Below are 55,756 nucleotides of genomic sequence, written 5' to 3' on the forward strand. Positions count from 1 at the left end.
CGCCCGAACTAGCCGCCGAATCGCTGATGCTGGCCGACTGGGTCAAGATCAACGAGGACGAGCTTGATCGCCTGCTGTCCTGGTTCGAACCGACGCTGCCCGCGCTGATGGCCCGCTTTGCGCTGCAGCGCGTGGTGTTGACACGCGGCGCAGCCGGCTACGCGCTGTATGGCGACGATGGCCGGCTGCTGGCGAGCGGGGAGGGCGTTGCCCAGCCCGCCTTCGTGGACAGCGTGGGCGCAGGAGACAGTTTCACGGCGGTGCTGCTGGCGGGCCTGTCGCGAGGCGCCGACGTCGCGGCGACGCTGGCGCTGGCCAATCGCTATGCAGCCATGATCTGCGGCGTCCGCGGCCCGCTGCCGGCCGACCCGGTGGTGCTGGCGCCGTGGCGCGAGGCGCTGCACGCACTGCCGATGGAAAGCTGAGCATGCATAAGCCCCACCTGTCGCCGATCCTGTCCTTTGGGCAGATCGTGAACATGAACGTCGGCTTCCTGGGCATCCAGTTCAGCTTCGGCCTGCAGCAGGCCAACATGAGCCCGATCTACCAGATGCTGGGCGCCGACGGCAAGGACCTGCCCTATCTATGGCTGGCCGGGCCCATCACCGGCCTGCTGGTGCAACCCATCATCGGTGCGATGAGCGACCGCACGACCCACCGCTGGGGCCGGCGCACGCCGTACTTCCTGATCGGCGCGCTGCTGTGCTCGCTGGGCCTGCTGGCCATGCCGTTCAGCCCCGCGCTGTGGTTCGCGGCAGGCCTGCTGTGGATCCTGGATGCCGCCAACAACGTGACGATGGAGCCCTACCGCGCCTACGTCAGCGACCGCCTCCGCGAGGAGCAGCATGCCAGCGGCTTCCTGACGCAGGCCTCGTTCACAGGCCTGGCGCAGACGCTGGCCTATCTGACGCCCAGCCTGCTGGTGTTCTTCGGCATGAACAAGGATGCGCTTGGGGCCAACGGCATCCCGGTCGTCACGACGCTGGCCTTCATCGTCGGCGCGCTGCTGTCGTTCACGACGGTGTGGTGGTCGGTGCGCAAGGTGCCTGAACTGCCGCTGCCCGCCGAGGAGCTGGCCCGGCTGCGCGCGCTGCCGCGCGGCTTCGGGCCGGCGCTGGCCGAGATCTGGAGCGCCGTGCGCGAAATGCCGCCGACGATGCGCCGCCTGTGGTGGATGGCGCTGTTCCAGTGGTACGGAATGATGTGCTACTGGATCTACATCGTGCCGACGCTGGCCGCGACCGTCTTCGGCACGGACGACCCGCACAGTGCGGGCTTCCGAGACGCGGCCCTGCTCAACGGCCAGGTGGGCGGCTTCTACAACGCGGTCGCCTTCGTCGCCGCCTTCGCGATGGTGCCGTTCACGAAGCGGCTCGGCGCGAAATGGGTGCACGCGTTCGCCTTGTTCGCCGCCGCCGCCGGCATGTGGGCGCTGCCGGGCATCCGCAGCGACGGCTGGCTGCTGTTCCTGCCCATGGTGGGCATCGGCCTGGCGTGGGGCTCCATCATGGGCAACCCGTACGTGCTGCTGGCCGGCAGCATCCCGCCCGAGCGGGCCGGGGTCTACATGGGCATCTTCAACATGTTCATCGTGATTCCGATGCTGATCCAGGCCGTCACGCTGCCGCTGATCTACGACAGCCTGCTGGGCGGCCGCCCCGAGAACGTCATCCGCCTGGCCGGCGTGCTGCTGGCGCTGGCCGCACTGTGTGTGCTGCGCGTGAAAACCTCCGCTTCCAACGCCAAATGAAGAACCAAGTTCAACTGATCACCTACGTTGACCGCCTCGGCGGCCAGCGCGACGGCGCCGACCTCGTGCGCCTGAAGCGCCTGCTGTGCGAGCCCGGCGCGCCGCTGGCCGGCGTGTTCGGCGGCGTGCATCTGCTGCCGTTCTTTCACGCCATCGACGGCGCCGACGCCGGCTTCGACCCCATCGACCATACGCAGGTGGACCCGCGCTTGGGGCGTTGGGAAGACATCAAGGCGCTGACCGAGGGCCTGGACGTGATGGCCGACGTCATCGTGAACCACATGTCCGCCGAGTCGCCGCAGTTCCTGGACTACTCCGAGAAGGGCGAGGCCTCGGCCTATGCCGGCCTGTTCCTGACGCTGGATGCCGTGTTTCCCGACGGCGCCAGCGAGCAGGGCCTGCTGAGCGTCTACCGGCCGCGACCCGGCCTGCCCCTGACCTATGCCACGCTGAAGAACGGGGAGCGGCGCATCCTGTGGACCACCTTCACCGCGGCACAGATCGACATCGCCGTGCACCATCCGCAGGGGCGCGCCTATCTCAGCAGCATCCTGCGCACCTTTGCCGACAACGGCATCCGCATGGTGCGGCTGGACGCCGTCGGCTACGCCATCAAGAAGGCCGGCGACAGCTGCTTCATGATGCCCGAGACCTTCGACTTCATCGGCGAGTTCGCCGCCGAGGCGCGGGCGCTGGGCATCGAGGTGCTGGTCGAGATCCACAGCTACTTCCAGCGCCAGATCGAGATCGCGTCCAAGGTGGACTGGGTCTACGACTTCGCGCTGCCGCCGCTGGTGCTGCACGCGTTCAGCTTCGGCACCGCGGCGGCGCTCAAGCGCTGGATAGACATCCGCCCCGCCAACGCGCTGACCGTGCTGGACACGCATGACGGCATCGGCATCATCGACATCGGCGCCGATGCCAGCGACCGCGCCGCGCACCCGGGCCTGGTGCCGCCCGAGGAGCTGGACGCACTGGTGGACCGCATCCACGACGCCAGCCAGGGCCAAAGCCGCAAGGCCACGGGTGCGGCGGCCAGCAACCTGGACCTCTACCAGGTCAACTGCACCTTCTTCGACGCGATGGGCCGCGACGAGACGGCCTACCTGCTGGCCCGCGCGCTGCAGTTCTTCCTGCCCGGCGTGCCGCAGGTCTACTACGTCGGCCTGCTGGCCGGCCACAACGACATGGACCTGCTGGCCCGCACGCAGGTGGGCCGCGACATCAACCGCCACTTCTACGGCGACGACGAGATCGCCCGCGACTGCGAGCGGCCCGTGGTGCGCCGCCTCATCGAGCTGATCCGGCTGCGCAACCGCCACCCGGCGTTCGGCGGCAGCTTCCAGGTGGAGCCCAGCGGCGACGAAGCGCTGCAGCTGCGCTGGCAGCAGGATGCCGACTGGGCCCTGCTCCGCATCGACTTCGCGACACGCGCCCATGAGCTGAGCTTCAGCGGCGTCGGCGGCGCGCGGGAGACCTTCGCCTTCAGTTGAGCGTCAGCCTGGGCCGCCAGAATGCGCCGCATTCAAACCTGGAGACCCAAGCATGTGGAAGTTGATCGTTGGCTTCATCGCCTTTGCCGCACTGGCGCTGTTCATCCTGACCAAGAGCGGCGGCAACATCGACCTGAGCGGCGAGAAGCACGACGTGGCGGCGCACGAGCCGGCTGCCTCTGAAGCGGCGTCGGCTGCCGTCACCGCCGCGGTTGACGCTGCGTCCGCGCCGGCATCCGCCGCCTCTCAATAATCCCGGAGGTCCACTCAGCCCCACGAGCCGTCCGGCGATCTGTGCGCGGCTGGAAGCCGCGGCATCGCCGCGCTTCGGGGAGCGTCCAGTCCCGCCGCGTTCAGCGCGCGGGTTTGGACGAGGGGTCGTCGCGAACCGGCGCACTCAGCGGCAGCCGCATCAGCATCTGCGTGCCCTGGCCGGGCGAGGACTTCACCTCGATCTGCCCGCCCAGCACGTTCGTCACGATGCTGTGCACGATGTGCATGCCCAGACCCGAGCCGCCCGTGCCCAGCTTGGTCGTGAAGAACGGGTCGAAGATGCGCCGCCGCACGGACTCGTCCATACCGCGCCCGTCGTCGGTGACGGTCAGTTCGGCCTCGTCGTCGCCCAGCCGCGCGCAGTGGACCGTCACGCGGCCGCGCTCCGCGCCCTCGAAGCCGTGCAGCAGCGCGTTCATCAGCAGGTTGGTCAGCACCTGGCCCAGCGCGCCCGGGTAGCTGTTCATCATCAGCCCGTGGCACAGCTGGGTGTCGATGACGAACGGCGTCTTCTTGAAGCTGGGCTCCACCATGACCAGCACGTCCTCCACCACCTTGCCGAGGTCGAAGTCGCGCCGCAGGTCGGCGGTCTGGTCGATGGCCACCTGCTTGAAGTCGCGCACCAGATCGGCGGCCTTCTGCACGTTGCGCTGCAGGATGTCCTGCGCGCGCCGCGTGTCGCGCGCCAGCTCCTCCAGCGTGCTGCGGCGCAGCTGTACGGCGCCGGCGAGCATGGCTTCCAGCTGCTTGTAGCGGTCGTCCAGCGTCGACACCACCGTCAGCGCATTGCCCAGCGGCGTGTTCAGCTCGTGCGCCACGCCGGCCACCAGCCGGCCCAGCGACGCCAGCTTCTCCGACTCCACCAGCTCCCGCTGCGCGGCCTGCAGCGTCTCCAGTGCCTCGGACAGTTCCGCATTGCTGGCAGTCAGCTCGGCCGTGCGCACGGCCACCGTCTCTTCCAGATTCAGGTTGTGCTGGCGCAGTGCCTCGAAGGCCGACAGCAGCGCCTGGCGCATGCGCTCCATCGCCACGCCCACGCGGGCGATCTCGTCGGCACCGCTGACCTGCAGCGGCTGCTCCAGCCGGCCTGCGGCCAGTGCCTCGGCGGCGCCGGTCAGCGCCGTCATGGGCCTCAGCACGTAGCGTTGCAGCACCCACAGCATCAGCACGAGCGACAGCGTCAGCGTCAGCCCGCTGCGCCAGACGGTGCGCCACACCTCGGCCCGCTTGGCCTGGAGCAGCGGCGCGGCCGTCATCGTGACGGTGAGCCTGGCGATCTCGCGGCCGTCGCGCAGGATCGCGCGCGTCTGGCTCAGCATCAGCGCGGCGTCGTCGGCGTCATGGCGGCGCTCGAACGACAGGAAGGGCCCCGGCGTGGCCGGCTCCACCACCTTCACCGCCACAAAGCGCGGGTCGTCCACCTGCGCCTTGACCATGGGCTCGGCCAGATCGGGCGACACCTGCCACACCGGCTCGGCCAGCGACAGCGACATGATCTCGCTGGTGCGCGCGAGGTCGCGCTTCAGGTCCTCCATGGCCGTCTCGCGCGTGGCCTGCACGTCGTACAGCAGCACGGCCGTGGTGGGCAGCAGCAGGCCCAGCAGCAGCGCCAGCACGACGGCAAACGTCAGCGAATTGCGCTGCCAGCCAAACGCGCGCGCAGCCGGCGCGGGCAAGGCAAGCGGTGGTGGCGTTACGGGACGTTCCTGCATGGAGGGGCGCACAGGGCGGGCACGAGTGTAGGCTGCCCAAAAGCGGTCCAAATGCGCGGCAGCGGCCCCGGAGGCTCGGGTTTTTCCTGGGGTGCCGGGGCTGCTGCGCGACCGGGGCCAGGCCCCAAAATCCGCCGCCAGCGCGCCGCACGGGCGCAGCTACGGAGAACAACAGTGAAGCGTTGGGTTGGTCTGGCGGCCGCAGTAGCCGCCTGCATGGCTTTGGCTCCTGCACACGCGCAGGGCGTGTTGCGCATCGGCATGGTGGCCGGGTTCACCGGCCCGGTGGCGGGCCTCGTGCAGGAAAGCGCCGAGGGTGCGCGTCTGTACTTTGAATCCGTGAACGCGTCGGGCGGCATCAAGGGCCAGAACATCGAGCTGGTCACGATGGACGACAAGTACGACGACAAGACGGCCGTCGCGCAGGCCAAGGCGCTTGCCAGCCAGGGGGTGCTGGGGCTGATGCTCAGCCGCGGCACGGGCCCCACCGAAGCCATGCTGCCGGTGCTCAAGGAGAACAAGCTGCCACTGTTCGCGCCCGCCACCGGCGCCATCAGCCTGCACGAGCCGGCCCAGCCCTACGTCTACCACCTGCGCGCCAGCTACCAGAAGGAGGCCGAGCGCGCCGTCAAGCACCTCGCCGGCATCGGCGTGAAGCGCTTCACCATCGTGCAGGTCAACGATGCGTTCGGCAACGACGCCGGCAAGGGTGCCATCAAGGGCCTGGACGACCTCAAGATGCGCGCGCTGTCGCACCTGCGCTTCGACCGCAACAAGCCCGACCTCGCGCCGACGATGCAGGCCATCGCCAAGGCCGGCATGGAGGCCGTCGTGCTGATCGGGCCGGGCTATGCCGTCGTCGAGGGCATCAATGCGCTGCGTGCGGCGGGCTCCACGGCCCATGTCGCGACGCTGTCCAACAACGCCTCGGCCGAGTTCGTCAAGGCGCTGGGCGAGAACGCGCATGGCGTCGTCGTCACGCAGCTGTTCCCCTACGAGCGCTCCACCGCCAACCTGATGGTGCGCGAGGCGTTGAGCCTGGCCAAGTCGGCCGGCCGCAGCGAGCTGACGCCGGCACAGGTGGAAGGCTTTGCCGCCGCCAAGCTGGTGGTCGAGGCGCTCAAGCGCGTGAACGGCAAGGACATCACGCGCGACGGCCTGAACAAGGCGCTGGACGGCGCCCGCCTGGACCTGGGCGGCCTGCAGGTGCACTACACCGACAAGGACCACACGGGCCTGGAGTACACCGACGTGTCCATCGTCGGCGCGGACGGGAAGTTCAAGCGCTGATCCGTCCCGGCCGATCGCGCGATGATGTTGCGGCTTGCTGATGCAAGCCGCATTTGTTTTTGGGGAGCGTGTGATGGATCTGGGATTGAAGGGCCGCTGGGCGCTGGTCTGCGCGGCGAGCAAGGGCTTGGGTCGCGGCTGTGCCGAGGCGCTGGTGGGCGAGGGCGTCAACGTCGTCATCACGGCGCGTGGCGAGGCCGACCTGCTGGCCACCGCGGCGGCACTGAAGGCGCTCAACCCTGACGTGGAGGTCAAGGCCGTCAACGGCGACATCGCCACGCCGCAGGGCCGCGCCGACGCACTGGCCGCCTGCCCGCAGGTGGACATCCTCATCAACAACGCCGGCGGCCCGCCGCCCGGGGACTTCCGCGACTGGGGCCGCGAGCAGTGGCTGGCCGCGCTGGAGGCCAACATGCTCACGCCCATCGAGCTCATCAAGGCGACCGTGGACGGCATGGCAGCGCGCGGCTTCGGCCGCGTCGTCAACATCACGTCGGGCGCCGTGAAGGCGCCCATCGACATGCTGGGCCTGTCCAACGGCGCGCGCTCGGGGCTGACCGGCTTTGTCGCCGGCGTGGCCCGCCAGCCGCGGCTGGCCGGTGCCAACGTGACCATCAACAACCTGCTGCCCGGTGCGTTCGATACGGACCGGCTCCAGAGCGGCTTCAAGGCCGGCGCCGCCAAGGCCGGCATCGGTGCGGATGAGCTGGCCGCCCGCCGCCGTGCGGCGATTCCCGCGCAGCGCTTTGGCACGGCGGCCGAGTTCGGCGCCATCTGCGCGATGCTGTGCAGCACGCACGCCGGCTACCTGACCGGCCAGAACATCCTGCTGGACGGCGGCAGCTACCCGGGGACGTTCTGATGGCCTGGCTCAAGCGCATTGCGCTCGGCCTGCTGGCCCTCGTGATGCTGCTGGCGCTGGCGTTGTGGCTGGCGCTGCGCGGCAGCCTGGCGCAACTGGACGGCGAGCGCGCGTTGCCCGCGCTGGCAGCGCCGGCCGAGATCCAGCGCGACGCGCGCGGCTACGTCACCGTGACGGCCGAGAACCGCGCCGACGTGGCGCGCGCGCTGGGCTTCGCGCATGCGCAGGAGCGCTTTTTCCAGATGGACCTGATGCGGCGCAACGCCGCGGGCGAGCTGTCGGCGCTGGTCGGCGCCAAGGCCTTGCCGCTGGACAAGGCACGCCGGCTGCACCGCTTCCGCCACCGTGCCGACGCGGCACTGGCCGCACTGCCGGCCGACGAGCGCGCGCTGCTGGACGCTTATGTGAGCGGCGTGAACGCGGGCCTGGCCGCGCTGGGCGCCCGCCCGCCCGAGTACCTGCTGCTGCGCCAGCAGCCCGCGCCCTGGGCCGCGGCCGACACGCTGCTGGTGGCCTACGGCATGTACCTGGACCTGCAGGGCGCGCAGGGCCGCGATGACATCGCGATGGGCGTGCTGCACGACAGCGTGCCGGCCGACTGGTACGCCTTCCTGAGCCAGCACAGCGCCGACTGGCAGGCCGCGATGGACGACAGCCGCGTCAGCGCCGTGCCGCTGCCCGCCGGCCCGTTGCCGGACGCGCTGCGCGTCGTGAAGACCGCCTGCCGCGACTGCGGCCTGCAGGACTCGCGCGACATCGGCAGCAACAACTTCGCCGTCGCCGCAGCGCATGGCCGCGATGGCCGCGCGCTGCTCGCCGACGACATGCACCTGGGCCTGCGCTCGCCCGGCACCTGGTTCAAGGCACGCCTGCAGTGGAAGGACGCCGCCGGCAGCCACGACATCGCCGGCGCCACGCTGGCCGGCACGCCGCTGCTGGTCGTGGGCAGCAACGGCCGCGTCGCGTGGGGCTTCACGAACACGACGTCCGACTGGGCCGACGTCGTCACGCTGCAGCTCAATGCGGCCGGCACGCACTACCTGTCGGGCGGTGTCGAGAAGCCGCTCAAGCGCAGCGTCGAGCGCATCGAGATCGCCGGCCAGCCGGCGGTGGACCACGAGGTGCTGGAGAGCGAATGGGGCCCGGTGATGCCGCAGCAGGCCCCCAAGGGCCAGGCCTACGCGTTGCGCTGGGTGGCCCACGACCCCGAGGGCATGAACCTGCACCTGCTGAAGCTGGAGACCGCCGGCGGCGTCGACGACGCGGTGCGCGCGGCGGCGGGCGCCGGCATCCCGCACCAGAACCTGCTGCTGGCCGACAGCACCGGCCGCATCGCGTGGACCGTCATCGGGGCCATCCCGCGCCGCGTGGGCGTGGACGACATGGACCGCCCGCAGGACTGGCGCGATGGCCGCTCGCGCTGGCAGGGTTACCTGCCTGCCGCCGAGCAGCCCCGCATCGTCGACCCCGCCGATGGCCGGCTGTGGACGGCCAACTCGCGCATGGTGGGCGGCGACGCGATGAAGACGGTTGGCAACGGCGGCTGGGACCTGGGCGCCCGCGCGCAGCAGATTCGCGACGGGCTGCGCGCGCAGGACCGCCTTGACGAGGCCGGCCTGCACGCGATCCAGCTGGACCACCGCGCGCTGTTCCTGCAGCGCTGGCGCCAACTGCTGCTGGACCGGGTGCTGACGCCCGAGTTCGTCGCCGCGAACGGGCTGGCGGACTACCGCGCCGAGGTCGCCCGCAGCGCCGATGCCGCCCGGCCCGACGCCGTCGGCTATCTGCTGGTGAGGGCGTTTCGCGAGCAGGCGTTGACGCAGATCTTCGCGCCGCTCGCCGGCCTGATGGAGACGCGCGGCCTGAAGCTGCGCGACCTGAAGATGGTGCCCGAGACGCCCGGCTGGGCGCTCATCCAGGCCGCCCGGCCCGACACGCTGCCCGGCGCCTACAAGAGCTGGCCCGAACTGCTGCAGCAGGCCGTGCTGGCCAGCCGCAAGGAACTGGTCGACAGGCACGGCAGCGTGGCCGCCGCGACCTGGGGCGCCGACAACCCCACCAGCATGCGCCACCCGCTGAGCCAGGCCGTGCCGGTGCTGTCCGGCTGGCTGGACCAGGCCTCGCAGGGCATGGCCGGCGACGCCCACATGCCGCGCGTGCACAACCACGGCCACGGGCAGAGCGAACGCATGGTCGTCTCGCCGGGCCAGGAGGAGCGCGGCCTGCTCGTCATCCCGGGCGGCCAGAGCGGCCATCCAATGTCGCCGTTCTACCGCAGCGACCATGCGGCATGGCTGGCCGGCGAGGCGCTGCCCTTCCTGCCCGGCGGCGCGGCGTACCGCCTCGTGCTGCGACCCTGATCCAGGCGACACCACTCGTGCGGGGTGAGGATGCCCGCGCCACGCCCCGCTGTGCACAATCGCGGGTTCGCAAGATCCGGAGGACCATCATGAACAAGACCCTGTACGCGCTGATGCTGGCCGGCCTGTCGACCGCCGTGCATGCCGAAGACGCCAGCTCCAACGTCGAGAAGTGCTCCAAGAAGCTGGGCGTCATCGCCGTGGCCGAGCCGCAGCACGGCTGGAACCACCTGTCGCAGTACGGCCTGGGTTCGCCGGCCGCGCTGCTGCGCATGATGATCCAGAACTCCGGCTGCTTCGACGTCGTCGAGCGTGGCCAGGCCATGCAGAACCTGCAGCAGGAACGCTCGCTGGCCGCGGCCGGCGAGATGCGTCAGGAGTCCAACGTCGGCAAGGGCCAGATGCAGGCGGCCGACTTCGTCATGACGCCCAACGTGCAGGTTGGCGCCAACACCAGCGGCGGCCTGGGTGGCTTCCTGGGCGGCCGGCTGGGCATCGTCGGCGCCATCGCCGGCGGCCTGAAGTTCAAGGACGCGTCCACCAGCCTGCTGATCGCCGACGTGCGCTCGTCCATCCAGGTCGCGGCCGCAGAAGGCAAGGCCAGCAAGACCGACTTCTCCATCGGCGGCTGGGGCTTCGGCGGCGGCGCCGTGGGCGGCATGGGCGGCTACACCAGCACCGCCGAGGGCAAGCTCATCGCGGCCAGCTTCCTCGACAACTACAACAAGATCGTGCTGACCATCCGCGACCAGCCCAGCCTCGTGCGCGGTAGCAGCGCCTCCGGCGACGCCAACGCGGCCGCCTCCACGCAGGCCGGCGCGCCCATCAACGCCGGCCAGATGTTGGCGCCCAAGATCTCCAACGTGAAGGCCTACGCGACGCCGTCGCGCGAAGGCAAGGTCGTCGCCACGCTGAACCGCAGCGACGAGCTGGTCGCCACCGGCGAGGTCAAGGACGGCTTCGTCAAGGTCGACTCGGCCAACTTCAGCGGCTGGGTGCAGCGCACGCTGGTCACGCCGATCGGCAACTGATGAAGGTCGCGCTGGTCACCGGCGCAGGGTCGGGCATCGGCCGCGCCGTGGCCCGCGCGCTCGCGGCCGAGGGCTGGACGCTCGCGCTGATGGGCCGCCGCGAGGCGCCGCTGCGCGAGACGCTGGCCGACGCGCTGCTGCTGCCCGCCGACGTCGCCGACGAGGCGCAGGTGGACGCCGCCTTCGCGACGCTGGCAAAGCACTTCGGCCGGCTGGACCTGCTGTTCAACAACGCCGGCATCAGCGCCATCGGCGTGCCCATCGACGAGTTGCCGGTGGCGCAGTGGCGCGCCGTGGTGGACACCAACCTCACCGGCAGCTTCCTGTGCGCCCGCGCGGCCTTCCGCCTGATGAAGACGCAGCAGCCCCGCGGCGGCCGCATCATCAACAACGGCTCCATCTCGGCCCACGCGCCGCGGCCCAACTCGGCGCCGTACACGGCCACCAAGCACGCCATCAGCGGCCTGACCAAGTCGCTGAGCCTGGACGGCCGCGCGTTCGACATCGCCTGCGGCCAGCTCGACATCGGCAACGCTGCGACCGAGATGACCGAGAAGATGGCACGCGGCATGCCGCAGGCCAACGGCCAGGTCGCCGTCGAGCCGCGCATGGACGTCGAGGACGTCGCCCGCGCCGTCGTCTACATGGCCGGCCTGCCGCTGTCGGCCAATGTGCAGACGATGACGGTCATGGCCACGCAGATGCCGTTTGTCGGACGCGGCTGAACGTCAGCCCCTCGCCCATTCCCGCCTCGCTGAACGCGGGCGGGCCTGGTCGATCCCCCTAGGGGATGGCGATGCTTGCGGCATTGAGCCGCAAGCACATCGCCTGACGGGCCGGCTTGGGAGCGGCCCGGCGCTCGGCCCCACTCCGCCGTCTGATGGGGTTTGGTGGCGCGCTGCCGCCATGACCTCTTTCCTGCCGCCAGGGACTTGATCATGCTGGCGGCACGGCCTCCCGCGTCAGCCGTCACAATCCCGCCATGTCTTTGCTCCGTCTGCTTTTCCGCTGGTTCCTGCTGCTCGTCGGCGCCGTCATTGGCCTGGGCTTCTTCCTGTTCGCCGTGCTGGCCTTCGTGCTCATCCTGCTGGCCAGCCTGTTGACGGGCCGCAAGCCCAACCTGCAGTTTCGCGTGAACCAGAATCCGTGGGCGCGGCGCCGCCCGGCGTCTCAGGCCGAGGCGGGCGATGTCGTCGACATCGAGGCCCGCGAGGTCAAGGAGCCGGCGCCCTTGCCCTTGCAGCCTCCCCGCCACTGAGGGCGGGCGCCTTCAGCTCCACCGCGCCGTACCAGGTCTTGGCCGACGCGCGGCTGTTGTCGCTGTCGGTCATGACGGCCATCGACATCAGCGGCCCCGGCTCCTCGCCGAAGGCGAGCCGGAAGTCGGCGGCAAGGTCGCGCTGGTGGTCACGCCAGCGGCGCAGCTCGGCCGGGCCGGAGTCGACGACGATCTTGCGGATGCGGTCGCTGCGCGGGTTGATGACGACGGTGCCCACCGGCAGCTTGCTGTCCCACACGTACATCAGCGTCGCGTAGGGCGGGGCCTCGCCGGTCAGCGCCTGTGCCAGCTCGAACTTCATGCGCGTCTTCAGCGGCAGCCGGGCGATGTCGCCGCCGAAGCCGAAGATGACGCGGGCGACGGCGTCTTCATGGTCGACGTCGGACACGTTGGCGCCGGGGATCAGGCCTTGCGCCCACCACGAGAAGCGCACCTCGCCGACCTGCTCCAGCGACGGCTCCAGCCGCTTGCGCCAGATGCTGGCCGAGCGGTCGGACGAGGCCTCCAGCGCGCGGCGCCCGTCCTTCTCGGTCCAGCGGTAAAGCGTGGCCTTCTTGCCGGGCAACGCCAGCGGCTGCCAGCCCTCGGCGGAGGGCGGCGGCGGGGCGGGGGGCGTGGCGCAGGCGGTGAGCAGCAGGGCGGCGCAGAGGGGCAGAAAAGCGGTCTTCACCAGGACTTGCGTTGGAGTTCTTCGAGGATCTCGCCATATATGCGGTACCTGCTCGCGCTGATCAAGCCCTGATCGACCGCCGCGCGCACGCCGCAGCCGGGTTCGTGAATATGTGAACAGTTGGCGAAGCGGCAGTCGGCGTGCTCGCGCAGGTCGGGCATGAAGCGCCACAGGTCGGCGGCGGCGATCTGGCGCAGGCCGAATTCCTGGAAGCCGGGCGAATCGATGAGCGCGGTCTGGCGCGTGTCATCGGTCCAGTACCACTGCGTCGTGGTGGTGGTGTGGCGGCCGGAGTTCAGCGCCTGCGAGATCTCGCCGACCTGGGCCTGCGCGTCCTTCACGAGCAGGTTGATCGCCGTGCTCTTGCCCGTGCCGCTGGGGCCCAGCACGAAGGTGCGCTGGTGGGCCAGCCACGGTGCCAGCGTGGCGCGGGAGCCCTCGCGGTCGGCCTTCAGCGCGACCTCGAACATCGTCAGGCCCATCGCGCGATAGGGGGCGAGGCGCTCGCGGGCCTCTGCCGTGCCGGGCAGGTCTGTCTTGTTCAGCGCGATGGCCATGCGGATGCCGGCGGACTCGGCGGCGATCAGCGAGCGGGCCAGCTGCGACTCGCTGAAGACGGGCTCGACGGCGACCAGCACCAGCAACTGGTCCAGGTTGGCGGCGAAGCTCTTGGTCTTCCACTCGTCCTGGCGGAACAGCAGATTGCGCCGCGGCTCGACGGCCTCGATGACGCCCTCGTCACCCGACTCGGCAAAGCGCACCTGGTCGCCGACGACGGCGTCGCTCTTCTTGCCGCGCGGGTGGCAGACGAGGCGTTTGCCGTCGGTGTCCTCGACGATGTAGTGGCGGCCATGGCCGCGCACGACCAGGCCCAGGTCCAGGTTGCTGAAACGGCTCATGCAGCCGACGCTTCCGGCAGCGCGCTCACCTGCGCCGCGCAGATCGCGTCGTTCAGCGTCAGCCCGCCGCGCGAGTGCGTGGTGTAGCTGACGGTGCAGGCGTTGTAGCCCACCAGCATCTCGGGGTGGTGGTCCTGCGCATGGGCGATCTCGGCTACGGCGTCGACGAAGGCCATCACCTGGTAGAAGTTGTCGAAGCCGAAGCGGCGGCCGATGATCTTGTTCTCTGCGTCCGGCAGCCAGCCGGGCAGGGCGGCCAGCACGCGGGTGCGCGTGTCGGCGTCCAGCAGCGGGGCCTTGGGGTCACATTGGGCAAGCAGCAGGTCGTTCATGAGGCGAGGGCTGCGAGACGTTCTGCAGCGGGGGGGTGCGAGTAGTAGAAGCGGGCGTAGACGGGGTCCGGCGTCAGCGTGCCGGCGTTGTCCTCGTGCAGCTTCAGCAGCGCGGAGGACAGGTCGGCACCACTGGCCTGCGCGCGCGCGTAGGCATCGGCCTGGAATTCGTCGCGGCGCGAGAAGTGGCTGGCCAGCGGCGTCACGAAGAAGCCGAACACCGGCCCGGCGAGCATGAAGAGCAGCAGCGCCAGCGCGTCGTTCGGTGCGCTCAGGGACGGCTGCACGCCCAGCCCCAGGTAGAAGGCAGGCTGTTGCGCCAGCCAGCCCAGCAGCGCAAAGCCGGCCAGGCTCATTGCGAACGCCAGCGCGATGCGCTTGGTGATGTGCCGGTGCTTGAAGTGGCCCAGCTCGTGCGCCAGCACGGCCTCCACCTCGCCGCCGTTGAGTTTGGCCAGCAGCGTGTCGAAGAACACCACGCGCTTGGCCGGGCCGAAGCCGCTGAAGTAGGCGTTGCCGTGCGCCGAGCGCAGGCTGCCGTCCATGACGAACAAGCCCTTGGACGCGAAGCCGCACTTGGCCATCAGCCGCTCGACGCGTTCCTTCAGCGCCTCGTCGGCCAGTGGCTCGAACTTGTTGAACAGCGGCGCGATGACGTAGGGAAAGATCACCATCACCAGCAGCTGGAAGCCCATCCACGCGCCCCAGGCCCACAGCCACCAGCGCGGGCCCATCGCGCCCATCAGCCAGACGATGAGCGCCACGATGGGCAGGCCCAGCACCAGCGCCAATCCCACGCCCTTGAGCAAGTCGGTGACGTACAGCCGCAGCGTCATGCGGTTGAAGCCGAAGGCCTGCTCGATGCGGAAGGTGGACCACAGCTCCCACGGCAGGTCCAGCAGCGAGCTCAGCAGCGCGAACGCGGCGATCAGCCCCAGCTGGTAGCCCATGGGCTGCCAATCGGCAGGCAGCGCGCGGCTGGCGTCCAGCACCCAGCCGTTCAGCGCGTCCAGCCCGCCCAGCAGCGTCCAGCCCAGCAGCAGCGCCGCGTTGACAGCCAGCGACAGCAGGCCAAAGCGGGCGCGGGAGACGGTGTAGTCGGCGGCTTTTTGGTGCGCCGACAGCGTGACGCTGCCCGCAAACGCCGCCGGCACCTGGCCGCGGTGCGCCGCCACATGGCGGACCTGGCGCGACGACAGCCAGAACTTGACGAGCGTGGAGGCCGCGAGCGCGAGCGCGAACGCGGCGGACAACATCAGGGGAGACATGGGCAAATTTTAGGCTGCGAGAATTCCGCGACTTTTGAAAGCCACGCCATGTCCGACACCCTCACCCCCAGCGACAACAACCTGATCTGGATCGACCTCGAAATGACGGGTCTGTACCCGGACACCGACCGCATCATCGAGATCGCCGTCGTCGTCACCGACGCCAACCTCGACAAGCGCGTCGAAGGCCCGGTCTTCGCCGTGCACCAGTCCGACGAGACGCTGGACAAGATGGACGCCTGGAACAAGGGCACGCACGGCAGGAGCGGCCTGATCGACCGCGTGAAGGCCTCCACCGTCTCCGAGGCCGAGGCCGCCGCGCAGACCATTGCCTTCCTGAAGCAGTACGTCGGCAAGGGCAAGAGCCCCATGTGCGGCAACAGCATCTGCCAGGACCGCCGCTTCCTGGCCAACTACATGCCCGAGCTGGAGAGCTTCTTCCACTACCGCAACCTGGACGTGTCGACGCTGAAGGAGCTGGCCAAGCGCTGGAAACCGTCGGCGCTGGAAGGCTTCAAGAAGGCGCAGGCGCACACGGCGCTGGCGGACATCCACGAGTCCATCGAGGAGCTGGCGCACTACCGCACGACGTTCCTGAACCTGGCCTGATCGGCCCGCAGGACGCTTGCTCCACGCCGCCTTCGACTTCCCCCGCCACCCGCTGGCCCGCGAGGATGGCGAGCGGCTGCGCGGTTGCTGGCCCACGCCGCCCGCGCGTTGGCTGCGGGCTGCGCGGTTGGAGGACGTGCGTGCCGTCATTGCCGAGGCCGAAGCCGCCGCGCGTGCCGGCGCGTGGGTGCTGGGCGGCCTGCGCTACGAGGCGGCGGCAGCCTTCGACGTCGTGCTGGCGACGCATGCCGCCGCCGCGCCGCTGGCCGAGTTCGCCGTCTACGACACCGCGCCGCAGCCCTGGCCTGAAGGTGACGGCGCCTGGACCGGTCTGCTGGGCTGGGCCGATGGGGAGCCTGACGCGACCGCCGCCATCGAGCGCATCCGCGACTACATCCGCGCCGGCGATTGCTACCAGGTCAACCTGACGACGCGGCTGCGCGCGACGGCTCCCGACCTGGATCCGGCGCAGCTGTTCCTCGCGCTGCACGCCAGCCAGCCGGGCGGCTTCAGCCTGTTCCTGCGCGAGGCCGGCGCGGCCAGCGTGTCGCCCGAGCTGTTCTTCGACTGGCGCCCCGTGCCCGGCGCCAAGGCCAGCTGGCTGCTGGCGGCCCAGCCCATGAAGGGCACGGCGCCGCGCGGCCGCGACCGCGTCGACGACGAGGCCGCGCAGGCGCACCTGCGCACCAGCGAGAAGGAGCGGGCCGAGAACCTGATGATCGTGGACCTGCTGCGCAACGACCTCAGCCGCGTGGCGCAGCTGGGCACCGTGCGCGTGCCGCGGCTGTTCGAGCTGCACGCGCTGCCGACCGTCTGGCAGATGACGTCCACCGTCACGGCCGTCAGCCGCGCCGGGCTGACGCTGGCCGACGCGTTCGCGGCGTTGTTCCCGTGCGGCTCGGTCACCGGCGCCCCCAAGGTGCGGGCGATGCAGGTCATCCGCGAGCTGGAACCCACGCCGCGCGGCTGGTACTGCGGTGCGCTGGGGCTGATCCAGCCGGGCGGCGTGGCGACGTTCAATGTCCCCATCCGTACCGTCGAGTTTCGTGACGGGCAACTGACCTGCGGCCTGGGCAGCGCCATCACGTTGGACAGCGAACCCGCGGCCGAGATCGCCGAATGGCGCGCCAAGTCGCGCTTCCTGGCCCGCGCCGAAGCGCCCGTGGAGGCGCTGGAGACGCTGCGGCTGGAGAACGGCGTGGCGCTGCGCGGTGACGCCCACCTGGCCCGCATGCAGCGCACGGCGCGGCACTTCGGGCTGCGTTTCTCGCTGGCCGAGGCGCGTGCCTACCTGAAGGCGGTGGCCGACGCGCAGCCCGAAGGCAGCTGGCGGCTGCGCCTGACCTGCGATGCCGTGGGCCGGCTGCAGCACACGCTGTTCGCCTTCACGCCGACGGCCGAGCCGGTGCGCCTGGCGCTGGCCGACCAGCCCATGCCCACGCGGGGCCCGCGTGCCGAATACCTGGCCCACAAGACGACGCGCCGCGAGCTGTATGCAACGACCAAGCCCGCCGACGCTTTCGACGTCATGCTGTGGAACGAGGCCGGCGAACTGACCGAATGCAGCTTCGGCAACCTCGCCGTGCAGCTCGGCGGCCAGTGGCTGACGCCGCCGCTGGACAGCGGCCTGCTGCCCGGCGTGCTGCGCGCCGAGCTGCTGGCGCAGGGGCGCATCAAGGAGGCGCGCCTGACGCGCGACGACCTGGCCCGCGCCCAGGGCCTGGCCTTCTTCAACAGCCTGCGCGGCTGGCTGCCGGCTCAGCTGCTGAAGTAGCCGGGCTGGTCGACGTCGGCCAGCAGCCCCGGGCGGCGTGGCTGCCAGCCCAGCTCGCGTTGGGTCCAGTCGCTGCTGGTCGGGTTGTCCATCGCGGCGAAGTGATGGAACCAGCCGAAGTGCGCCGCCGCGGCGTCACCGGCCAGCCCCTGCACCGGCACGCCCAGGCGCCGGCCGATGACGGCCGTCAGGTCGGCAAAGCGCACGCCCGTTTCCGCGGCGCCGTGATAGCTGGCGCCGGCCCTGCCGGCCTCGGCCACGCGGCGGAACAGTGCCGCCGCATCCAGCCGGTGCACCGCCGGCCAGCGGTTGCTGCCGTCGGCGACAAACGCGGCCAGGCCCTTCTCGCGTGCCAGGCCGATCAGCAGCGGCACGAAGCCGCGGTCGCCCTCGTCATGGACCGAGGGCGGCAGGCGCACGAGGCTGGCGTTCACGCCGCGCTCCACCAGTGCCGCGACCGCCTGCTCGGAGGCGGAGCGCGGATGGTGGGGCGACGGCGCATCTGTCTCGGTCGCCAGCGTCTTGCCGGCCACCAGCGCCGTGCCCGACGTGACCACCAGCCGGCGGCCGCTGCCAGCCAGTGCGTCACCCAGCGCGGTGACGATGTGGCGGTCGTCCTCGCAGCTGGCGGCGAAGCGCGAGAAGTCGTGATTGAAGGCCGTGTGGATGACGGCGTCCGCCGCGGCCGCGCCGCGCTTGAGGCTGTCGAGGTCGTCGATGCTGCCGCGGTGCGCCGAGGCACCGGCGGCTGCCAGCGCCGCAACGGCGGCATCCGAGCGCGCCAGGCCGGTCACGCGGTGACCGTGGGAAAGCAGTTCTTGCACAATGGCCGAGCCGATGAAGCCGGTCGCGCCCGTCACGAACACATGCATGCGAAGAGTCCTTGCAAAACGGTGGAAGTGGCGCCACTGTCGCGAGCCGCGCCACGCGCGTGAAGCCGTGAGCGCATACCGGTATCGCCATTAACAGGATCACGATGTCTGTCGTCGAGGACAACCCGCTGGGCCGCTACCTGAAGGAGCGCCGCGCCCGCCTGGACCCCGCTGCGTTCGGTCTGCCGCTGGCGCGTCGGCGTACGCCGGGTCTGCGCCGCGAGGAGGTTGCTCAGCGCGCGCATGTGAGCCCCACCTGGTACACGTGGCTGGAGCAGGGGCGCGGCGGCGCGCCGTCCACCGAGGTGCTGGAGCGGCTGGCCGGTGCGCTGCAGCTCAGCGCGGTGGAGCGCGAGCACCTGTTCCTGCTGGCGCAGAACCGGCCTCCCGAGGTGCGCTACCAGGCCGCCGCCGACGTGCCGCCGCGGCTGCAACGCGTGCTGGACGCGATGGAACACTGCCCGGCCATGATCCGCACGCCGACCTGGGACGTCGTCGCCTGGAACCGTGCCTGCGCCGCCGTGCTGAACGACTACGCGGCCATGCCGCCGGACCGGCGCAACATCCTGCGCCACATCTTCGCCAACCCGGCCGCGCGTGACCGCATGGTCAACTGGGCGCAGGACGCGCGTTTCGTCGTCGCTGCCTTTCGGGCGGATGCGGCGCGGGCCGGCGCGACGGCGGCCGTGCAGGCGCTGGTGGCCGAGCTGAGCGCCGCCAGCACCGAGTTCGCTGCGATGTGGGCCGAGCTGGACGTGCGCGGCAACTACGGCGAGGCGGCCAAGCAGATCCGCCACCCGCTGGCCGGCCCGATCTCGCTGGAATACAGCGGCCTGGCGGTCGAAGGCCGGCCGGACCTGACCCTGATCGTCTACCACCCGGCCACGCCGGCGGACGAAGCCAGCGTGCGGCGGTTGATGGGCGCTCAACCCTGAGGATTTGGTGAAAACCCTGAGCCGTGCTACAGTCGCGGCTTCGCCTGGGGCCAACCCAGGTGGTCCACGTCTCCTCTGACCTCGTTCGATCACTCGTATCGGACTCCGAACACGGATCGGTCGGCGGCGATGAAGCCGTCGCTTTGACTGACTGTTCCCCTGCGCCGCACCCGGGCTGATGTAGCTGCCCGAGCCGCACGACGCGAGCTGATCTATCTCCCAGCGACTTGTTGCATTCCGAAGGGCCTGACGCCCCTCGGCGCTGCGCGTTTGCCTGCGCGGCGAGATTGAACGATTGAAAGAACGAACGATGAGTTTCGAGACCCTGGGCCTGAGCCCCGCCGTGCTGCAGGCCGTCAAGGATGCCGGCTACGAGAACGCCACCGACGTGCAGGCCCAAGCCATCCCGGCGGCCATCGCGAACAAGGACCTGATGGTCTCGTCGCGCACCGGCTCGGGCAAGACCGCCGCCTTCATCCTGCCGGCGCTGGAGAAGATCCTCGCCGCCCGTGGCGACAACACCAAGCGCCGCGAAAAGGGCGTGATCTACGGCCCGCGGGTGCTGGTGCTGGCCCCGACGCGCGAACTGGCGATGCAGGTCGCCAAGGCCGCGCAGACCTACGGCCGCCACATCCCGGGCCTGAAGGTAGCGACCGTGCTGGGCGGCATGCCCTATCCGCTGCAGATCCGCCAGCTCACCGGCCCGCTGGACATCCTCATCGCCACGCCCGGCCGCCTGCTGGACCACCTGGCCAGCGGCAAGTGCGTGCTGTCCAACGTCGAGATGCTGGTGCTGGACGAAGCCGACCGCATGCTGGACATGGGCTTCATTGACGACATCAACGTCGTGACCAGCCACACGCCGGACACCAAGCAGACCGTGATGTTCAGCGCCACGTTCGCTGGCCACGTGGGCCGTCTGGCACAGCAGCTGCTGAAGGATCCGCAGCGCATCGAGGTGGCGTCGCACACCGAGACGCACGAGAACATCGAGCAGCGCCTGCACTGGGCCGACAACCCCCACCACAAGGACCAGCTGCTGGAGTCCATCCTGGCCGCGCCGGAGCTGGATCAGGCCGTCGTCTTCACGAGCACGCAGCGCGACGCCGACTGGCTGGCCGAGCGCCTGGCCGAGATCGGCCATGCCGTGGCGCCGCTGCACGGCGCCATGCCGCAAGGCAAGCGCAACCGTGTGCTGATGGGCCTGCGCCGTGGTGACCTGAAGGTGCTGGTGGCCACCGACGTCGCCGCCCGCGGCATCGACGTGCCGACGATCAGCCACGTCATCAACTACGGCCTGCCGATGAAGGCGGAGGACTACGTGCACCGCATCGGCCGCACCGGCCGCGCGGGTCGCTCGGGCCTGGCGATCACGCTGGGCCTGCGTGAGGACGTGTCGATGATCCGCCGAATCCAGCAGTTCACGACGCAGACGATTCCCGTGTCGCAGATCGCCGGGCTGGAGCCCAAGACGCAGGAGCCGCGCATCTTCCCGCCGCGCCCCGCCGGTCAGGGCTTCGACCGTGGTGGTGACCGCTTCGGCGGCCGTCCGGGCTTTGGGAACAAGAGCTTCCGCCGTGATGGCCAGGGCTTTGGCGGTGGCCGCCCGCACCAGGGTGGTGGCCGTCCGTTCGAGCAGGACCGTGGCTTTGCGCCGCGCGACGACCGTGGTTTCGCGCCGCGTGGCGAGGGTCGTGGTTTCCCGCCGCGCCATGAAAACCGCGGCTTCCAGCCGCGTGAAGACCGTGGCTTCCAGCCCCGCGAGGACCGTGGTTTCGCCCCGCGCGAGGAGCGTGGCTTCCAGCCCCGTGACGACCGTGGTTTCCAGCCGCGTGGCGATCGCCCGTTCAATGCCGGCGGCAAGCCCAGCTTCGGCGGCGATCGTCCGTCGTTCGGTGGCGAGCGCCGCGGCCCGGGCGGCCCGCGCAAGGGTGGCTTCGGCCGCTGATCTTTGATGAGTCGCGTGCAGCTGCACGCGATGACTCCCGTCGATCTCGACGCCGTACTGGCGCTGCAACAGCGCTGCTACGGCGTCGACTTTTTGGAGCATCGCGATGCCTTCGCCGCCAAGCTGGCCGTGACCGACGGCCTGGCGTGTTGCTGGATGGCCCGTCGGGATGACGGCAAGCCGCTGGCCTACGCCGTCAGCCTGCCGGTCTGCGAAGACACGCTGCCGGCGCTGGATGCGCCGCGCTGCGAGAGGCCCGTGCAACCCACGCTGCTGTACCTGCACGACATGGCCGTGGCGCCCGAGGCGCGCTCGCTGGGGTTGGCATCACGCCTGCTGGCGCGGCTGAAGGAGCGCGCGCTGGCGCTGAACCTGCCGCAGATGGGCCTGGTGGCCGTGCAGGGCTCGGTGCCGTATTGGCAGCGCCAGGGCTTTGCCGAGCCGGCCGCGCTGGCGCCGGCGCTGCGGGCCAAACTGGCCAGCTTCGGCGCCGATGCGCGGTTCCTGCTTCAGTCCTTCAGGTAGGGCTTGAGCCAGCGCATCTGCGGCTTGTCCTTGCCGCCGTCGGGCTCCAGCGACAGGAAGTAGTCACCCCAGGTCGGGCCGCCGGCCCACCACAGCCAGCCGGTCCAGACGTCCGCGTTGTCCTGCAGATGCTTGAGCGCACCGGCCACGGCCTGCTCGCAGACCGCGTTGGCGCCGCCGCCGAGCTCGCCCAGCAGCGCGCGGCGCTTGTTGGCCTTGAGCCATTGCGTGAAGCGCTGCAGCCGCTCGACGCCGATGGTGGGGCTGACGCATTCGGCATTGGTGCCCGAGCCGTCCTTGTCGAAGTACTGGTGCACCTCGAACACCATGTTGTCGAGCGGGTCCTTCACGCGGCCCATGACGTCGGCGTTGGGCGTGCCGTACCACTTGGATTCAAACCAGCTCCAGGCGCCGGTGTAGCCATTGCCCGGCAGCGTGATGAGGTTGGTCGCGCCGGTTTGGCGGATCGCGTCGACCGCGGCTTGCGCGGCGTCGGCCCAGGTCTCGGTCGGCATGTTGCGCGGCTCGTTGACGAGGCCGAACTGCACTCGGGCGTTGTCCTTGAACTGCAGCGCCAGCCGGCGCCAGAAGTCGGCGAAGGCCGCGTGGGGCACCTCGGGGCGGCCGATGTGGATGTCCTTGTAGGCGGCGTAGTTGTGCGGGTCCAGCAGTACGTGCAGGCCGCGGGCCGTCGTGCCGTCGACGAACTCGCGCAGCCGGGCCAGTTCGGCCGCGTCCAGCTCGCCCATCAGCCGGGGCTGCAGGCGCTCCCAGCGGAAGCCCACGCGCATCAGGTTCATGCCCTGGGCCTGGTAGTAGGCGGTGCTGGCGACGCTGGGGTAGACGTAGTCCTTGCCGTAGACGCCGGGGAAGGGCAGCTTCTCGCCCCATTCGGCGCTGGACAGGCTGATGCCGCGCCATGCCAGCGGTGCGGCGTGTGCCGCGGCCGCAGCGGCGAGCAGCGTGGTGGCGAGCAGGCGTTTCATGCGACGTCCTTTGCGGGCGGTTGAATGCCGAGGGCGGCCAGCACGTCCTGGCAGGCGCCCATCGTGTGGTAATCGGTCTTGCCGGCCGGGCTCTTCTCGTCGGTGAGCTTGGCGTTGTCGGGGCCGAGGATGCGGTACCAGGCGCCGTGCTCGTGGTCGACGAAATGCTGCCAGGCGTAGGCCCAGAGCCGGTCGTACCACTGCCAGTAGCCGGCGTCGCCGGTGCGCACGGCCAGCCAGGCAGCGGCGGCCAGGCTTTCGGCCTGCACCCAGAAGTACTTGTCGCCGTCGCAGACGCCGCCGCCCTCGCGCTCGGGGGCAAAGCCGTAGACCAGGCCGCCGTGCGCGGCGTCCCAGCCCTCGCGCATGGCGGTATCGAAGAAGTGGCGCGCCGTCGGCACCAGCCACTCCGGGGCGGCGTCGCCCAGGCGGCGTTCCAGCATCAGCAAGAGCTTGGCCCACTCGGTGAGGTGGCCGGTCTGGAAGCCCCAGGGGCGGAAGATGTTGGTCTTGTCGTCGCGGTTGTAGTCCCAGTCGGGCGTCCAGTCGGCGCGGTAGTGCTCCCAGACCAGCCCGCCGGCGAGCGACGCCTGGCGTTGCGCGATGGAGGTTGCCAGCGTCAGCGCACGATCCAGGTAGCGCGCCTCGCCGGTGGCCGCGTGCGCGGCCAGCATGGCTTCGCAGGCGTGCATGTTGGCGTTCTGGCCGCGGTAGGGGCCGACCTGCCAGTCGGGCGTGGCCTCGTCGGCGTAGAGGCCGTGGGCGGGCTCCCAGAAGCGGCGCTCCATCAGCTCGAACGTGGCGGCAATGCCTTCGCGCGCGCCCGGCACGCCGGCCTCAGCCGCATGGGCGTTGGCCAGCAGCACGAAGGCCAGGCCGTAGCAGTGGTTGGTGCCGTCGGTGACGGTGGCGCGGCCGTCGTGCCAGTCCAGCACCCAGGTGTAGCCACCCTGGGGTTGCGCGTGCGCCGCGTTGACGAAGGCCAGCGCGTGGGCCACGTCGCCCACCGCGCCGCCGAACCAGCGCCAGGCCAGCGCATGGTTGAAGACGAAGCGCGTGCTGCTGACCAGGTGGCGGGTGCGGCGGTCGTAGACGGTGCCGTCGTCCTTGAAGAACTGGAAGCAGCCGCCGGTGTCGTCCTTGACGCGCGGCGCGTAGAAAGCCAGCGTGTGGCGCATGTGGGCCCACAGCGCGTCGGGGCGGCGCATGTCGGGAGTCGTCATTTCAGAACCTCTTCTTTCAGGAATCGGGTGAGCTCATCGGCCATGCGGGCGTGCACGTCGATGCGGGGGTGGGCCCAGGCGAAGGCCTCGAAGCGGTAGCTCCAGACACGGGCGTCGCCCTGAGCGCGCAGCGTCTGCACGGCTTGCGCGACGGCGCGGGGCAGGGCGGGTTGCTCCTGCGGCGCCGACATGCCGCCCAGCAGCAGCACGAGCCTGGCGTGCGGGTAGCGACTGCGCAGCTGGCGCACGAAGGCCAGGTAGCGCGGCGCGAAGTCGGTCGCGATTGCCAGGCCCTTGGAGGCCGGGAAGCCGTGGTCGTTCTGGCCCAGGTTGAGCAGCACGATGTCGGGCGCGGGCGACTCGGGGGGCGCCATGGCGGCGTCCTTGCGTGGCGCGACGCGGTCCCACACGTCGGGCATCAGCAGGTCATGCCAGGTGGCGGTGATGCCAATGCCGCTGACAGCGATGCCGATGTAGTTGGCGCCCAGCCGCTGGGCCGTGACCGCGCCATAGGCGCGGGTGCCGTCGTGGGGGTAGAGGTCGTCGTACTGGTCATCGGCCACGTCGCCGTTGCAGGCGCCGGCAGTGATGGAGTCGCCGAAGAAGGCCAGCGTCAGCGGTCGCGCGGGTGGTGGGGCCAGCAGCTCGGCGCCGTCGGCCAGGCGCAGGCCCAGCAGCGACGCCTCGGCCATGGAGCCCTCGGTGCGCTTGACCAGGCGCAGCGTGTGAGTGCCGTCGGCCAGCGGCTCGCGCAATCGCCACACAGCGGACGACTGCCCCGGCACCGCCAGCGGGTGAACGCGGCCATCGATCTCGACGCTGAAGTGGCTGGTGCCCCAGTGCGCGGACGAGAAGGCCAGGCTCAACTCGCGGCCTGTGAAGCGGGCGCGCAGCTCGCTGCCGCTCCAGGCCATCAGCTTGGACGCGGGTAGGGCGCCCGGACCGACGCGACCCACCCAGCGCAGCCGGGCGTCGTCCGCCGGGATGAGGGCCACGTCGCTGCGGGTTGGCTCGCGCACGAAATCGCTGGGCCGCAGTTCCTTGGGATAGAGGCCTGCCGACATGACGGCCAGGAAGCTGGCCGGCCTGCCGCTGCCGGCCCAGCTGTCGCGCTTGACGCGCAGCTGCAGCAGATGCGCGGTGGGCTCCAGCTCGCGGCCGACGACGCTGTAGTGCCAGCCCAGGTAGCCCTGGCGCTCCGGCACGTGGCCGCGCAGCGTGACCCAGGGGCCGTCGTCCACGCGGGCTTCGAGGTTGCGATAGTGCTCGCTCTCGGCGTGGAAGACGGCCACCTCGGCACCAAAGACGAGGAAGCGCGCCTCGGCATCATCGGCCGTGGTGGCCCAGCCGGGCTGCTGGCCCGGCCACTCGGGATGTACCTCGCCGCCGCGCGCGAAGCCGTGCGACTGGTAGGGCTTGAGCGTGTCGCCCGTCAGCAGCCGCGTGAACTCATGCGCGCGGCCGTGCAGCGGCGCCGGCAGCGGTGTCGCGACGGCAGTGGCACGGCTGGCGCCGCGCAGTGTCTCGGCCAGTGCGAGGGCGATGCGCTGGTGACCCGTGGCGTTGGGATGCACGGGTTCGTCGTACAGCGTGGCCCAGCGGTCCTGGCCGGCGTCGACGCGGGCCTGCATCCAGCGGCCGAAGTCCAGCGCCGTCAAGCCGTAGTGCGCGGCCAGCTGCAGTTGCAGGTCGGTCGCGTCGCGGGGCTGGTTGCCCTGCTGCGTGAGGCCCAGCACGACGACGGCGGGCGGCTTTCTTGCTGTCAGCAGCCGGCGCAACAGTGCTTCATAGCTGCTACCTCGCACGGCGGGGTCCAGCCACTGGTCGTTGACGCCGAACTCCACGATGACGAGGTCGGGCTGCGCGTCCAGCACCTGCGCCTGCAGCCGCTGCACGGCGGCGGCCGAGTCGGTGCCGCTGAGGCCGGCGTTCACGAGCTTCACCTTCGGGCCCAGCGACCTGGCCAGCAGCGCGGCCCAGCCGCGCTCGCGCGGTGGCTGGGCGGCGTAGCCGGTGGTGATGGAGCCCCCCAGCGTGGCCAGCGTGATGGCGTTGCCGGCCTCCAGCCGGCGCATGACGGCCTGCAGCCGTTCGTCCGCGGCCGCCTGCCCGGCAGTGGGCAGCATCAGGGACAAAGCCAATCCGATTCCTTTCAGCCAGTTCATGTCAGCCCTTGGTGGCGCCTGCCGGGCTGCCCGGGCGACCGGCGTGGCAGGCCTGCGCGGGCAGGCCGGCGGCTGCAGCCCGAATTCGCCCGCGGTCGGGGTCGGGAGGCGGTGCGGGAGCGTGGCCGGGAGGTCACGTTGTCTCTATTTGTTTACTAAACGTTTGTGATTATGAGTGCGGTTTTGCGCGTCGAGTGCCCTGTGTTGTCTAGAAAACATCGGGACTATCCCCGAGTGCGGCCGCAAAACCAGGGAAACAGAATGCGCAACAAAACAATGTTTAGCTTTGCCCGTGGCGAAGCAGGAGACGAGCCGCGGCCAGCCGGTGCGCGGTGCAGGGGCGGGCCGGTTTGGCGGCTGCCTGTCGTCTCCCGTCGCGGGCAGCCTGAGTGAACCGACCTTGGCGACGACGTGACATTCCAACGATTGATTGACCTGCATGACGGCTGGCAGCTCGCCGAGGCGCCCACCGGCCTGGACGGCGCGGCGCTGACAGCGCTGCCGGCAGAAGCCTGGCTGCCCGCGGCCGTGCCCGGCACGGCGCATGGCGCGCTGCTGGCGGCCGGGCGCATTCCCGATCCCTTCTATGGCCGCAACGAGCTGGATGTGCGCTGGGTGGCCGAGCGCCGCTGGGCGTGGCGCCTGGCCTTCGACGCGGGCGAGCTGGCGCCGCGCGAGGAGCTCGTGTTCGACGGCCTGGACACCTATTGCACCGTGTGGCTGAACGGCGAGCGGTTGCTGCAGTCCGACAACATGTTCGTGCCGCAGCGCGTGGACGTGCGCTCGCGCCTGAAGCCCGGCCGCAACGAGCTGCTGCTGTGCTTCGAGCCGGCGCTGGCCGAGGCGCGCAAGGTGGAGGCGGTGCACGGCAAGCGCGCGCTGTGGAACGGCGACAGCGCGCGGCTGCACGCCCGCAAGGCGCAGTACCACTTCGGCTGGGACTGGGGCCCGGAGCTCATCACCTGCGGCCCTTGGCGGCCGGTGCGGCGCTGCAGCGGCGCGGCGCGCATTGCCGACCTGCAATCCCGCAGCACGGTGGACGTGGCCGGCCGCACGGCCACGCTGCAGGTGGCTGCGCAGATCGACGGGGCGGGCACGCGCTGTGCCTTCGAGCTGCGCGATGCGCAAGGGCGCTGCGTGGCGGCGCAGGACGTGCCTGCAGGCGGCGCCGCCAGCGCGACGCTGGCCGTCGCCGACGCTGAACTCTGGTGGCCGCGCGGTCTGGGCGCGCAGCCGCTGTACACGCTGGTGGCGCGGCTGCTTGACGATGCCGGCCGCGTGCTGGCCGAGGACAGTCGCCGCATCGGGCTGCGCCAGCTGCGGCTGGTGCAGGAGCCGGTTGCGGGCGAGGCAGGGCTGAGCTTCCACTTCGAGGTCAACGGCCAGGCCTTGTTCGCCGGCGGCGCGAACTGGATTCCCGACGACAACCTGCTGGAGCGCATCACACCGGCGCGCTACCGCGAGCGCGTGGCGCAGGCCGCCGCCGCCCACATGAACATGCTGCGCGTCTGGGGCGGCGGCATCTACGAGCACGAGGCCTTCTACGAGGCCTGCGACGAGCTGGGCATCCTGGTGTGGCAGGACTTCATGTTCGCCTGCGGCATCTACCCGGCCAACGACGCGTTCCTGGCCAGCGTTCGCGCCGAGGCCGAAGCGGCCGTGAAGCGGCTGCGCCACCACGCCTGCCTGGCGCTCTGGTGCGGCAACAACGAGGACTACATGATTGCCGAGTCCCAGGGGCTGGCCGGCCCGGGCGTGCCGGCGGAGCGCTTCGAGGCGCGCGCCATCTACGAGGGCCTGTTGCCCGAGGTCTGCGCCGCGCTGGACCCGGACCGCGCCTACTGGCCCGGCAGCCCCTTCACACCCAGTGACACGCCCGGTGCCGAAGCCAAGTCGTCCGACGCGACGGTGGGCGACCGCCACAGCTGGGAGGTCTGGCATCAGCAGATGCTGCCTTACCAGCAGTACGGCGACGTGCAGGCCCGCTTCGTCAGCGAGTTCGGCATGCAGTCGCATCCGTCGCTGGCGCTCTTCGAGCAGGTGTTGCCCGAGGAAGAGCGCTTCCCCGAGAGCCGCACGGTGCAGTGGCACAACAAGGCCGGCTCCGCCGCGGGGCCGGACGGGCACCGCCGCCTGGCCGTCTACCTGGCCGACAACCTGCGCGTGGGCGCCACGCTGGCGGATCACGTCTACGCGACGCAGTTCGTGCAGGCCGAGGCCATGCGCGTGGCCTACCAGGACTTCCGCCGCCGCTGGCAGCGGCCCGGCGCGCGCGCAGTCAGCGGCGCGCTGGTGTGGCAGCTCAACGACTGCTGGCCGGTGACGAGCTGGGCGCTCATCGATTCGGCCGGCACCGTGAAGCCGGCCTGGCATGCGGTGCGCCGCGCGCTGGCGCCGCTGGCCGTGGCCGTGCGGCTGGAGGCCGGCCAGGCGCGGCTGGCGGCGATGAATGGCAGCCTTCAGCCGCTGGAGACGATGCTGCAGCTGCGCGTGTTTGCGATGGATGGCCGGCAGCTGGTGGCGGCCAGCGTCGCACAGCCGGTGCCCGCGGGCTGCAGCGTGGAGGTCACGCAGGCGCTGCCGGCGTTCGACGAGCCGGTGGTGGCCGAACTGTGTGCGTTGGATGCGCACGGCCAGGAACTGGCGCGTGACTGCGCCTGGACCGAGCCATTCAAGTTCTACCGGCTGGGGGGCGCCCGCATCGAGGTGGCCGTGGACGGCCAGGCGTTGCTGCTGCGCAGCGACAGGCCCGTGAAGGGCTTGTGGCTTGCCGGCAACGGGCTGCGGCCGGCCGACAACTTCATCGATCTCGTGCCCGGCGCCACGCGCCGGATCGGGTGCGAGATAGCGCTACCAGCGTTCATTGAGGTGGTGGCCGTGGATCACGCGGCCCGCCGGATTGACCTTGTTGATAGGGGAGGAGCACTCAGGGTGGAATGAGTGAATCCCCTGTCGCTGATTGTCCCAATGTGTCGTGGCAATCGCGTTGTTACCGTTACCACAAATGGTTGAGGCCTGATGGCCTGCAGCCACGACATCACCCCGCAAGGGGCGAATGTTTCCCACCAAAGAGGAGCCAAAGAGGATGAGACATTTCAAACAGACAACCTTGTCATTGGCGGCAGCCCAGGCCTTGATGGTCCTGGCGATGCCGGCGATGGCACAGAGCGCCGAGGCGCCCAAGGCGCAGCAGCTGGAGACCGTGGTGGTCTCGGGCCAGCGCGCTGCGCTGCAATCGGCGCAGAAACTCAAGCAGAACGCGGATGAGATCGTCGATTCGATCAACGCCGACGATGCCGGCAAACTGCCCGACCGCTCCGTCAGCGAGGTGCTGCAGCGCATCGTCGGCGTGACGATGGACCGCGTGATGGCGCGTGGCGACCCGGGTCGTTTCTCGGTCGAAGGCTCCGGCGTGCTGATCCGCGGCCTGACCTATGTGTCGTCCAACCTGAACGGCCGCGAGAGCTTCTCGGCCAACGGCGGCCGCGGCCTGAGCTGGGAAGACGTGCCGCCCGAGCTGATGGCCGGCGTGGACGTCTACAAGAACCCGTCCGCCGAGCAGATCGAAGGCGCCATCGGCGGCCTGGTGAACCTGCGCACCGCGCTGCCGTTCGACTACGGCGGCTTCAAGGGCAACCTGGGCGTGTCCGCGACGCGCAACAAGCTGGCCGACACGACCAAGCCGACGTACTCGGGCCTGATTTCCAACACCTGGAACACCGACCTGGGCAAGTTCGGCCTGCTGGCACACGCGGCCTTCTCGAAGAGCAACACGCGCACCGACAGCATGTTCGTCGACCCCTACTTCCTGGAAGTGGAGAAGGTCTCGAAGCCGTCGGACAACGACAACGCCTACTACACGTCCAAGACCAACCACTGGTTCCCCAAGGCCCTGGGCTGGCGCACGCTGGCCTATGACCGCACGCGTCAGGGCTCCTACTTTGCCGGGCAGTGGAAGAAGGACACGCTGGAAGTCGCGGCCACGCACTTCCGGTCCAAGTACGACTTCTACTGGGACGAGAGCTCCATCGACAGCCAGGCCGACCCCTACACCTCCAAGGTGTCGTCGGACGCCAAGTGGGGCAGCAACGGCGCGCTGCTGAGCGGCACCATCACCGACCCGGGCCACAACGGCATCCCGTTCAACGCGAACACGCGCTTCTCCAAGCGGGTCTCCGAGACCAAGGAGAGCACGTTCAACGTCGTCTGGACGCCGACGCCCGCGCTGCGCATCGCCAACGACTTCCAGTTCATCGAATCGACGACGCGCGCCATCGATTCCACGGTGGCCACCGGCATCAACATGCCCAAGGAAACCGTGGACATGAGCGGCGACCTGCCGCGGCTGATCCTGGACGCGGCGGACCGTGCCTACCTGGCCGACCCGTCCAAGTACTACTGGGGCTTCACGATGGAGCACCTGGACAAGAGCCGCGCGACGCAGAAGGCCTGGAAGGGCGACGTCAAGTACTCGTTCGACCATCCGGTGTTCCAGGATCTGCGCGTCGGCCTGCGCTTCACGGAGCGTGATGCCAACAACCAGGTCAGCAACCCCAGCTACAACTGGAAGGCCGTCACGCAGACGTGGCAGTCGGCCGAGTTCGACCAGGGCGCCATCAACCAGTCCTGGGACTGGCACCCGATCAAGAGTCTGGCCTACCTGTCGCGCTTCGGCAGCAACGACACCCAGCTCAAGGCGTTCAACAACTTCATGAACGGCAAGACCCAGGTCGCGTCGCTGGTGCTGCCCAAGATGGCTGTTGCCGCGAACTACCCGGCGTCCTACGCCACGCTGCACAGCTACTACACGAAGCTGTGCGAGGAGTACAAGGCCCAGCTGGGCACCAACCGCAACTGTGCGGCGTCCTGGCAGCCCATTCCGTTCGACGAAAGCTCGCCCAACAGCAACAAGCAGCACGAGACCACCAAGACGGCCTACGCGCAGCTGCGCTTCGGCTTCGACGACTGGAACGTGCCGCTGGATGGCAACGTGGGCCTGCGCGTGGTCAACACGAAGTACGACACCACGGGCTACAAGTCGCTGAACTACACGGCGACCGACATCGGTGCGGGCACCGTCGTCGGCGGCCCCATCCCGACGTTCACGAACTTCCAGACGCCCATCGAGGTCCGCAACAGCTACACCGACGTGCTGCCCACGCTGAACCTGAAGTACAAGTTCAGGGACAACCTGCAGATGCGCGTCGCGTTCGCCAAGGCCATCGCCCGCCCGGACTTCAGCACGCTGCAGCCCAACGTGCAGATGCTGGCCGGCTCGGCCACGGTGCGGACCGTGGTGGACACGACGGTGACGCCCAACACGCGCACCAACTACATCGACGACCTGAAGAACCGCGGCACGGCGCTGGGCAATCCCATCCTGAAGCCGGTCAAGTCGGACCAGTTCGACGTGTCGGCCGAGTGGTACCTCGACAAGGCCAGCTCCATCACGATGGCGGCCTTCAACAAGCAGCTCAAGGACGTGATCGTCAACGAGGTCGGCATCCTGCAGGCGCCCGACAAGACCGGCAAGATGTATGACTTCGCGTACTCGACGCAGGTCAACGGTGCCAAGGGCTGGGCGCGTGGCCTGGAGTTCGCCGTGCAGCACTACTTCAACGGGCTGCCGGGGCTGCTGGCCGGCCTGGGTGTGCAGGCCAACGTCACCTACGTGGACAGCAAGCAGAAGCGCTACAACTCGGTGGGCGCCGAGTGGTGCAGCGGCGTGACGGACGAGCGCAACCTCAACCTCTACGTCAACGGCTGCGACACCAACGGCCAGTCCTACGGTGACCATCCGCTGCCCAACCTGTCGCGCAAAGCCTTCAACCTGGCCATCCTGTATGACCACGGCCCGATCTCGGCGCGCGTGGCCTATGCATGGCGCGGCAAGTACCTGAACGGCGTGGCCTTCCCCGACAACACCGGCCCGAACCAGACCAACGGCCTGAACTACAACCCGAACAGCCCGCAGTACGGCCGCAACAACATGCCGCTGGGCCTGCCCATCTGGACGGACAGCTTCGGTCAGCTCGATGCCAGCGTGGAGTACCAACTCACCAACCAGCTGAAGGTCGTGCTGCAGGGCCAGAACCTGACGGACGCGGTCTACAAGCAGCTGATGGAGCAGCACATCGGCATGATGAACCGCAGCGGCTTCGTCTCGGGCCCGCGCTACACCCTGTCGGCGCGCTATCAGTTCTGACCGGACGCCGGGTTTGTCCCGGCCGAAGGAAGGCCTGGCGCCGCGGCGCCGGGCCTTTTTTTTGGGTAGTGTTCGAACACAGCAAAACACCATGGAGACACCACGCATGCCTGACGACCAGCCCCTGCGCCGCATCGTCATCGTCGGCGGCGGCACCGCCGGCTGGATGACCGCCGCGCCGCTGGGCCAGTTGATGGGGCAGGGCGAGCACGGCGCGCGCTGCGAGATCGTGCTGATCGAGTCGCCCGAGATCGGCACCGTGGGCGTGGGCGAGGCCACGCTGCCCACCATCCGCTTCTACAACCGCACGCTGGAGCTGGACAGCGCCGAGTTCATCCGCAAGACGCAGGCGACCTTCAAGCTGGGCATCGAGTTCAAGGACTGGGGCCACGTCGGCAACCGCTTCTTCCACGGCTTCGGCGAGTTCGGGCCGGCCATCCAGAACCGCTCGTCCGTCATGCACTGGCTGCGCCTGCACGGCCTGGGCGGCATGGACAGCCACGAGCACTGGTCCACCGCCACCGTCATGGCGCGGCACAACCGCTTCGTGCCGCCCGACGGCGACGTCGCCTCGGCCGCCAATGCCTACTCCTACGCCTTCCACTTCGACGCCGGCCTGTACGCCGCCTACCTGCGCGACTACGCGATGGCGCGCGGCGTGCAGCGCGAGGAGGGCACCATCGTCGACGTGTCCGTGCGCCCCGGCGACGGCTTCGTCACCGCCGTCACGCTGGCCGACGGCCGGCGCATCGAGGGCGACCTGTTCATCGACTGCTCGGGCTTCCGCGCGCTGCTCATCGAAGGCGTGTGCCGCGCCGGCTACCACGACTGGACGCACTGGCTGCCCTGCGACAGCGCCCAGGCCGTGCCCTGCGCGCGTGTCGAGCCGCTGACGCCCTACACCATGTCCACCGCGCACGGCGCCGGCTGGCAGTGGCGCATCCCGCTGCAGCACCGCACCGGCAACGGCCATGTCTACTGCAGCGCCCACATCAGTGACGACGAGGCCGGTCGGGTGCTCATGCGCAACCTCGACGGCGCGCCGCTGGGTGATCCGCGCCAGCTGCGTTTCAAGACCGGCATGCGCCGCAAGGCCTGGGACCGCAACGTCGTCGCCATCGGCCTGTCGTCGGGCTTTGTGGAGCCGCTGGAGTCCACCAGCATCCAGCTCATCATGGACGGCGTGGGTCGCCTCATCGAGCTGCTGCCCGACCGCCGCTGCGACCGCCGCCTGGCCGACGAATACAACCGCCGCATGACGCAGCAGTACGAGTCCATCCGCGACTTCATCGTGCTGCACTACAAGCTGACGCAACGCGACGACAGCGAGTTCTGGCGCTACTGCGCGGCCATGCCCATCCCCGACACGCTGCACCACCAGATCGAGCTGTTCCGCCAGAGCGGCCGCGTCGCCATCCTCGACCCCGACAGCTTCGCCGAGCCGTCCTGGGTGTCGCTGTTCCTGGGCCTGGGCCTGTGGCCCCAGCGGCACGACCCGCTGCTCGCGCAGATCGACGAACAGGCGCTGCGCCAGCACTTCCAGCGCCTGCGCCAGGCCATCAAGCAAACGGTGGACGCCATGCCCGACCACGGCGCCTTCATCGACCGCCACGTCAAGGCCGCCGCGATGGAGGTGGCCGCATGAGCGACGACACCCGCATCCGCCGCATCGTCATCGTCGGCGGCGGCTCCGCCGGCTGGATGTGCGCCGCGCCGCTGGCCCAGGTGTTCGGCTCGCCGCCGGGCGGCCCGGCCAACCCGGTGGGCTGCGAGATCGTGCTGGTCGAGTCCGCCGACATCGGTACCGTCGGCGTCGGCGAGGCCACGCTGCCCAGCATCCGCGCCTACAACGACACGCTGGGCCTGGACAACGCCGACTTCATGCGCCGCACGCAGGCCAGCTTCAAACTCGGCATTGAGTTCAGGGACTGGGGCCACGTCGGCAACCGCTTCTTCCACGGTTTCGGCGGTTTCGGCCCGGTCATCGTCAACCGCTCGTCGGTGGCGCACTGGTTGCGGCTGGCGCGCGAGGGCGGCATGGCCAGCCACGAGGAATGGTCCGTCGCCACCATGATGGCCCGCCACAACCGCTTCGCGCCCCCCGAGGCCGGCCCGCCGTCCGCCGCCAACGCGTTCTCCTACGCCTTCCACTTCGACGCCGGGCTGTACGCCGCCTACCTGCGCGACTACGCTGTGGCGCGCGGCGTGCAGCGCGAGGAGGGCACCATCGTCGACGTGTCCGTGCGCCCCGGCGACGGCTTCGTCACCGCCGTCACGCTGGCCGACGGCCGGCGCATCGAAGGCGACCTTTTCATCGACTGCTCGGGCTTCCGCGCGCTGCTCATCGAGGGCGTGTGCCGCGCCGGCTATCACGACTGGACCCACTGGCTGCCCTGCGACAGCGCCCAGGCCGTGCCGTGTGACAAGGTTCAGCCGCTCACGCCCTACACCACGTCCACCGCCCATTCAGCCGGCTGGCAGTGGCGCATCCCGCTGCAGCACCGCACCGGCAATGGCCATGTCTACAGCAGCGCCCACATCAGCGACGAGGAGGCGAACCGCGTTCTGATGAGCCACCTCGACGGCGCGCCCCAGGGCGAGCCGCGCCAGCTGCGCTTCAAGACCGGCCTGCGCCGCAAGGTGTGGGACCGCAACGTCGTCGCCGTGGGCCTGTCGTCGGGCTTCCTGGAGCCGCTGGAATCCACCAGCCTGTCGCTGGTCATCCACGGCATCAGCGCGCTCGTGGAGCTGTTCCCCGACCGCCGTTGCGAGCCCCACCTGGTGGACGAGTACAACCGCCGCATGACGCGCCAGTACGAGTCCATCCGCGACTTCATCATCCTGCACTACAAGCAGACTTCGCGGGACGACAGCGCGTTCTGGCGCTACTGCCGCGGCATGTCCATCCCGGACACGCTGGCCCACCAGATCGAGACCTTCCGCCGCAACGGCCGCGTCGTCATCCTGGACCGCGACAGCTTCGGCGAGGACTCCTGGTACTCGCTGTTCCTGGGGCTGGGCCTGCAGCCCGAGGGGCTGGACCCGCTGCTGCGGCAGGTGGACGCGGCGCCGCTGCGGGAGCATTTCCAGCGGCTGCATGCGGCCATCGCGCGGACTGTGGAGGGCATGCCGGACCATGCGGCGTACCTGGAGAAACTGGTGGCCCGACGAGTTGGGTGAGGTCTGAGCGATGTGATTGGAGTAGCAGACGCGAACTTCAGCCCGGTCGGAAACTCTTGGGTTGCAACCTCAACGAAGCTGCGTTCGAGCAATTGGCGCGAACTGAAGGCGCGTCGGAGCGGACTATGGAATGGAGCTCAGCTGCTCGTTGAGCAGGTTGGCCGTGGCGATGATGCCGGCCATCAGTCTTTCGTACTCTGGCTCCAGCAGCGATGCGACAGGAACAGCGGGGTACACCTTCGGCGCTTGCTCAAACTGCACGAATTGCAGCCGTCGCGGATGCTGTCCAGTCCAGTCTTCGTTTAGCGAGGAGCGAACCACGCTGCGGTGCTTACTGGCGTTGCTCAGTGCAGCTAGGTGCTTCCAATTCGACCCGGAATGTAGCGCCTTAAGTTGCGAGCAGAGCACCTTGAACTGCTGGTCGTTCTTCAAACACCCCTCCACTTTTTGAGCGTTGACATCTCGCGGCGCTGGCGCTCCTGGAAGAAGGTCCTGGCCGGTCGCGAAGTAGACGACGTGAGCAAAGATGTCCGGCAACGCATGCAAGCTTTGAACCGCGGCAAGCGCATGCGCGCCAGCTGCAAGCATGAACTCTTCAAACGCCGCCTGCCGGCTTTCGTTCCCTATCGCGTGGAGCTCAAGTACCGTGGCGATCCCAGACAAATGCTGTGTCTCAAACTCGTTGAGTAGGCGGACGATTTCGCCATAGTGATAGGACGAGAAAAGTTGGCGGTCTGTCACCGAGCGCAGGCTTTCCGCCAACTTGGCGGCCTGCGCAGGTCCAAACCGCGCCTCCACCAAACGCTGCGTTTCGTGCTTGTCCCAAGTCCTGGTCATCTTCCTGCTCTCCCTTAAGTTGAGCCGCCTCGGCCTAAACAAAGCCAGGTGGGCCGCTGATGGAAACGCGCGCCTGATCGCCTTCGATTTCAGCCTTACGGGTTGGAGTGCGTTCACGAACTCCGAGGTTCGAACTCCAACATCCGCGGTTGCGCTCTGAGTTCGGGCAACTCAAGCCGCGAGGCCTTGGCAGGCGCGCCCGCCGAAGCTCACGCGCAATCCCACCCCAGCCGCACCACCCCGCAGTGCCGGCATACGAACTTGTAGAAGGCGTTGTCGCCGGCCGGTTCGTAGTCGCGCGTGGCGGCGGCCCATTGCTTGGCGGTCTTGCCGTAGCGCTGCATCCAGTCGGCCTTCACGGCGTCGCTGGCGTCTTCCACATCGTCTTCCGATGCATCGCCGTGGAACTCGCAGGCGTCGTTGCAGTGCGCGAGCCACTCCTCCTGCTGCCAGCAGGAATAGCCCGGCGTGCGCAGGCTCACCTCGTCGATGACGTCTTGCGCCACGCCGGCCTGTTGCAGCGGTGCGGGGGCGGAGAAGCTGGCGCCCAGCTTCGCGGCGGCGGAACCGTCGGCGATGCACCAGGGGCAGAGCTTCTCGTCCAGGTCGGTCGTCGCGTAGACGGGCTGCACGTAGACGAAGCCGCGCGGCTCGCCGCAGCAGGCGCAGGTGATGGGGCGGGGCTCGATGGCGCCAGTGGCCAGCGGGTCGGGGTGGTAGCGGAAGGTGGGCAGGTCCATGCCGTCACGCTACCAGAGCCCGGCGGCGGACCTCAGCGGCCGGCGCGCTCCCGCAGGAAATCGGCGTACGCCAGCGCGCTGCGCTTGAGCGTGCGCTGCTGCGTCTCGAAGTCCACATGCACGAGGCCGAAGCGGCGCTCGTAGCCGAAGGCCCATTCGAAGTTGTCCATCAGCGACCAGATGAAGTAGCCGCGCACGTCCACGCCGTTGGCCATCGCCCGCGAGCAGGCCGCGAAGTGGCGCTTGATGTAGGACTGGCGCTGCAGGTCGTCCACCTCGCCGCGGGCGTTCACGTCGTCGTGGCTGGACATGCCGTTCTCGGTCACGTACAGCGGCGGCAGGTTGGGGTAGTCGCGCTTGAAGGCTTCGAAGAGGTCCTGCATGCCTTGGGGGTAGACCTCCCAGTCCATCGTCGTGCGCTCGACGCCGTCGTGGCGCACCCAGTCGATGGTGTCCGCGCCCTTGGAGCGCAGCACGGCGCGGCTGTAGAAGTTGATGCCGAGGTAGTCGATGGGGCGGCGGATGATGTCCATGTCGCCGTCCAGCACCAGAGGCTCGCAGCCTTTCCACAGCCGCCACAGGTCGGCGGGGTACTCGCCCTTGAGCAGCGGGTCCAGCACCCAGCGGTTCTGGAAGGTCTCGAACAGCGACGCGGCGTCGCGGTCCTCGGCGGTGTCGCTGTCGGCATAGCCCGGCGCGCAGTTGGCGACGATGCCGTGCAGCGCCTGCGGCGCGTTGGCGCGCAGGATGGGCAGCGCCAGGCCGTGGCCCAGCAGCAGGTGGTGCATGGCCTGCGCGGCCCAGCGGTGGCTCTTCAGGCCCGGCGCATGGTGGCCGTCGCCGTAGCCCAGGTAGGCCGAGCACCAGGGCTCGTTGTGCGTGGTCCACGCGGCCACGTCACCATGGCCGGCCAGTTGGCGGCTCATCAGGTCGGCGTAGTCGGCGAAGCGGTAGGCGGTCTCGCGGTTCAGCCAGCCACCCTTGTCCTCGAGGTGCTGCGGCAGGTCCCAGTGGTACAGCGTGACGAAGGCGCGGATGCCGCGCTCGCCCAGGCCGTCCAGCAGGCGCTTGTAGAAGGCTATGCCTTTGGCGTTGGGCCGGCCGGCGGCGTCCATCACGCGCGGCCAGGCGATGGAGAAGCGGTAGGCGTCCACGCCCAGGCGCTGCAGGATGTCCAGGTCTTCGTCGAGGCGGTGGTAGTGGTCGCAGGCGATGTCGCCGTTCTCGCCGCGCAGCACCTTGCCGGGCGTCGCGCAGAAGCGGTCCCAGATGGATTCGAGCCGGCCGTCCGCGTGGGCGGCGCCTTCGATCTGGTACGAGGACGTGCCGCAGCCGAACACGAAGTCGCGGCGGCGCATCGGCGAGTCGGCCGGCGGGGAGACGAGGTCGGCGAGCGAGGTGGGAGGCGGGGTCAGGTCCATGGCAAGGTCGATGGGTCAGGGAGAGGAGGGCAGTGCCTGCAGGGCGCTGCGCCAGGGCGCGAGGGCTTGCGGGTCGGCGGGCAGGGGGCCGCGCACGCCGCAGATGAAGGACGCAAAGCGGTTGGCCAGCGCCAGCGTGGCGGCCAGGTCGCGCTGCTGCGCGAGGCCGGCCAGCAGCAGCGCGCTGAAGGAGTCGCCCGCGCCGACGGTGTCGACGACGCGCGGCTGCGGCTCGCCGGGGCCCTGGGCCAGCAGCGCGCCGCCGGGGCCGTAGAAGCGCCAGCCGTCGGCGCCGCAGGTCAGCACCACGCGCTGCAGCGCGAAGCGGTCCATCAGTGCGGCCACCTGTGCCGACTCTTGGGTGGCTTCGTCGCCGGGCGTGTCGAACCAGCCGGCCAGCCGGGCCAGTTCCTCGTCGTTGACCTTGACCCAGTCGGCCAGCATCAGCGATTCGGCGGCGAACAGCGCGTTGTCGGTGCCGGGGCGCAGGTTCAGGTCCAGGAAGCGCAGGCCGTGGAAGCCCTTGGCCAGCGCGCGGATGGCCGTGCGCGACACGGCGTGGCGCTGCGCCAGGCTGCCGAAGTACAGCAGCGACGGCGCGGCGCCGGCCAGCGCCGACTGGGCAGCGGGCAGGTCCAGGTGGTCCCAGGCGGCGTCGGCGTGGATCTCGAAGCGGTGGCCGCCGCCGGGCTGCTCCAGCACGCTGACGCGGCCCGTCGCCCGGGCGGCGTCGCGCTGCAGGCCTTGCGTGCCCAGGCCGTAGCGCTCGGCGCTGTCCAGCACGAGGCGGCCGTTGGCGTCGTCGGCGCCGATGCGGCTGATGAACAGCGCCGGCGCGCCCAGCGCGGCCAGCGACCGCGCCACGTTGAACGGTGCGCCACCGGCCACCGGGCCATCATGGAATTCGTCCACCAGGGCTTCGCCCAGGACGGCAAGGGAGCGGGAAGACATGGACTGCGGTTGGAATGAAAATATCAGGGCAACAATAAATGTTTAGTGAACAATCGGCAACGGGGCGATCCCGGATCGGCATGCGGCAGGCCCAAGCCGACCCGTGTAACGGGTGTGAAACGGCATGGCCCTGGAGGCGATGCCACAATCGCGGCGCCTTGCGAGGCACTAAACAACAGCGGGAGTCGTGGCGATGGCCGACAAGCGGGGGGTGACGATTCGGGAATTGGCCCAGGCGGCAGGGGTGTCCATCGGCACCGTGTCGCGCGCGCTGAAGGGCCAGCCGGGTCTGTCCGAGCAGACGCGCAGCCAGGTGCTGGAGGTGGCCGAGAAGCTGGGCTACGACACCGCCAAGCTGCGCACCGGCAAGCCGCGCCGCCTGCTGTTCCTGTACAGCCGCCACCTGGGCTCGCTGGCCACCAACCCGTTCTATTCCTACGTGCTGCACGGCGCCGAGACGGTGTGCCGCGAGGCGGGCGTGCCGCTGAGCCTGCTGTCGGTGCAGTCGGGTGACGACATCGCCGGCCAGGTGCGCCGCCACGAGGCCGAGGCGCTGCTGGGCGCCGGCTACTTCGACCCCGACACCATGGAAGGCATCCGCCGCTGCGAGCTGCCGCTGGTGCTGGTGGACCACTTCCACCCCGGCGTGCGCTGCGTCAACGACGACAACCAGCAGGGCGCCTGGCTGGCCACGCGCCACTTGCTGGACGGCGGCGCCCAGCGCGTGGCGGCCATCTTCGGCCCGCCGACGCATTACTCCGTGTCGCTGCGGGCCAAGGGCTTCCGGCGCGCGCTGTTCGAGGCCGGCCGGCTGTTCGACCCCGACTACGAGGTCACGCTGGACCCGGTGATGGAGTACCGCGCCGCCGGCCGCGACGCGATGCGGCGGCTGCTGGCGCTGCCGCAGCCGCCGGACGCCGTGTTCGCCTACAACGACTCCACCGCGATGTTCGCCATCGAGTACTGCATCGAGCAGGGGCTGCGCGTGCCGGAGGACATCCGTTTCATCGGCTACGACGACATCGAGGAGGCCGCGCACTTCAAGCCGCCGCTGTCCACCGTGAAGATGGACAAGGAGGCGCTGGGCCTGGTGGCCGCACGCGCCCTCATCGACGGCGATGTGGAGCCCGGCGAGGCCTCGCTGCCGGTGGAGTTGGTGGTGCGCGAGAGCTCGCGCATCGACGCCGCGCCCGAGGCTCCGGCGCGCAAGGCCCGCCGCCAGCCGGCCGCCGCAGAACGTTGACGGCTGGAACCGTTTCCTCAGGTCTTACCCGGTTTTCATTGATTCGGCTGTCGAACGAAAATCTCCTTGTTTACTAAAAATGTGCCGCCACAGGCGGCCAAGGAGACATCGACGTGCTTGCCGAGAGCGATGGCGCCACCGCGCCTCTGATGCCCCGTCGCCCCGCCGCGGCATCTGCCCCCGCCGTGGCGCCCGCCACCGCCGAGGCCGACCGCGTGCCGGCGTCGCAGAAGATCGGCTTCGGCCTGGGCTCTTTCCTGGACATGTGGGGCCACTGGCTCTACCAGTCGCTGGTATTCCACGTCTTCAACGTGTTCCTGGGCGTGGCGCCGGGGCTGATCTCCACGGCACTGGGCGTCAAGATCTTCGCGGACGCGGTGTCGGACGCGCTGTTCGGCTGGCTGTCCGACAACGCCCGCACGCGCTGGGGCCGCAGGCGCCCGTTCATCCTCGTCGGTGGCGTGCTGGCGGGCATTGGCCTGCCGCTGATGTTCGCCGTCGGCCGCGGCTGGACGGACACCGAGTACTTCATCTTCATGCTGGTCTCGACCTGCCTGTACGCGCCGGTCATGAGCTGCTTCAACCTGCCGTGGAGCAGCCTGGGTGCGGAGATGACGCCCGACTATCACGAGCGCACCCGCGTGATGTCGTGGAAGAACGCGATCCAGAAGATCCCCGAGCTGGCGATGTTCGTCGCCGCGCAGTTCACGACGCTGGCCTTCTTCCATGACGCCAGCGGCAAGCCCGACATCCTGCTGGGCGCGCAGGTCTACACCAGCATCCTGGGCGGCATCATGGTGGTGGTGTCTGTCGCCATCTTCTCGCTGACGCGCGAGCGCTACTACGACAAGGTGGTGGCCCAGACCCGCCAGCGCGTGCCGTTCAAGGACACGCTGTACCGCACGCTGAAGAACAAGCCCTTCCGCCAGATGCTGGGCACCATGCTGACCTACAACCTGGCCACGGCCATGGTGGGCCTGCTGGGCTACTACGCGACGGTCTACTACGTCTGCGGTGGCAACGTCGTCGAGGCCACCAAGTGGAACTCGCTGATGGGTGTGGCCGGCCTGGTCAGCGGCCTGCTGGGCATCGCCTTCGCCGGCCGCGTGGCGCGGGCCTACGGCAAGCGCAATGCGCTGATGACGGTGCTGGTGCTGGGCATCGTCGCGTTCATCGGCGACTGGTTCTTCTACAACCCGCAGCTGCCCTGGCTGCAGCTGTTCGCCAGCGGCGGCGTGGCCTTCATCGGCGCCGGCTTCTGGACGATCTACGGCTCGGCCATGGCCGACGTCGTCGACCACGACGAACTCGACAGCGGCCAGCGCCGCGAGGGCTCGTTCGCGGCCTGCGGCTCGTGGATCTCCAAGGTGGGCCTCGCGCTGGGCAACATGACCTCGGGCTGGGTGCTGATGTTCACCGGCTTCGATGCCAAGCTGCCGGCGCAGAGCGACGAGGCCATCTTCCTGATCCGCGTGTTCCTGTCGGGCATTCCCATCGTGGGCCTGCTGATCGCGCTCTACATCGTGTCGCGCTACTTCCTGACGGAGCAGCGCATGCACGAGATCCGCGCTGCGCTGGAAGCCCGGCGCGGCACTGTCTGACCGGAGTCCTTCCACCATGACCATCACCTGGCTGCGCCACGCGCTGCTGGCCCTGCTGACCTGCGCCGCCACCGTGGCCGGCGCGCAGGCCACCGGCCACGAGACCCTCAAGCTCGACGCCCCCAAGCCCAACCTCGTGCCCACGCCGCCGATGGGCTGGAACTCGTGGAACAAGTTCGGCTGCAACGTCAGCGAGAAGCTGATCCGCGAGCAGGCAGACGCGATGGTGGCCTCCGGCATGAAGGCCGCCGGCTACCAGTACATCGTCATCGACGATTGCTGGCAGAAGAGCCGCGACGCCGACGGCAACATCCAGCCCGACCCCGAGCGTTTCCCGTCGGGCATGAAGGCGCTGGCCGACTATGTGCACGCCAAGGGCCTGAAGTTCGGCCTGTACTCCGACGCCGGCGCGCTGACCTGCGGCGGCCGGCCCGGCAGCGCGGGGCACGAGTTCCAGGATGCGCGCCAGTACGCGAAGTGGGGCGTGGACTGGCTGAAGTACGACTGGTGCTACACCGGCCCGCGCAACCCCGAGGCGGCCTACACCATCATGGCCAAGGCGCTGCGCGAGTCGGGGCGCGACATCGTGCTGTCCATCTGCGAATGGGGCAACAGCAAGCCCGGCCGCTGGGCGTCGCCCATCGGCCACCTGTGGCGCACCACGGGCGACATCTGGGATGCCTGGCAGGGCAAGAAGGAGTGGTCGCACGGCATGCTCGACATCCTCGACATGAACGCCGAGCTGTGGGCGGACGCCGCGCCCAACGGCTGGAACGACCCCGACATGCTGGAGGTCGGCAACGGCGGCATGACCACCACCGAGTACGAGAGCCACTTCTCGCTGTGGGCCATGCTGGCCGCGCCGCTGATCGCAGGCAACGACCTGGCCAAGATGGATGCCGACACCAAGCGCATCCTGACGAATGCCGAGGTCATCCGCGTCGACCAGGACCCGCTGGGCCGCCAGGGCCGCCGGGTGTGGCGCCAGGGCGACCTGGAGATCTGGGTGCGCACGCTGGCCGGCGGCGACCGCGCCGCCGTGCTGTTCAACCGCGGCGACAAGCCGGCCGACATGGCCGTTTCATGGGAGCAGCTCGACCTGCCTTCGAAGCTGAAGGCGGACGTGCTGGACCTGTGGTCGGGCAAGAAGACCGCCGGCGTCAGCGGCCGCCACGGCGGCACGGTGGCCCGCCATGGGGTGCTGATGTTCCGGATCTCGCCAGCGGTGCAGTGACGGTTCAGTAGCCGAGGGTGAAGCGCGCGCGGCGGTGCTGCGGCGCTTCCAGCTCGTTGACGATGGCCACGGCCAGGTCTTCCACGCTGATGTGGCTCTCGCCCTTGGCGTCGAACACCGGGTTCTCACCGCCCAGGCGGAACTGACCCGTGCGGGCGCCCGGGGCTAGGTGCATGGCGGGCGACAGGAAGGTCCAGTCCAGGCCGGCCGGGGCAGCGCGCAGGCGGTTCAGCGCCTCGCGGGCGGCCAGCGCGCCGGACTTCCATTCGGCCGGGAACGCCGGCGAATCGACCAGCTGCTGGCCCGGCGCGATGAACAGGCTGCCGGCGCCGCCCACGACGATGAGCCGCACACCCGCCTCGCGCGCCGCGGCCGCGATGGCATCGCTGCCGCGCAGGAAGTCGTCGTGCAGGTTGGGGTTGGCCCAGCCGGCGTTGAAGGCGCTCACCACCGCGTCCACGCCGGCTAGCTCTGCCGCCAGCGATGCGCCATCGCCCAGCACATCCACCGAGCGCACCGTCAGGCCGGGGCGGGCCGCCAGCTTGGCCGCGTCGCGTTGCAGCGCGCGCACCGTGTGGCCGCGGCTCAGCAGTTCTTCCAGCACGGCCTTGCCGACAAAGCCGGTGGCGCCGATCAGGGCGATGTTCATGGTGTTCTCCAGACTCAGAGGTTGTGATGGATGCATTTTTTCTGCTTCACAATGTGCTGATAAGTCGGCGTTAACTGCCAGCACTGTTTAGAAAAACTTCATGCTCGACCAGCTCAAGCGCATGGCCGTGTTCGCCAGCGTCGTCCGCCACGGCAGCTTTGCTGCCGCCGCGCGCCAGCTGCGCACCAGCACCTCGGCCGTCAGCCAGCAGGTGAGGGCGCTGGAAACCGACATGGGCGTCACGCTGCTGCACCGCTCCACGCGCAAGCTCAGCCTGACCCCGGCCGGCGAGCGCTTCCACACCGGCTGTGCGGCCATGGTCGCGGCGGCCGAGGCCGCGCAGGCCCAGCTGCAGCAGTTGCGCGACGCGCCCGAGGGCGAGCTGCGCATCGCGATGACCGTCGGCTTCGGCCGGCGCGTCGGCCCGGCGCTGGCGTCGCTGCTGGCGGCCCATCCGCGGCTGACGCTGCACCTGCAGGTGGAGGATGGTTTCACCGACCTCGTCGCCCACCGCATCGACCTGGCCATCCGCTTCGGCCGCCTGCCCGACAGCCCATGGGTGGCCCAGCGCCTCGGCAGCCTGCACACCAGCCTCTACGCCGCGCCGGCCTATCTGGCCCAGCGCGGCGTGCCCGGCACGCTGGACGCGCTGCGGGCTGCCGACTGGCTGATGCTGCAGGACGCCACCGACTCGCCCCGTCGCCTGCCGGGCACCGAATTCAGCGTGCGGCCGCGCTACACCAGCAACAACCAGCTGACGCTGCAGCAGCTGTGCGAGGCCGGCCTGGGCGTGGCGCCGCTGGGTGACGAAGACGTGGCCGAATCGGTGGCCGCCGGCCGGCTGCTGCGGCTGAGCACCGAGCTGGCGCTGCCCGAGCTGCCGGTCTGGGCGCTGACACCGCAGCGTGACGCCCAGCCGGCCAAGGTGCGCCACGCCATCGCGGCGCTGAAGGCCCACCTCGTGGAGGCGGCGCGATGAAGGGCACGCTGACGCAGTGGGACGACGCCAAGGGCTACGGCTTCATCACGCCCGACGGCGGCGGCCCGAAGTGCTTCGTCCACATCCACGCCTTCGGCCTGCGCCCGCAGCGGCCCTTCGTGGGCGAGCGCGTCCGCTACCGCGAAGGCCACGACGCGCAGGGCAAGCGGCGCGCGCTGGACGTGCAGGGCCTGGCCCCGAAGCCGGCGCCGCGCCGGCGCGACGGCAGCCGCGAGCTGCTGCTGATCCCCGCCTTCGCCGGCTTCGTGCTCGCCACGCACCTGCTGTGGGGCGTGCCCAATTGGTTCTGGGGCGCCTACTCGGCCATGAGCATGGCCACCTTCATCGTCTACGCGTTGGACAAGCGCGCCGCCGCGCGCGGCGACTGGCGCGTGGCCGAGAACACGCTGCACGGGCTGTCGCTGGCCTGTGGCTGGCCGGGCGCGCTGCTGGCGCAGCGGCTGCTGCGCCACAAGAACGCCAAGCCTGCGTTCCGGCGCGTCTACTGGGCGACGGTGGCGCTCAACATCGCCGCCTTCGTCGCCGTGTTCACGCCGTTGTTCAGGCACTGAGCCCGCCAGCCGCTTCGATCAACCGGATGAGTTTCTGCCCAGGCGCGGTGGCGGCCACCGCGGCTTCGGGTGAAATCCCGGGCGGCCCGCCGGGCCGACGGACAACCGCCGCGCGTTGCGGCGCATTTCTCCCTGAGCACTGCATGTCATTGAAGTTGGGCCTGGTGGGCATCGGCAAGATCGCCCGAGATCAACACATTCCGGCGATTGCAGCCGACCCGCGTTTCTCGCTGGTTGCCTGTGCCAGCCGCAACGCGCGCGTGGACGGCGTGGCGAACTTCGCCGACGTCGCCACCATGCTGGCCGAGGTGTCCGACCTCGACGCCATCTCCATCTGCACGCCGCCGCAGGCGCATTTCGATGCTGCCCTGGCGGCGTTGCGCGCCGGCAAGCACGTCATGCTCGAGAAGCCGCCCGCGGCGACGACGCGCGAGATCGCCCTGTTGCAGGACGAGGCCGCGCGCCATGGCCGCACGCTGTTCCAGACCTGGCACTCGCGCTTCGCGCCCGCGGTGAGCGCGGCGCGTGACTGGGTGCGTCAGGCGACGCTGACCGGCGGCACCATCCACTGGAAGGAAGACGTGCACCAGTGGCACCCGGGCCAGCAGTGGCTGTGGGACGCCGGCGGCCTGGGTGTGTTCGACCCGGGCATCAACGCGCTGTCCATCCTGACCGAGGTGCTGGGCGCCGAGGCGTTCGTGCGCCAGGCGGTGCTGGAGTTTCCCGAGAACCAGCAGGCCCCGATCGCAGCGCGGCTGGATCTGCGCACCGAGGCCGGCCTCGTCATCGACGCCGAGTTCGACTTCCGCCAGAAGGGCGAGCAGGTCTGGGACATCGAACTGCACGGCGCCACCGGCCGCCTGCGGCTATCCCGCGGCGGCAGCGCACTGGAGATCGACGGGCGCCTGGTCGTGGACCGGCCGGCGATGGAGGGCGAGTACGCCGGGCTCTACGCGCGCTTTGCCGAGCTGTGCGCGGCCGGCCGCAGCGAGGTCGACTGGCGCCCCTTCCAGCTGGTGGCCGACGCCTTCCTGATCGGCGAGCGCCGCACGGTGGCGGCGCATCAGGTCTAGCCGAACCTGAAGCTGGACGCCGTCAGACCGCCCAGGTAGTCGGTCTGGTGGTAGTTGCAGCTGCCGGCGCCGGCGTCGGCGGCGCCGGCGGCCACCATCAGCGGCAGCAGGTGTTCCTCGCGGGCGTGGGCCTGCCGGGCAGCGGGCGCCTGCGCCCACGCCTGGAGCCGCTGCGCGCGGCCCTCGGGTGAGGGCAGGGCGCTCTGCAGCCAGGCGTCGAACGCGACCGACGGCGCCTGCCCGCGGCCGCTGAACATCAGCCCGAGGTTGTGGAAGCTGAAGCCGCTGCCCAGGATGAGCACGCCTTCGTCGCGCAGCGGCGCCAGCGCCCGGCCCAGCGCCAGGTGCTCGGCCGGGTCCAGCCCCTGCCTGAGCGACAGCTGCACGACGGGCATGTCAGCCTGCGGGTACATCGGCACCAGCGTGCAGAACGCACCGTGGTCGAAGCCGCGCTGCGCATCGCGGGCGGCCGGCAGGCCGGCGGCCTCGATCAGCGCCACGACGCGCTCCGCCAGCGCCGGGTCGCCCGGCGCCGGGTACACCACCTCGTAGGTATGCGCCGGGAAGCCGCCGTAGTCGTACAGCATGCCGGGCGCGGGCGAGGTCATCACCGTGAAGGCCGCTTCCTCCCAGTGCGCCGAGATCATCAGGATGGCCTTGGGCCGCGCCGGCAGCGAGGCCGGCAGCGCCTGCAGCGAGGCTTCCAGCGGCGCGTGCGCCCGGCGGTAGTCGCCATCCATGAACGGCCAGGGGCCGCCGCCGTGGGAGAGGAAGAAGGTGGGCTGTTTCATGATGCCGCCAGCTTAGGGCGGCACCTGGCCCGCGGCATTGCAAAGCATTGAGCGCAGCGTTCGCCCGGCTGCAACGCCGTCGCGCGGCGCGTGCTCAGGGCAGCCGTGGCAGCTTCAGCAGCCGGCCCGCCAGCTCGGCGGCGCGGGCCTCGCGCTTCCTGGCGTCCGGCTCATGCCCGGCCGGCAGGCTGCGCAGGAACACCACGTGGCCGGCGCGCTTGTAGCTCACGTCCACGAGGTTCTCGTCGGCGCCGCCGCGCACGCGGGCCGCGCCGTCGGGGTCGCCGGGGATGGGTTCGAACTTCACCCTGGGGCCGCCCGCGGTCATGGTGCGCATCATGTCCTGGTCGGCGCCGGGCTTGAGCACGATGACCCAGACCGAACTGCCCCCGCCGCCGGCCGACGCGTACTTGCAGCTGCTGCCGCCGATGCCGGGCTCCTCCTGGCCGGCGGCGAAGCGCCCGCCCAGCGCCTGCGCCAGCTGGTCGGGGCTGAAGGGGCAGGCCGCCGGGGCGGCGATGGCGGCCGGCAGCGCGCCGGCCAGGGTCAGCGCGGCCAGCGCCGTGCGCAGCGGGTGGGAAGTCTTCATCGGGTCACTCCACGGGTTGTCGGGATTGGGCGCGGCGCACGAGCGCGGCGATGTCCACCTGGGCCACGTAGCGGCGCAGCTCGTCCACGGGGACGTGTGCCGACTCGGCCCGCAGCAGATAGCGCTCGGCCACCAGGATGTCCAGCGTGCACTGCTCCGGCGCGCGCTGGCAGGCCAGCACCGTCACGGTCTGCTCGCCCGTCGTCAGGCTGCGCTGCGTGCGGCCGCCGTCGGCGGTGGTCTGGCCGCCGGTTTCGACGATCTCGTTCAGCAGCTTGGCGGCCAGCGCCGGGCCGTGGCCGGCCAGGTCGTCGATGCTGAGGTGCAGGTAGCGGCCGCGGTGGGCGCGCGCATGGTTCTCCACCCGTGCCGAGGCGCTGGTGCCCAGCACCTGCAGCATGGCCTCGGCCTTGGCGCCGGGCGCGTGGGCGTAGCTCTCGGTGACCTGCCGGTCGAAGCCCGCGAGCCGGCCGGGCAGCAGGTCTTCCAGCACGGAGCGTGTGCGCGGCTCGCCGCCGGGGGCGGAGCGCGTCCAGCGTTCCAGGTCGGCCGTGGCGCTGGCGGCCGCGCCCGGCGGCAGGCCCATCGCGCCGCTGCCGGCCAGGTCCGGCGGCAGCCCCGCACCCGTGCCGCGGCCGCCGGCAGCACCCGCGTCGGCGGCGGCGGCGGCCGCGCCGCCGGGCGGCGGGGTGCCGTCGGCCTCGGCGGCGTCCGGCAGCGGCGACCACGGGAAGGGCGGCGGCGCCAGCGCGTCGCCGGGCGCGCTGCAGCGGCCCAGCAGCAGCAACAGCGCCAGCGCCGCGACGCTGAGCGCCGTGGCGGCGGTGTAGGCCGCCGCCTGCCGCGGCCGGGCGGCGGTGCGCAGACCCAGGTGCAGCTGCCACAGCCCGGCGGCCAGTGCCAGCGGCCAGGCCCACCACAGCACCGGCCACACCAGCGCATGGCCCCACAGCCACGCGGGCCCCAGCGCCTGCAGCGTGGCGGCCTGCAGCGTGCTGCGCCCGGCCTGCGCGCCGAAGCGCGGCGCCCACAACCGCGCGGCCTCGGCCAGCAGCAGCGCCAGCGCCACCAGCAGCACCGCGCCCAGCGCGGCGCGGCCCAGCGCCGCCAGCGGCAGGAAGCGCAGCCCGAAATGCCCTGTGTGCAGGCCCACGAACGCGAAGCCCACGGTGGCCGCCAGCGTGGCGCCCAGCGCCAGCGCGGCGGTGAAGCGCCACGCCGCCGCGGCGCCGCCGCCCAGCGCCAGCGGCCAGGCCCGGGCCGGTGCGGCCAGCAGCCGCAACGCCAGCGCCCAGGGCAGCGGGCGCGGTGCGGCGGCGTCGCTCACAGCGAGGGCCTCGTGTAGGTCGTCTTCATGAACTGGTAGTACATGAAGCCGAAGCGGTCGAACCAGTCCGGCACCTGCGCCTGCTCCGCCTCGCAGCGGCCGTAGCCCTGCAGGTCGGCATGCAGCTGGCGCATCAGCTCCTCGTACTTGGCGTCATAGGCCCTGTCGAGGTTCTTCAGGCTTTTCAGCACATCGACCTTGCGGGTCTGCCAGGTCAGCGCGGCAACGCCGTGCACCGCCGACACGCCGTCGGCGTACGCGATCATGTTCTTGCCGTAGCGGTAGGTGCTGCTGTAGAGCGCGCGCAGCTTCTCCAGCCGGATGCGGGTGGTGTCCAGGTCGGTGGTGGCCTGGCCGTAGCAGGCGGTGCAGTCCGGGTTGCCCTCGCAGGCCGAGGGCACGGCCGGGGCGCCGCTGGGCACGCGGGGCTGGCTGTCACCGTCGGCCGGGTCCAGCAGGCCGGCGCTCTCCAGCGCGCGGCGCACCCGCTCGACGGCCGCCCGGCCCTGCGGCACGCCGTTGCGGCCCAGCAGGCGGCCCAGTTCGTCGAGCTGCTTGCCGGCGTCGTCGCCGGTGGCCGCGCCCGTCGCCGCGCCCAGCGCCTTCGCGATGGCCGCCGCGATGCGGTTCGACGGATCGCCGCTGACGGGGCCGGCGCGCCGGTGCGCTGCGCGCGGCTGGCGTCGGCCAGGCCGCGCCGGTTGGCCGACGCCCAGTCGTCCCAGGCCTGGCCGGCGCCGCTGAGCTGGCGCGCGTCCTGCGCGAGCGCCGCCAGCGGCAGCAGCAGCGTGGCCAGCATCGCGTGACGTGCGGCGGTCATGGCTTGGCTCCCGGGCGCAGCGTGGCTGCCGGCGTTGCCTTGAACGGCGAGGGCAGCGGCGGGTTCATCTCGGGCCCCACCCAGACGGCCAGCTGGTAGGGCACGGCGGCGGGCGCGGACACCTGCAGCAGCGCGTCGCCCTGGGCGCGGAAGCTGAGCGTCGCGCGGCCCTGTGCGTCGGCGTCCGCCCTGCGGGCCGGCGCCTTGGACAGCGGCTTGACGGCGGCCAGCTCGATGGCCGGCTGCGCGCCGCGCGCTTGCAGCGTCGCGACGACGGGCTGCATGACGAACAAGCCCTCCAGGCTGAAGCGGGTCGGCCGGCCGGCCACGGTCTGGCCCTCCATCAGCACCAGCCGGCCGCCGTGCCAGGCCTCGGCCTTGGCAAGGTCGAGCCTGATGGCGCCGGCGGTCGGGTCCTCCGGCGCGGCCTGGGCCCGGGCGCCCGCGGCCGCCACGCATAGCAGCACGGCGGCCGCCACCTGCCGCGCCGGCCTCATGACGGCACCCGCTTGAGCTTGAGCAGGCCGGCGCGCAGGCTGGCCTGCAACGGCGGCGGCACGCCGTGCACGCCCACGCTGACCAGCACGTTGCCGCCGCGCACGTAGTACAGCGTCTGCTTGGCGCCGTCGCGTTCCGTCAGCCACAGCGCGCCGTCGGGGTCGCCGGGCACCGGCTGTGCGTCCTTGAGGTCGCGCGCCTTCAGCGCCTGGATGCGGGCCGCGGCGGTCTTGGGGTCGAACCACTGCTGCGTGACCAGCAGCGTGGCCGGGGCGGCGCCGTCCGTGGCGTTGCAACTGAGGAACAGGCGGCCCTGCTCGGGCGCCGTCATGGGCTTGGGCGCACCGGCGAATTCCATCAGCGGCACCAGCTCCACCTTCAGCCCGGTTGCCGCGCTCAGCTCGGCCGGCGTGAACGGGCAGCGTTGCAGCCGCTGGTAGGGCAGGGCCTCGGCGGCCCAGGCGGGGGCGGCCAGCAGCCCGGCCGCGCAGGCCAGCAGCAGTCGCTGCGGCCAAGAGGGGTAGTCCTGTTTCATCACGCCTCCCTGGTGGCTTGCCGGACGTTCGCGCCCGTGGCGGGCGGCTGGCGGCGGCGAGATGCTAGCGGCAGCCCGGCCCGGCGCCGCCCTGGAAACTAGGGGCGATGGCCCGGCCGGGCGGGCTCCCCGGGCGCGGTGGCGCCAGCCGGGATAATCGCCGCCCCATGTCCCAGCCCGTGCAGCTCCCCACCTCCCCGCCCGACAGCGACGACGCCCTGCGCGTCGAGGACTATTTCCGCGACGGCAGCGTCCCCGAGGAGGCGCTGCTGTGGTGGCAGCTGGAGCGCCAGGAGGCGCTGCTGGCCGCCCAGCGGGCGTTGTTCGGCGGCCCGGCGCCGCTGGTGCGGCTGCGCGTGTGGGTGTTCTTCGAGCTGATGGCGCTGCGCGAGTCGCGCCTGACGCGCGAGGCGTTGAACCAGGCCTTCCATGTGCTGCGCGACGAGGCGCTGGACAACGTGCTCAAGCGCCTGCGCGAGGCCGACCTGCTGGCCTGGGACGCCACCGCCCAGACCTACGCCGTCACGCCGCTGGCGCAGCAACTGGTGGGCATCCTGCAGCCGCTGACGCAGGAGCAGTCGCCCGACGGCGACCTGGCCTCGCTGCTGGCCGGCGTGGCCGGCGCGCACCAGCTGGGCACGCTGCAGCCGGCGCAGCTGCAGCATCTGCTGGCGCAGCTGTCCCGCCTGTACGACGAGTTCGCCGACGCGATCGCCAGCGGCAGCGAGTTCGCGCTGCGCCGTGCGCGCACCCGCTTCGAGAAGGCGCTGACGTTGGTGGACCGCGCCGGCGAGGCGCTGGGCGCCATCATTGCGCAGGCCGAATCGGCCGGCGAGGCGCGGCTGGAGCGGCTGGCCCGCGAGCTGGGCCTGGCCCAGGCGCGGCTGCTGGCGATGGCCAGCCAGTTCAACCGCGCGCTGCAGCAGGCCGACCGCCAGCGCGTGACGTTGGGCTCCACCGGCATCACCACCACCGACGTGCGCCGCTGGCTGCAAAGCCAGGGCGACCTGGCCGCGCTGCTGAACGGCGCCTGGGAGCGGCCGGTGCACCCGGTGCTGGTGGCGCAGCGCGACCTCGTCGACACGGCCGAGGCCGAGTTCGAGCGCGACCGCCCCAAGCCCGCCGAAGCCGCCGCGCTGCCGCAGGGCCAGGCCGCGCCCACGGGCGAGCTGGCCGTCATGCAGCTGCCGCCGGACATGGACCAGATGCAGGCGCTGCTGAAGGCCTGGTCGGCCGAACCCATCGAGCGCGACCTGACGCCGGCCATCCTCGGCGGCAGCTATGCCCGCGCCGCCTACCGCGCGCAGCTGCTGCCGCTGCTGGGCGACGCGCAGGCCCGGCATCTCAAGGGCGCCACGGGCGACATGGCCCGCCAGCCCTGGTCGGTCCGCTGGTCCGCCGAGCAAGGCCCCGTGGACGATGAGTTCGTCAAATGGATGAGCCGCGGCGTGTTGACTCCTGAATCCTCTTCCCAATGAGCCCACTCGACGAATCCCAGCAACTCGCCGCGCAACTGCTGGCCCGCCGCTGGCTGCCGCGCAGCCACCCCCTCGTGAAGCGCGCGCTGATCGACACCGAGCTGTGGAACCAGCTCGGCGCGCGCCTGGCCGGCGTGGGCCTGCAGCTGGTGGACAACGTGCACGCCGACCACATCGCCGTCGCGCTGCTGCGCCCGGCGGAGAGCGCGGTGTTCGGCGAATCGGGCCTGGCGGCCAACAACAACCTCGACATCCCGCGCGACGGCGTGGCGCTGCTGGTGATCCTGTGGAGCCTCATCGTGCTGCCCAAGCGCCAGCGCCAGGTGGCCCGCAGCGATGCCATCCACGCCGGCCAGGGCGAGATGTTCGCCACCGACAAGCCCATGCCGCAGGCCGCCAGCGTGGCGCCGCTGATCAGCTACCGCAGCCTGCTGGCCGACTTCGGCGACCAGCTCGGCAAGAAGCTGCGCATGGACACCAACCTCAAGCTGCTGGAGCGCCACGGCTTCATCACGCGCCGCGGCGAGGACATTGCCGAGGGCCCGCTGCTGGACCTGCTGATCGACTACGACCTGCTGGCCCCGCGCATCCTCGACGGCGCTTTAGGCGACGTGCTCGCGCGCGCCGGCCATCCGGTCGCGCGCCCGCAAGAAGAACAACAAGACATTGACGACTGAAGATGTTCCACCTGCAATCGCTTGAACTGCTGCACTGGGACTACTGCCAGCGCGTCACGCTGCCTCTCGACGGCGCCATCATCACCATCGCCGGCCCCAACGGCTCGGGCAAGACCACGCTGCTGGACGCGATGCGCACGCTGCTGGGGCTGGAATGCTCCGGCGGCCGCACGTACAAGACCTACGCCCGCCACGCCAACGCCGAGACGGCCTGGCTGCGCGCACTGGTGGACAACCGCCCGCGCTCGCGCCAGAACAGCAGCCGGCCGTTCGCCAGCTCGCTGCTGTACGCCGACCAGGTCACGCTGGCCTGCCGCATCGAGCGCCACGGCGGCGACTGGGTGCGCCGCTACGTCATCCTCGACGGCGTTCACGAAATTGAGCAGCTGGCCGAGAAGGGCGACCGCGACTGGCTGGGCATCGAGGCCTGGAAGAAGCGGCTGGAGGCCGCCGGCCTCACGCGCGCCATCGGCCGCGTGCTGGCGCTGGAGCAGGGCCAGACCGACCGGCTGTGCGAGCTGAGCCCGAAGGAGCTGCTGCGCCTGGTGTTCGAGGTGTTCGGCGACCAGGAGGTGCTGGACCGCTACGAGCAGGCCCGCAGCCACCAGCAGCAGCTGGGCAAGGAAGTGGAGCAGGCGGCGGCCGAGCTGGCGCACACGCAGGCGCAGCTGAGCGACCTGGCCAACCGCGTGAACAGCCATCGCCAGTACCAGCTCAAGGTCCAGGAGCGCGAGCGCCTGGCCACCGAGGTGCTGCCGGTGCTGCGCTGGAGCGAGGCGCGCGAGCGCATCACCCGCGACGCGCGCGAGCTGCACCGCCAGCGGCTGTTCGCGTCGGGCGACATCAAGGCGCTGAGCGAGAAGCGCGCGGCGCTGCACAGCCTGTTCACCGCGCAGGAGGCTGCCAAAGAGCGCCTGAAGGCGCTGGACGGCGAACGCCGCGAGGCCCGCGCCGCGTTCGACGCGGCGCGTGAAGCCGAGCGGCCTGCCGAAGCGCTGGTCAAGCGCGAGGACGAGCTGAAGGCGCTGGCCGACGTGGAGGCCGACGCCGCCGCGTTGACGGCCAAGATGCAGGAGCTGGCCACCGAACGTGACCGCCTGCGCGCCGACTACACGCGCGCCAGCGACAAGGCCGCCAAGGCGCAAACCGCACTGGGCGAACTCAGCGGCAAGCGCCTGCCCCCGCCGCCGCCGGAGGTGGCGCCGATGAAGCGGGCGCTGGACGACGCCGGCATCGCCCACTACCTCGTCGCCGACAGCATCGACATCGCCGACGAGACCTGGCGCGCCGCCGCCGAAGGCCTGCTGCGGCCGTCGCGCTGGGTGGTGGTGCTGAAGCACCGCAGCGACGAGGGCCGCGCCTTCGACATCGCCGCCAAGCAGCGCTACCGCCACTACGTCGTGTCCGACACCGCGCCCGTCACGCAGGCACCGGCCGGCACCCTGCTGGCGGCGCTGAACGTCAGCGCGCCGCTGCCGGCGTGGCTGGCGCGGCAGCTGGGGGGTATCCGCTGCGTCACGTCCACGGAGGAGGGCGCCAAGGTCGGCGGCGAATGGATCACGACCGATGCCTACTACCGCGACGGCCGCGGCGGCCGCAGCGTGTTCGTGGAGCCGCGCGACCACCAGTTCGGCGCCTCGGCGGTGGACTCCCGCCGCGGTGCGCTGGAAGCCGAGCTGGCCCGCTGGGACGGCGAGCTGAGCCGCATCGCCAAGGCCCAGGCCGAGGTGGAGCGCCAGTTCAAGGACGTGCAGCGCGCCGCCGTGGGCCACAAGGCCGCGCAGGAGCTCTCCGAGCGGGCCGATGAGTTCGCCGAAGCGCGCACGCGCCTGCCGGTGCTGCGCCAGGCGCGCGCCGAGGCCTCCACCCGCATGAGCGCGCTGGACAGCGAGCACGAGCGCGTGGTGCGCGAGTCCACCCGCAGCGAGCAGGCTTATGAGGGCGCGCAGATTGCGCTGAAGGACGGCGAGGGCTCCGCCGCCGGCCGGCTGCGCGAGCACGAGGCGAAGCGCGAGGCGCTGCGCAAGGCGTCGCAGGAGTCGCGCAAGCAGAAGGCCCAGTTCCCGCCCGCGTGGGTCACGCCCGCGGCGCTGGCCGCCG

Annotated in this window: 48 protein-coding genes (2 of these 48 only partly in view); 28 read left to right on the forward strand and 20 right to left on the reverse strand. The window is 70.5% G+C overall.

Annotation, left to right across the window (positions count from 1 at the left end):
• The 4 genes in view from ACG04Q_RS19840 to ACG04Q_RS19855 are tightly spaced (at most 52 nt apart) and all read left to right on the forward strand, a layout consistent with a single transcriptional unit that may run on beyond the window.
• Positions 1 to 425 carry the 3' portion of a PfkB family carbohydrate kinase gene (locus tag ACG04Q_RS19840; RefSeq protein WP_394513037.1) on the forward strand. It extends 457 nt beyond the left edge of the window, so only the last 425 of its 882 coding nucleotides appear in the window; its start codon lies off the left edge, out of view; it ends in the stop codon at positions 423 to 425.
• Positions 426 to 427: 2 nt separating this feature from the next.
• Positions 428 to 1,750 (forward strand): MFS transporter, encoded by a 1,323-nt coding sequence (locus ACG04Q_RS19845; RefSeq protein WP_394513038.1) that lies wholly within the window; start codon positions 428 to 430, stop codon positions 1,748 to 1,750.
• Complete coding sequence (gene gtfA / locus ACG04Q_RS19850) at positions 1,747 to 3,243, forward strand: sucrose phosphorylase (RefSeq protein WP_394513039.1); 1,497 nt, start codon at positions 1,747 to 1,749, stop codon at positions 3,241 to 3,243. Before ACG04Q_RS19845 ends, gtfA begins: the two co-directional genes overlap by 4 nt.
• Before the next feature lie 52 nt (positions 3,244 to 3,295).
• On the forward strand, positions 3,296 to 3,496 hold the full coding sequence (locus ACG04Q_RS19855) for a hypothetical protein (RefSeq protein WP_394513040.1): 201 nt from the start codon (positions 3,296 to 3,298) through the stop codon (positions 3,494 to 3,496).
• Between the two features lie 100 nt (positions 3,497 to 3,596).
• On the opposite strand, the gene ACG04Q_RS19860 is transcribed toward ACG04Q_RS19855, so the two are convergent.
• Entirely contained in the window at positions 3,597 to 5,192 is a 1,596-nt protein-coding gene (locus ACG04Q_RS19860) for a sensor histidine kinase (RefSeq protein ID WP_394513041.1), read from the reverse strand.
• A 252-nt stretch (positions 5,193 to 5,444) separates the two neighbouring features.
• Here ACG04Q_RS19860 and ACG04Q_RS19865 point away from each other — a divergent pair, with 252 nt between their 5' ends.
• From ACG04Q_RS19865 to ACG04Q_RS19890, 6 genes are all read left to right on the forward strand, one after another.
• On the forward strand, positions 5,445 to 6,518 hold the full coding sequence (locus tag ACG04Q_RS19865; RefSeq protein ID WP_394513042.1) for an ABC transporter substrate-binding protein: 1,074 nt from the start codon (positions 5,445 to 5,447) through the stop codon (positions 6,516 to 6,518).
• Positions 6,519 to 6,591: 73 nt separating this feature from the next.
• Entirely contained in the window at positions 6,592 to 7,380 is a 789-nt protein-coding gene (locus tag ACG04Q_RS19870; protein WP_394513043.1) for an SDR family oxidoreductase, read from the forward strand.
• Positions 7,380 to 9,740, forward strand: coding sequence for a penicillin acylase family protein (locus tag ACG04Q_RS19875; RefSeq protein ID WP_394513044.1), 2,361 nt, complete (start codon positions 7,380 to 7,382; stop codon positions 9,738 to 9,740). The genes ACG04Q_RS19870 and ACG04Q_RS19875 overlap by 1 nt, the downstream gene beginning before the upstream one ends.
• Before the next feature lie 89 nt (positions 9,741 to 9,829).
• Positions 9,830 to 10,771 (forward strand): CsgG/HfaB family protein, encoded by a 942-nt coding sequence (locus ACG04Q_RS19880; protein ID WP_394513045.1) that lies wholly within the window; start codon positions 9,830 to 9,832, stop codon positions 10,769 to 10,771.
• A complete protein-coding gene (locus ACG04Q_RS19885) occupies positions 10,771 to 11,496 on the forward strand; it encodes an SDR family oxidoreductase (RefSeq protein WP_394513047.1) in 726 nt (241 codons plus the stop codon). Before ACG04Q_RS19880 ends, ACG04Q_RS19885 begins: the two co-directional genes overlap by 1 nt.
• A gap of 257 nt (positions 11,497 to 11,753) precedes the next feature.
• Positions 11,754 to 12,029 carry a hypothetical protein gene (locus tag ACG04Q_RS19890; RefSeq protein WP_394513048.1) on the forward strand — a complete coding sequence of 92 codons (276 nt, stop codon included), beginning with the start codon at positions 11,754 to 11,756 and terminating at the stop codon, positions 12,027 to 12,029.
• Here ACG04Q_RS19890 and ACG04Q_RS19895 read toward each other — a convergent pair.
• From ACG04Q_RS19895 to ACG04Q_RS19910, 4 genes are read right to left on the reverse strand one after another with little or no spacing between them, the layout of a single operon-like run.
• Positions 11,986 to 12,720 (reverse strand): DUF3047 domain-containing protein, encoded by a 735-nt coding sequence (locus ACG04Q_RS19895; protein ID WP_394513049.1) that lies wholly within the window; start codon positions 12,718 to 12,720, stop codon positions 11,986 to 11,988. The two genes, ACG04Q_RS19890 and ACG04Q_RS19895, sit on opposite strands and share 44 nt — an antisense overlap.
• Positions 12,717 to 13,661, reverse strand: coding sequence for a ribosome small subunit-dependent GTPase A (gene rsgA / locus ACG04Q_RS19900; protein ID WP_394513350.1), 945 nt, complete (start codon positions 13,659 to 13,661; stop codon positions 12,717 to 12,719). The genes ACG04Q_RS19895 and rsgA overlap by 4 nt, the downstream gene beginning before the upstream one ends.
• Complete coding sequence (locus ACG04Q_RS19905) at positions 13,616 to 13,951, reverse strand: 4a-hydroxytetrahydrobiopterin dehydratase (protein ID WP_394513050.1); 336 nt, start codon at positions 13,949 to 13,951, stop codon at positions 13,616 to 13,618. The genes rsgA and ACG04Q_RS19905 overlap by 46 nt, the downstream gene beginning before the upstream one ends.
• Positions 13,948 to 15,219, reverse strand: coding sequence for a M48 family metallopeptidase (locus ACG04Q_RS19910; RefSeq protein ID WP_394513051.1), 1,272 nt, complete (start codon positions 15,217 to 15,219; stop codon positions 13,948 to 13,950). The genes ACG04Q_RS19905 and ACG04Q_RS19910 overlap by 4 nt, the downstream gene beginning before the upstream one ends.
• A gap of 48 nt (positions 15,220 to 15,267) precedes the next feature.
• Between ACG04Q_RS19910 and orn the strand changes: the two genes are divergently transcribed.
• A complete protein-coding gene (gene orn / locus ACG04Q_RS19915; RefSeq protein WP_394513052.1) occupies positions 15,268 to 15,828 on the forward strand; it encodes an oligoribonuclease in 561 nt (186 codons plus the stop codon).
• Between the two features lie 16 nt (positions 15,829 to 15,844).
• Complete coding sequence (locus ACG04Q_RS19920; RefSeq protein WP_394513054.1) at positions 15,845 to 17,602, forward strand: bifunctional chorismate-binding protein/class IV aminotransferase; 1,758 nt, start codon at positions 15,845 to 15,847, stop codon at positions 17,600 to 17,602.
• Here the strand turns inward: ACG04Q_RS19920 and ACG04Q_RS19925 are convergent.
• Positions 17,587 to 18,474 carry an SDR family oxidoreductase gene (locus ACG04Q_RS19925; RefSeq protein ID WP_394513055.1) on the reverse strand — a complete coding sequence of 296 codons (888 nt, stop codon included), beginning with the start codon at positions 18,472 to 18,474 and terminating at the stop codon, positions 17,587 to 17,589. The genes ACG04Q_RS19920 and ACG04Q_RS19925 overlap by 16 nt on opposite strands.
• A 104-nt stretch (positions 18,475 to 18,578) precedes the next feature.
• Here ACG04Q_RS19925 and ACG04Q_RS19930 point away from each other — a divergent pair, with 104 nt between their 5' ends.
• The 3 genes from ACG04Q_RS19930 (at position 18,579) to ACG04Q_RS19940 (ending at position 21,882) form a co-directional block, all read left to right on the forward strand.
• The gene (locus tag ACG04Q_RS19930; protein ID WP_394513056.1) at positions 18,579 to 19,409 is read left to right on the forward strand and encodes a helix-turn-helix transcriptional regulator; all 831 of its coding nucleotides are present in this window, start codon (positions 18,579 to 18,581) and stop codon (positions 19,407 to 19,409) included.
• 310 nt (positions 19,410 to 19,719) lie between these two features.
• Positions 19,720 to 21,357, forward strand: coding sequence for a DEAD/DEAH box helicase (locus tag ACG04Q_RS19935; RefSeq protein ID WP_394513057.1), 1,638 nt, complete (start codon positions 19,720 to 19,722; stop codon positions 21,355 to 21,357).
• A 6-nt stretch (positions 21,358 to 21,363) separates the two neighbouring features.
• Positions 21,364 to 21,882: a GNAT family N-acetyltransferase gene (locus tag ACG04Q_RS19940; RefSeq protein ID WP_394513058.1), complete on the forward strand. Its 519-nt coding sequence runs from the start codon at positions 21,364 to 21,366 to the stop codon at positions 21,880 to 21,882.
• Here ACG04Q_RS19940 and ACG04Q_RS19945 read toward each other — a convergent pair.
• Genes ACG04Q_RS19945 through ACG04Q_RS19955 form a run of 3 tightly spaced genes read right to left on the reverse strand, consistent with a single transcriptional unit; the run spans position 21,867 to position 26,217 of the window.
• Positions 21,867 to 22,868: a glycoside hydrolase family 5 protein gene (locus tag ACG04Q_RS19945; RefSeq protein ID WP_394513060.1), complete on the reverse strand. Its 1,002-nt coding sequence runs from the start codon at positions 22,866 to 22,868 to the stop codon at positions 21,867 to 21,869. The two genes, ACG04Q_RS19940 and ACG04Q_RS19945, sit on opposite strands and share 16 nt — an antisense overlap.
• Positions 22,865 to 24,091, reverse strand: a complete 1,227-nt coding sequence (locus tag ACG04Q_RS19950) for an AGE family epimerase/isomerase (RefSeq protein WP_394513061.1) — start codon at positions 24,089 to 24,091, stop codon at positions 22,865 to 22,867. Before ACG04Q_RS19950 ends, ACG04Q_RS19945 begins: the two co-directional genes overlap by 4 nt.
• Entirely contained in the window at positions 24,088 to 26,217 is a 2,130-nt protein-coding gene (locus tag ACG04Q_RS19955) for a GDSL-type esterase/lipase family protein (RefSeq protein WP_394513062.1), read from the reverse strand. Before ACG04Q_RS19955 ends, ACG04Q_RS19950 begins: the two co-directional genes overlap by 4 nt.
• Positions 26,218 to 26,682: 465 nt before the next feature.
• On the opposite strand from ACG04Q_RS19955, the gene ACG04Q_RS19960 reads away from it, so the two are divergent.
• The 4 genes from ACG04Q_RS19960 (at position 26,683) to ACG04Q_RS19975 (ending at position 35,641) form a co-directional block, all read left to right on the forward strand.
• Positions 26,683 to 29,196: a glycoside hydrolase family 2 protein gene (locus ACG04Q_RS19960; RefSeq protein WP_394513063.1), complete on the forward strand. Its 2,514-nt coding sequence runs from the start codon at positions 26,683 to 26,685 to the stop codon at positions 29,194 to 29,196.
• A 145-nt stretch (positions 29,197 to 29,341) separates the two neighbouring features.
• Positions 29,342 to 32,461, forward strand: a complete 3,120-nt coding sequence (locus ACG04Q_RS19965) for a TonB-dependent receptor (protein WP_394513064.1) — start codon at positions 29,342 to 29,344, stop codon at positions 32,459 to 32,461.
• A 106-nt stretch (positions 32,462 to 32,567) separates the two neighbouring features.
• Positions 32,568 to 34,106: a tryptophan halogenase family protein gene (locus ACG04Q_RS19970; protein ID WP_394513065.1), complete on the forward strand. Its 1,539-nt coding sequence runs from the start codon at positions 32,568 to 32,570 to the stop codon at positions 34,104 to 34,106.
• Positions 34,103 to 35,641 (forward strand): tryptophan halogenase family protein, encoded by a 1,539-nt coding sequence (locus ACG04Q_RS19975; RefSeq protein ID WP_394513066.1) that lies wholly within the window; start codon positions 34,103 to 34,105, stop codon positions 35,639 to 35,641. The genes ACG04Q_RS19970 and ACG04Q_RS19975 overlap by 4 nt, the downstream gene beginning before the upstream one ends.
• Positions 35,642 to 35,764: 123 nt before the next feature.
• Here the strand turns inward: ACG04Q_RS19975 and ACG04Q_RS19980 are convergent, their stop codons facing one another.
• The 4 genes from ACG04Q_RS19980 to ACG04Q_RS19995 all read right to left on the reverse strand — a co-directional run bounded on the left by ACG04Q_RS19980 (position 35,765) and on the right by ACG04Q_RS19995 (position 39,590).
• Positions 35,765 to 36,478, reverse strand: a complete 714-nt coding sequence (locus ACG04Q_RS19980; RefSeq protein ID WP_394513068.1) for a hypothetical protein — start codon at positions 36,476 to 36,478, stop codon at positions 35,765 to 35,767.
• Positions 36,479 to 36,687: 209 nt separating this feature from the next.
• Complete coding sequence (locus tag ACG04Q_RS19985; protein WP_394513069.1) at positions 36,688 to 37,218, reverse strand: CbrC family protein; 531 nt, start codon at positions 37,216 to 37,218, stop codon at positions 36,688 to 36,690.
• Between the two features lie 32 nt (positions 37,219 to 37,250).
• Entirely contained in the window at positions 37,251 to 38,639 is a 1,389-nt protein-coding gene (locus ACG04Q_RS19990) for a GH1 family beta-glucosidase (RefSeq protein ID WP_394513070.1), read from the reverse strand.
• A gap of 15 nt (positions 38,640 to 38,654) precedes the next feature.
• A complete protein-coding gene (locus tag ACG04Q_RS19995) occupies positions 38,655 to 39,590 on the reverse strand; it encodes a PfkB family carbohydrate kinase (protein WP_394513071.1) in 936 nt (311 codons plus the stop codon).
• A 193-nt stretch (positions 39,591 to 39,783) separates the two neighbouring features.
• On the opposite strand from ACG04Q_RS19995, the gene ACG04Q_RS20000 reads away from it, so the two are divergent.
• The 3 genes from ACG04Q_RS20000 (at position 39,784) to ACG04Q_RS20010 (ending at position 43,668) form a co-directional block, all read left to right on the forward strand.
• Entirely contained in the window at positions 39,784 to 40,833 is a 1,050-nt protein-coding gene (locus ACG04Q_RS20000) for a LacI family DNA-binding transcriptional regulator (RefSeq protein ID WP_394513072.1), read from the forward strand.
• A gap of 149 nt (positions 40,834 to 40,982) precedes the next feature.
• Positions 40,983 to 42,434: an MFS transporter gene (locus tag ACG04Q_RS20005; protein ID WP_394513073.1), complete on the forward strand. Its 1,452-nt coding sequence runs from the start codon at positions 40,983 to 40,985 to the stop codon at positions 42,432 to 42,434.
• Between the two features lie 16 nt (positions 42,435 to 42,450).
• Positions 42,451 to 43,668 (forward strand): glycoside hydrolase family 27 protein, encoded by a 1,218-nt coding sequence (locus ACG04Q_RS20010; RefSeq protein WP_394513074.1) that lies wholly within the window; start codon positions 42,451 to 42,453, stop codon positions 43,666 to 43,668.
• Between the two features lie 4 nt (positions 43,669 to 43,672).
• Here the strand turns inward: ACG04Q_RS20010 and ACG04Q_RS20015 are convergent, their stop codons facing one another.
• Complete coding sequence (locus tag ACG04Q_RS20015) at positions 43,673 to 44,317, reverse strand: NAD(P)-dependent oxidoreductase (RefSeq protein ID WP_394513075.1); 645 nt, start codon at positions 44,315 to 44,317, stop codon at positions 43,673 to 43,675.
• Positions 44,318 to 44,417: 100 nt separating this feature from the next.
• Between ACG04Q_RS20015 and ACG04Q_RS20020 the strand changes: the two genes are divergently transcribed.
• The 3 genes from ACG04Q_RS20020 (at position 44,418) to ACG04Q_RS20030 (ending at position 46,941) form a co-directional block, all read left to right on the forward strand.
• On the forward strand, positions 44,418 to 45,296 hold the full coding sequence (locus ACG04Q_RS20020; protein WP_394513076.1) for a LysR family transcriptional regulator: 879 nt from the start codon (positions 44,418 to 44,420) through the stop codon (positions 45,294 to 45,296).
• Positions 45,293 to 45,868 carry a DUF1294 domain-containing protein gene (locus tag ACG04Q_RS20025; protein ID WP_394513077.1) on the forward strand — a complete coding sequence of 192 codons (576 nt, stop codon included), beginning with the start codon at positions 45,293 to 45,295 and terminating at the stop codon, positions 45,866 to 45,868. The genes ACG04Q_RS20020 and ACG04Q_RS20025 overlap by 4 nt, the downstream gene beginning before the upstream one ends.
• A gap of 143 nt (positions 45,869 to 46,011) precedes the next feature.
• A complete protein-coding gene (locus ACG04Q_RS20030) occupies positions 46,012 to 46,941 on the forward strand; it encodes a Gfo/Idh/MocA family protein (protein WP_394513078.1) in 930 nt (309 codons plus the stop codon).
• Here the strand turns inward: ACG04Q_RS20030 and ACG04Q_RS20035 are convergent.
• From ACG04Q_RS20035 to ACG04Q_RS20060, 6 genes are all read right to left on the reverse strand, one after another.
• A complete protein-coding gene (locus tag ACG04Q_RS20035) occupies positions 46,938 to 47,732 on the reverse strand; it encodes a DODA-type extradiol aromatic ring-opening family dioxygenase (RefSeq protein WP_394513080.1) in 795 nt (264 codons plus the stop codon). The genes ACG04Q_RS20030 and ACG04Q_RS20035 overlap by 4 nt on opposite strands.
• Before the next feature lie 94 nt (positions 47,733 to 47,826).
• Entirely contained in the window at positions 47,827 to 48,321 is a 495-nt protein-coding gene (locus tag ACG04Q_RS20040; protein ID WP_394513081.1) for a hypothetical protein, read from the reverse strand.
• Positions 48,322 to 48,325: 4 nt separating this feature from the next.
• The gene (locus ACG04Q_RS20045) at positions 48,326 to 49,648 is read right to left on the reverse strand and encodes a hypothetical protein (RefSeq protein WP_394513082.1); all 1,323 of its coding nucleotides are present in this window, start codon (positions 49,646 to 49,648) and stop codon (positions 48,326 to 48,328) included.
• Positions 49,645 to 50,163, reverse strand: a complete 519-nt coding sequence (locus tag ACG04Q_RS20050; protein ID WP_394513083.1) for a hypothetical protein — start codon at positions 50,161 to 50,163, stop codon at positions 49,645 to 49,647. The genes ACG04Q_RS20045 and ACG04Q_RS20050 overlap by 4 nt, the downstream gene beginning before the upstream one ends.
• A 301-nt stretch (positions 50,164 to 50,464) precedes the next feature.
• On the reverse strand, positions 50,465 to 50,965 hold the full coding sequence (locus ACG04Q_RS20055) for a hypothetical protein (protein ID WP_394513084.1): 501 nt from the start codon (positions 50,963 to 50,965) through the stop codon (positions 50,465 to 50,467).
• Positions 50,962 to 51,501, reverse strand: coding sequence for a hypothetical protein (locus tag ACG04Q_RS20060; protein WP_394513085.1), 540 nt, complete (start codon positions 51,499 to 51,501; stop codon positions 50,962 to 50,964). The genes ACG04Q_RS20055 and ACG04Q_RS20060 overlap by 4 nt, the downstream gene beginning before the upstream one ends.
• Positions 51,502 to 51,668: 167 nt before the next feature.
• On the opposite strand from ACG04Q_RS20060, the gene ACG04Q_RS20065 reads away from it, so the two are divergent.
• The 3 genes in view from ACG04Q_RS20065 to ACG04Q_RS20075 are tightly spaced (at most 2 nt apart) and all read left to right on the forward strand, a layout consistent with a single transcriptional unit that may run on beyond the window.
• Positions 51,669 to 52,979, forward strand: a complete 1,311-nt coding sequence (locus ACG04Q_RS20065; RefSeq protein ID WP_394513086.1) for a hypothetical protein — start codon at positions 51,669 to 51,671, stop codon at positions 52,977 to 52,979.
• Entirely contained in the window at positions 52,976 to 53,656 is a 681-nt protein-coding gene (locus tag ACG04Q_RS20070; protein ID WP_394513088.1) for a hypothetical protein, read from the forward strand. Before ACG04Q_RS20065 ends, ACG04Q_RS20070 begins: the two co-directional genes overlap by 4 nt.
• Positions 53,657 to 53,658: 2 nt before the next feature.
• On the forward strand, positions 53,659 to 55,756 hold the 5' portion of the coding sequence (locus ACG04Q_RS20075; protein ID WP_394513090.1) for an ATP-binding protein. 719 nt of this gene lie beyond the right edge of the window; only the first 2,098 of its 2,817 coding nucleotides appear in the window; its start codon is at positions 53,659 to 53,661; the stop codon falls past the right edge of the window.

Source organism: Pelomonas lactea (assembly GCF_043555885.1).
GTDB classification, from domain to species: domain Bacteria; phylum Pseudomonadota; class Gammaproteobacteria; order Burkholderiales; family Burkholderiaceae_C; genus Pelomonas; species Pelomonas lactea.

Excerpts from the sequence above, each read along its gene's own strand:
- ACG04Q_RS20055 (WP_394513084.1), bottom strand. The coding sequence starts at position 50,965 with ATGAGGCCGGCGCGGCAGGTGGCGGCCGCCGTGCTGCTATGCGTGGCG.
- ACG04Q_RS19935 (WP_394513057.1), top strand. The coding sequence starts at position 19,720 with ATGAGTTTCGAGACCCTGGGCCTGAGCCCCGCCGTGCTGCAGGCCGTC.
- ACG04Q_RS19865 (WP_394513042.1), top strand. The coding sequence starts at position 5,445 with ATGGCTTTGGCTCCTGCACACGCGCAGGGCGTGTTGCGCATCGGCATG.
- ACG04Q_RS19905 (WP_394513050.1), bottom strand. The coding sequence starts at position 13,951 with ATGAACGACCTGCTGCTTGCCCAATGTGACCCCAAGGCCCCGCTGCTG.
- ACG04Q_RS19885 (WP_394513047.1), top strand. The coding sequence starts at position 10,771 with ATGAAGGTCGCGCTGGTCACCGGCGCAGGGTCGGGCATCGGCCGCGCC.
- gtfA (WP_394513039.1), top strand. The coding sequence starts at position 1,747 with ATGAAGAACCAAGTTCAACTGATCACCTACGTTGACCGCCTCGGCGGC.
- ACG04Q_RS19855 (WP_394513040.1), top strand. The coding sequence starts at position 3,296 with ATGTGGAAGTTGATCGTTGGCTTCATCGCCTTTGCCGCACTGGCGCTG.
- ACG04Q_RS20035 (WP_394513080.1), bottom strand. The coding sequence starts at position 47,732 with ATGAAACAGCCCACCTTCTTCCTCTCCCACGGCGGCGGCCCCTGGCCG.
- ACG04Q_RS19910 (WP_394513051.1), bottom strand. The coding sequence starts at position 15,219 with ATGTCTCCCCTGATGTTGTCCGCCGCGTTCGCGCTCGCGCTCGCGGCC.
- ACG04Q_RS20020 (WP_394513076.1), top strand. The coding sequence starts at position 44,418 with ATGCTCGACCAGCTCAAGCGCATGGCCGTGTTCGCCAGCGTCGTCCGC.
- ACG04Q_RS19975 (WP_394513066.1), top strand. The coding sequence starts at position 34,103 with ATGAGCGACGACACCCGCATCCGCCGCATCGTCATCGTCGGCGGCGGC.
- ACG04Q_RS20010 (WP_394513074.1), top strand. The coding sequence starts at position 42,451 with ATGACCATCACCTGGCTGCGCCACGCGCTGCTGGCCCTGCTGACCTGC.
- ACG04Q_RS19930 (WP_394513056.1), top strand. The coding sequence starts at position 18,579 with ATGTCTGTCGTCGAGGACAACCCGCTGGGCCGCTACCTGAAGGAGCGC.
- ACG04Q_RS19945 (WP_394513060.1), bottom strand. The coding sequence starts at position 22,868 with ATGAAACGCCTGCTCGCCACCACGCTGCTCGCCGCTGCGGCCGCGGCA.
- ACG04Q_RS19880 (WP_394513045.1), top strand. The coding sequence starts at position 9,830 with ATGAACAAGACCCTGTACGCGCTGATGCTGGCCGGCCTGTCGACCGCC.
- ACG04Q_RS20025 (WP_394513077.1), top strand. The coding sequence starts at position 45,293 with ATGAAGGGCACGCTGACGCAGTGGGACGACGCCAAGGGCTACGGCTTC.
- ACG04Q_RS20015 (WP_394513075.1), bottom strand. The coding sequence starts at position 44,317 with ATGAACATCGCCCTGATCGGCGCCACCGGCTTTGTCGGCAAGGCCGTG.
- ACG04Q_RS19870 (WP_394513043.1), top strand. The coding sequence starts at position 6,592 with ATGGATCTGGGATTGAAGGGCCGCTGGGCGCTGGTCTGCGCGGCGAGC.
- ACG04Q_RS20005 (WP_394513073.1), top strand. The coding sequence starts at position 40,983 with ATGCCCCGTCGCCCCGCCGCGGCATCTGCCCCCGCCGTGGCGCCCGCC.
- orn (WP_394513052.1), top strand. The coding sequence starts at position 15,268 with ATGTCCGACACCCTCACCCCCAGCGACAACAACCTGATCTGGATCGAC.
- ACG04Q_RS19875 (WP_394513044.1), top strand. The coding sequence starts at position 7,380 with ATGGCCTGGCTCAAGCGCATTGCGCTCGGCCTGCTGGCCCTCGTGATG.
- ACG04Q_RS19955 (WP_394513062.1), bottom strand. The coding sequence starts at position 26,217 with ATGCTGCCCACTGCCGGGCAGGCGGCCGCGGACGAACGGCTGCAGGCC.
- ACG04Q_RS19990 (WP_394513070.1), bottom strand. The coding sequence starts at position 38,639 with ATGGACCTGACCCCGCCTCCCACCTCGCTCGCCGACCTCGTCTCCCCG.
- ACG04Q_RS19940 (WP_394513058.1), top strand. The coding sequence starts at position 21,364 with ATGAGTCGCGTGCAGCTGCACGCGATGACTCCCGTCGATCTCGACGCC.
- ACG04Q_RS19950 (WP_394513061.1), bottom strand. The coding sequence starts at position 24,091 with ATGACGACTCCCGACATGCGCCGCCCCGACGCGCTGTGGGCCCACATG.
- ACG04Q_RS19970 (WP_394513065.1), top strand. The coding sequence starts at position 32,568 with ATGCCTGACGACCAGCCCCTGCGCCGCATCGTCATCGTCGGCGGCGGC.
- ACG04Q_RS20000 (WP_394513072.1), top strand. The coding sequence starts at position 39,784 with ATGGCCGACAAGCGGGGGGTGACGATTCGGGAATTGGCCCAGGCGGCA.
- ACG04Q_RS19980 (WP_394513068.1), bottom strand. The coding sequence starts at position 36,478 with ATGACCAGGACTTGGGACAAGCACGAAACGCAGCGTTTGGTGGAGGCG.
- ACG04Q_RS20070 (WP_394513088.1), top strand. The coding sequence starts at position 52,976 with ATGAGCCCACTCGACGAATCCCAGCAACTCGCCGCGCAACTGCTGGCC.
- ACG04Q_RS19965 (WP_394513064.1), top strand. The coding sequence starts at position 29,342 with ATGAGACATTTCAAACAGACAACCTTGTCATTGGCGGCAGCCCAGGCC.
- ACG04Q_RS19925 (WP_394513055.1), bottom strand. The coding sequence starts at position 18,474 with ATGCATGTGTTCGTGACGGGCGCGACCGGCTTCATCGGCTCGGCCATT.
- ACG04Q_RS19845 (WP_394513038.1), top strand. The coding sequence starts at position 428 with ATGCATAAGCCCCACCTGTCGCCGATCCTGTCCTTTGGGCAGATCGTG.
- ACG04Q_RS20030 (WP_394513078.1), top strand. The coding sequence starts at position 46,012 with ATGTCATTGAAGTTGGGCCTGGTGGGCATCGGCAAGATCGCCCGAGAT.
- ACG04Q_RS20040 (WP_394513081.1), bottom strand. The coding sequence starts at position 48,321 with ATGAAGACTTCCCACCCGCTGCGCACGGCGCTGGCCGCGCTGACCCTG.
- ACG04Q_RS20060 (WP_394513085.1), bottom strand. The coding sequence starts at position 51,501 with ATGAAACAGGACTACCCCTCTTGGCCGCAGCGACTGCTGCTGGCCTGC.
- ACG04Q_RS19995 (WP_394513071.1), bottom strand. The coding sequence starts at position 39,590 with ATGTCTTCCCGCTCCCTTGCCGTCCTGGGCGAAGCCCTGGTGGACGAA.
- ACG04Q_RS19985 (WP_394513069.1), bottom strand. The coding sequence starts at position 37,218 with ATGGACCTGCCCACCTTCCGCTACCACCCCGACCCGCTGGCCACTGGC.
- ACG04Q_RS20065 (WP_394513086.1), top strand. The coding sequence starts at position 51,669 with ATGTCCCAGCCCGTGCAGCTCCCCACCTCCCCGCCCGACAGCGACGAC.
- ACG04Q_RS19890 (WP_394513048.1), top strand. The coding sequence starts at position 11,754 with ATGTCTTTGCTCCGTCTGCTTTTCCGCTGGTTCCTGCTGCTCGTCGGC.